Origin of the sequence: Gilliamella sp. App2-1 (genome assembly GCF_001690255.1) — a bacterium.
In the GTDB taxonomy this organism is placed as follows: domain Bacteria; phylum Pseudomonadota; class Gammaproteobacteria; order Enterobacterales; family Orbaceae; genus Gilliamella; species Gilliamella apicola_G.
Genome location: NZ_LZGR01000073.1, coordinates 171647 through 213149, shown reverse-complemented (window position 1 = coordinate 213149; position 41503 = coordinate 171647). Strand labels below are relative to the sequence as shown.

Genomic DNA, 41503 nt, shown 5'->3' with positions numbered 1-41503 from the left:
ATATATATAGTTATATTTATTTTATTTGAATTAAGTTGGGCTAATTTAGGATAGTTAGTAAAACAAAAAATTACTAACTAATTCCAGCCACAAAATATTACTTAGAGGCCATATAAATGAATATTTCACTCATTTCTCCAGAGGTCGCTTCTTCTGATAACGAACCTATGATTATATCGGCATCACTCAAATCCCCATCAGTGAAAGTAACAGAACTTCATCATCACTCGAGAGGACAACTAGCTGGTACATTACAAGGTTTAATTTCAATTGAAGTGGAAAGTAGTCAATGGGTAATACCCGCAACTCATGGTATATGGATACCTCCAGATACACAGCATTCTCTTCTCGGATCACATGGGCCATTCCACGGATGGAGTATCTATATACAAAAAAGCGAATGTAATAATCTGCCGAATAAACCCTGCATGCTAGAATTATCTAGTCTATTGCGTGAAGCAATTACCCGAACCATGACATGGAATAATTCAGAATTGCAACCCGAGCATAAGCGATTGATGGCAGTGATTGTCGACGAGATTAGTATAATCCCTCAAGTTGAGATAGCACTCCCAATGCCAAAAGATATTCGTTTGTTAAAAATTGCTTTAGCTTTGTCTAATAATCCTAGTGACGATAGAAACATTAATGAATGGAGCGTTTGGGCTGGGATTTCTCGACGCTCATTAACTCGTCGATTTACAAATGAAACTGGATTTAATTTCACAGAATGGCGACAGAAACTACGTATGTTAAAAGCTTTAGAGTTGCTTGTTGCGGGCAGACCTATCACAGAAATTTCTTTAAATTTAGGTTATGATAATATTAGTGGTTTTATTGCTATTTTCCGTCGAAATTTCGGGGTAACTCCAAGTAATTATCAAAAAGCGATGAGAAATAACCACCCATGGAGAAACTTTAATGACACTATCATTTAAAATGATAATTATATTAATGATAAATTAGGGCGTGTTGATCTTTCGTGATTATTTTTTAGACGGCATGATGTGAGTTATAATAATTCTGCAAAAAACAACCCTAACTCGATTCATCATGCCAAGAACAATGCTAACAGATAAACGGTGGGAAAAGCTACTACAAATAATGAAAAATACCGGCCGAGTTTATAATAAATCCGAGCATCGGATGACGTTTGAAGGGCTCCTTTTCCGAATGAGAACCGGTATTCCTTGGCGAGATTTGCCAGAAGAGTTTGGTGAATGGAGCACCGTCTATAGACGATTTAATTTGTGGTCTAAAAAAGGAATATTAGTTGATATTTTCAAACATTTATCACAACTAGCGGATTTTGAATGGGTGTTCCTAGATGGCTCGATTATCAGGGCTCATCAACATAGTACAGGTGCTGCAACGGAGCATTCCGAGCAAATAGATCAGAGCTGTGGTGGTCATTCAACTAAAATTCATCTTGCGGTTGATAGTGGTGGTTTGCCTATTTGTTTTGAGCTTTCTGAAGGACAACGACATGATATCACTTATGCAGAAAACCTAGTTGGAAAGCTCGATGAAGTGAATACAGTAATAGCCGATAAAGGTTATGACAGCGAGCATTTTCGGTGCTTTGTTCGTCAAAAAGGCGGACGAATGGTGATTGCTAAACGTAATTATGGTAAGGATATAGATAAAAGCAGTATGGATAGGTGCCTTTATCGCTATCGTCATTTAGTCGAGAATGCCTTTGCTAGAATCAATAAATATCGTTCAATATCAACTAGATACGATAAATTAGAAAGGAATTATGCCAGTATGGTATAACTGGCATTTATGTTAATGTGGCTGCCAATGTATTGTTGAGAAATTTATGTACAGTAAAGATCAACAGCCCCTAATATTTTTTTGATATAGATAATTTTTTGTGTCGTAAAAACTAGCTAATTCACTCATCTAATGTTGCTTCGCCTACTCCAAAATGTTTAGCTAACTCGCCAATAAAAAGGTAGGCATTGGTTAAGGCACAATTTACCAATTGTTGTTTTAAACTGTCCTTTAAATTTTTTAACTATAATATGTTTCCGTCTATGATTTTTTGTGATATTTGTTCATTTTGAGGAAGAAAACCAATCTTTTATAAATAATTAACCAACAACCTATTATTTTGTGAGAATTTGTGGTAAAAAGTGGGGGTTAGTGGTAAAAATAGATTATTTAATTAACTTGATAATTTATATTAAATAAAAATTAACAAGAAATTTATAAATAATGGTACTTTCATGTTTAGTGGTGCAATTTCGGTCAATTTAGATAATAAAGGACGGTTAGCAATTCCTACTCGTTACCGTGAATCTTTGTCTGAAGGTATGGTTTGCACAATTGGTTTATACCATTCTTGTTTGACGCTTTATTCTCTGTCTGAATGGAAATGTATCGAACAACAGCTTGCAACATTATCAACGATTGTAGAAGCTGAACGTAGAATTAAGCGATTGTTATTGGGTTATGCAACTGAGTGTTTGATGGACAGTTCAGGTCGAATTTTATTGCCACCTTCGTTACGTACTTATGCAAAATTAGAAAAAAATACAATGTTTGTTGGTCAATCTAATAAATTTGAAATTTGGGATGAGGCGATTTGGTATCAACAAATTAACGATGATATTGCTGCATTACCAACCGATATTGAAAACTTATCAGATAATTTGAAAAGTTTAACTATTTAATTATAAGAGTAAAAGATTGATGGATTATCAACATACAACTGTTTTATTAAACGAAGCTATAAAAGCATTAAATATAAAAAAAGATGGTATTTATGTTGATGGTACCTTTGGACGGGGAGGTCATTCTCGTTTAATACTTGACCAACTTGGTGCACAAGGTCGGTTGATTGCTATTGATCGTGATGAGCGTGCTGAGCAAGTTGCTTTACAGATAACAGATCCTCGATTTGCTTTTATTCGTGGTGAGTTTTCAAATATGTACCAATATATTGATAAACTTGAACTAATGGGTAAGATTGATGGCATCTTGTTAGACCTTGGTGTTTCATCGCCACAACTTGATGACCCCGAAAGGGGATTTTCTTTTATGCGTGATGGACCACTTGATATGCGTATGAATAACCATAAAGGTTTAACAGCAAGTGAATGGTTACTCAGCAGTGATGAAGACGATATCGCGTGGGTCTTAAAGACATTTGGTGAAGAGAAATTTGCCAAGCGTATTGCTCGAGCGATCGTGGAGCAAAATAAAGTTTCGCCGATCACCCGTACTTTGGAGTTGGCTAATTTAATTGAAAAAGCAACACCAAGAAAAGATAAAAATAAGCATCCAGCTACACGTAGTTTTCAGGCTATTCGAATTTATATTAATAGTGAATTGGAAGAAGTTGAGCAAGCATTAACTGGCAGTTTATCCTTGCTTGCAAATCAAGGAAGATTAGCGGTTATTAGCTTTCATTCTTTGGAAGATAGAATTGTAAAGCAATTTATTAGTAAACAAAGTAAAGGTCCAGATTTACCTGTTCGATTGCCACTAACTGTGCAACAAATTAAAGAATATGGTGGTGCTAAATTAAAATCGCTTGGCAAAATTAAGCCTAATACTATTGAAATTAATAATAACCCTCGTTCTCGAAGCGCAATATTAAGGGTAGCAGAAAGGAAAAATGAATAGCAACCAAAACAATGATAATTTTCGAGATAAAACTTATATTGATAAAGATATTCAAAAAAGACCAAGTAAAAGTTTATTTGGTTTAATTATTGGTGATTTATTCAGACATCAAAAAATTTCATTGTTATTACTGGTAATGATTATTATTTCTGCTGGTGCTGTATTAATAACAACGCAACAGGTTCGTAAACAGTTATTTGAGCGTGAGCAACTTTTATTAGAACAAGATGTATTAGAAAGTGAATGGCGGAATTTAGTTATTGAAGAAAATGTTCTTGCAGATCCAAAACGTGTTGAAGAGAAAGCTAAGAGTCAATTAGGTATGTCTTATGTGACCCCACAAAATGAAACAGTTATTGTGATAAAGAGTAAATAATGAAACCTGTCACTAAATATAAAAAAGGCAAAACTAAAAAGGCTTCAAGAACCAATAAAGCTAATAAGTTGAATAGTAAAAAACAATTTTTTACACCAAATCGTTTTTATATTGTATATGGTCTTATTATTTTGGCGATTATGTGCCTTATTGTTCGAATGACATTGCTGCAAATTATTGAACCGGATAAACTCATTGCCGAAGGTAATAAGCGTTCACTTCGTCACCAAGAAATGGATGCACCAAGAGCAATGATCACCGATCGTAATGGGCGTGCGTTAGCAGTAAGTGTGCCAATGTTTGATGTTTGGGCGGATCCTAAAATTGTTGTACAAAAAGGGGGGATTAAAGCGGATGATATCAGGTGGCAAGGGTTAGCCCAAACGCTGAAAATTCCAATGTCAACACTAGAACAAAAATTAGGTAATTCGTCAATGAGGTTTGTTTATTTATCTAAACAAGTAACGCCAACAATTTCTGACTATTTAAAAAAACTAAAATTACCAGGAATTTCATTTGCGAAAACATCTAAACGTTATTATCCAGCAGCTGAAAATATAGCTCAATTAATTGGTTTAACAGATATTGATGAAAATGGTACTGAAAAAGGTTCTGAGGGTATCGAAAAAAGTTTCAATAAATGGCTAATTGGTGAATCTGGGCAAAGAATAGTAAGACGTGACCGAATTGGTCGCGTAATTGAAGAATTAGAACGTACAGAAAGTGAAACAGCATCGGATTTAACATTAAGTATAGATGCACGTTTACAATCGCTAGTATATAGTGAACTTAGTCAAGCTGTTGAATTTAACAAAGCAGATAGTGGAACAGCGGTATTAATTGATGTACATACGGGTGAGATTTTAGCGATGGCAACCAGTCCATCTTATAATCCTAATAATCGTTCATCAATTGATTATAATTTATTGAGAAATAGAGCTGTTACTGATGCGTTTGAGCCAGGTTCTACGGTTAAACCTTTAGTGGTAATGGCAGCTTTAGAAAAGAAAATAGCTAATTTAAATACCATTATTGACACTAGACCATTTTATGTTAATCGCTATGAAATTAAGGATGTGTCATATCAAAAAGCACTCAATTTGGCTGGTATCTTGGAAAAATCAAGTAATGTTGGTGTAAGTAAATTAGCTTTACAAATGCAGCAGGGCGATCTTGTAGAGTTCTATAGCCGCTTTGGATTGGGTCAACCAACGGGGTTAGGTTTAGGTGGTGAGGTTAGTGGCTCAATTGCAGCTGATAGAACCAGAAAATGGGCTGATATTGAACGAGCGACATTTGCATTTGGGTATGGGTTAAGTGTTACACCATTACAGCTAGCAAGAGCTTATGCGACCATTGGTAGTTATGGAATTTATCGACCGGTATCAATTTTAAAAGTCACAGAGCCTGTAAAAGGTCAACGTGTAGTAGCTGAAAAAGTAGCTAAAACAGTCGTTCAATTAATGGAAGCGGTGGCTGTTACTGGGGGAGGTACTAAAGCTTCGGTTCCTGGTTACAGTGTGGGGGTTAAAACAGGAACAGCGAAAAAGTTATCTGGTGGGCGGTATGTTAATCAATATTTAGCGTATACCGCAGGTATTGCCCCTGCAACAGAGCCAAAATATTCTCTTGTCGTTGTGATTGATAACCCAAAAGCAGGTCAATATTATGGCGGGTCGGTTTCTGCACCTGTTTTTAGCCGAATTATGGGCGGTGTTCTTAGAACGATGAATATAAAACCAGATCGCCAAGTTGATGGCCAAATGATTATTTATTAATAGGTGGAAATGATGGCTACAAGCTCATTTAAAACATTATTTGAATTATTAGGTGGAAGTCGTCATCTAAAATTAGACAATTTTTCGCTTAATCATTTGTGTATTGATAGTCGTAAAGTGGGAAAAAACGATGTGTTCGTTGCTATCAAAGGTCATACGGTTGATGGACGAACATTTATTCCCCAAGCCATTTCAGCAGGCGCAGCTGTTATCTTAATTGAAACAAAGAGAAAATCAAATGATCTAAAAATTGACTATCTTAAAAAAGATAATAAACCTATAATCCCACAAATCAGTGTTTTTCAACTTTCGCAACGTTTATCATTAATTGCCAATGATTTTTATCATTTTCCATCGAAAAATTTATCGGTTATTGGCGTAACAGGGACTAATGGAAAAACAACAGTTACTCAGCTTATTGCTCAATGTACAACATTACTTAATGACAAAACGGCTATTTTAGGTACCATTGGTAACGGAATTTATAATCAAATTGAGCCATCAGCTAATACGACAGCTTCAGCAATAGATGTGCAAACATTATTAGCTGATTTTGTAAAAAAACAGGTCAAAGTTGTGTCCATGGAGATTTCTTCTCACGGACTTGCAATGGATCGGGTGAAAGGACTAAATTGTGTAGCTACCGTATTTACCAATTTAAGTCGTGATCATCTTGATTACCATAAAACCATGAGTAAATATGCAAAAGCAAAATGGTCCTTATTTACTCCTGATGAAAAAGAAAAAAAAGTTTTAACTGCCGGTAAATCAATTATTAATTATGATGACAAATATGGTAAACGTTGGATTGAAAAACTTCCTCAAGTGACAGCAGTATCATGCCAACCTAAGACATTGCGCCGATTAAAAACATTAAATATACCTTATGTTGGGGTTTCTATGATTGATTACCACGATAAAGGAGCCCAAATTCATATGGAATCAAGTTGGGGAAATGCCATTATTCATAGCCGATTGTTAGGCGAATTTAATGTTTCAAATCTATTATTAGCTATAGCTACGCTTTTAACATTGGAGTTCCCATTTTTTGCGGTAATTAATATGGCTTCTTTTTTGAAACCTATTTGTGGAAGAATGGAAGTATTTCATACTAAAAATAGTCCAACGGTCATCGTCGATTATGCCCATACTCCTGATGCATTACAAAAAGCATTACAAGCAAGTCGAATTCATTGTAAAGGAACTTTATGGGTAATTTTTGGTTGTGGTGGTGATAGGGATAGTGGCAAAAGACCTTTAATGGCTGAAATAGCAGAACAGTTTGCCGATAAAATTGTTTTGACTAATGATAATCCACGTACTGAAGATGAAATGAAAATTATTGAAGATATTCAACAAGGTTTACATTATACCGACAACCTATACATAATTACTGATAGGGTGCAAGCCATTACACAAACGTTAAAACAAGCTAAACCTAATGATGTAATTTTAATTGCAGGTAAAGGACATGAGGATTATCAAATAGTGGGTAAAACTAAATATCACTATTCAGATCAAGAAACAGTTAAAAGGCTTTTAGGAGTAGAGAATCAATCATGATTCCATTAGATATTGAGCAAATAAAAAAAATAGTGAATGGTAAAACTTATCACATTCCAGACGAAAGTATTGTGATTGATTCTATTTGTACTGATTCACGAAAAATCGTTAAACAATCGTTGTTTATTGCACTTGTTGGCGATAATTTTGATGGGCATGCTTTTGCAGAGCTTTCTATTAAAGACGGCGCTATAGCAGCGATTGTCGATCATAAACTTGATAAGGCAATACCGCAGATTGTTGTCAAAGATACTCGCTTAGCTTTAGGAGAAATTGCGAATTTTGTGCGCCAAAAAAGTACAGCCAAGATTGTGGCACTTACAGGCTCATCAGGTAAAACGTCAGTTAAAGAAATGACTGCAGCCATTTTGCAAAATTGCGGTCACACTCTTTATACTCAAGGTAATTTCAATAATGACATTGGCGTGCCATTAACACTACTGCGCTTAACTAAGCAAGACCAATTTGCAGTGATAGAACTAGGTGCTAATCATATTGGTGAAATTGCCTATACCACGAATATTGTTAAACCGCAAAGTACTTTAATTAATAATATTGCTGAAGCACACATTGAAGGATTTGGTTCGCTTGAAGGTGTGGCAAAAGCTAAAGGTGAAATCTTTCAAGGTCTAACTAATGGCGGTATGGCCATTATTAATTTAGATAGTTACTCTGATAAATGGTTTACTCAGCTAACAAATAAAACATTTTGGACATTTTCGTTAGCCAATTCGTCAGCCGATTTTTATGCTACTAATATTCAATATGCTCAACACACGACATTTACATTACATACACCAAAAGGTGAATGTGCAATTATATTACCGCTAGTTGGACAACATAATGTTTCAAATGCTATTGCGGCATCAGCTCTAGCGCTCTCTGTTGGTGCAACATTTAATCAAATTCAGCAAGGTTTAGCTATTTTAAAACCCGTAAGAGGTCGGCTATTTCCAATAAAATTAAATCAAACCCAATTAATTTGGGATGATACTTATAATGCTAATGTTGGTTCAATGTCGGCGGCAGTTAAAGTTTTAGCAAAAGGGCAAGGATATCGAATTTTAGTGGTCGGGGATATGGGGGAGCTAGGGGCTGAGGCTGAAAAATATCATCGACAAATAGGTGAGCTTGCTCATGATGAAAAAATTGATTGTGTAGTTAGTGTCGGCAAATTAAGTCAATTTATTAGCCAATATAGTGGTGTCGGTCACCATTTTAATAATAAACAAGATGCGGTGAATTATCTGTTAACACTGTTATGCCAACATCCTACTTTAACAATGTTAATTAAAGGTTCGCGTAGTGCAAAAATGGAAGAACTTATCAAAAAAATTCAAATTGGACAACTCAAAGTGAGTCAGGATTAAAATTATGTTATTGTGGATATCGGAATATTTAGTTAAATATTTTACCTTTTTTAATGTTATCTCTTATTTAACGGTAAGAGCTATTTTAGGCTTATTAACTTCGTTAGCGATTTCATTATTTATGGGGCAAAAAGTCATTGACTGGCTGCAAAAACTACAGATTGGTCAAGTCGTTCGTCATAATGGACCAGAATCACATTTAAGTAAAAAAGGTACGCCGACTATGGGGGGTGTGCTTATTTTAGCATCCATTATCTTATCGGTATTTTTATGGGCAGATCTTCATAATCCTTATGTTTGGGTCACCTTATTTGTGTTAATTGGTTATGGCATTATTGGATTTACCGATGATTATTTAAAAGTGATTCGTAAAAATAGTGCTGGTCTTATTGCAAGATGGAAGTATTTTTGGCAGTCGGTTATTGCATTAATTGTTGCTTTTGGTCTGTATGTTTATGGGAAAGATAGCGCAGTAACAGTACTCGTTTTACCCTTTTTTAAAGATGTTATGCCACAATTGGGGTTATTATTTATTCTGCTTACTTACGTTGTGATTGTTGGTGCTGGTAATGCTGTGAATTTAACCGATGGACTTGATGGACTTGCCATTATGCCAACTGTCTTTGTTGCGGCTGGTTTTGCTCTCGTATCTTGGGCAACAGGTAATGTTAATTTTGCTGCTTATTTGCATATCCCTTATATTAAATTTAGTGGTGAATTGATGATTGTCTGCACCGCAATTATTGGTGCGGGACTTGGCTTTTTATGGTTTAACACATATCCAGCTATGGTTTTTATGGGCGATGTTGGGTCGTTAGCTTTGGGCGGTGTGTTCGGTATTATTGCAGTCTTATTAAGACAAGAATTTTTATTACTGATAATGGGCGGAATATTTGTTATTGAAACACTATCAGTAATTTTACAAGTGGGTTCATATAAATTACGCGGTAAACGGATATTTAAAATGGCGCCAATTCATCATCATTATGAATTAAAAGGTTGGCCTGAGCCTCGCGTTATTGTTCGGTTTTGGATTATATCCTTAATGTTAGTATTGATTGGTTTATTAACCTTGAAGTTGCGTTAATTAAGAATAAATCAGGATGGAGTCATGGTTAGCTATCAGGGCAAAAATGTTGTTATTATTGGGTTAGGCATCACAGGGCTTTCTTGTGTTGAGTATTTTCTTGCTCAAAATGTTATACCTAAAGTTATTGATACGCGTTCATCTCCATCAGGGATTGAGCAATTAGACAAACGTGTTGCTTACTATTTAGGTGAATTAAATATTGATTGGTTGCTTGAAGCAGACTTAATCATTGCCAGCCCTGGTATTGCTTTATCTACGCCCGAACTGCAACAAGCAGCTAAAAAAGGGGTTGAAATTATTGGTGATATTGAGCTCTTTTGCCGTGAAGTAATTGCGCAACCCAATAAGCAAATTGTTGCTATCACTGGTGCTAATGGTAAAACAACGGTGACAACCCTCGTCGGTAATATCATTAAATCATCGGGTATTAAAGTCGGTGTTGGCGGGAATATAGGCGAACCTGCACTATCCCTTTTAAAGCAGGATTACGATATCTATGTGCTAGAATTATCAAGCTTTCAACTAGAAACAACTTACAGTTTACAAGCGACAGTTGCAACAATTTTAAATATCTCAGAAGATCATATGGATCGCTATCCGCTTGGTTTAATGCAGTATACCGAGGCTAAACAACGCATTTATCATAATGCAAAATATTGTGTCACTAACTATGATGATAAATTAACTTCACCAATATCTAAGCACCATGCTTGTGTCTCATTTGGATTAAAAATGGGTGATTATCATTTAGATAGTCTATGTGAACATTTAATTGCTCAAAATAGTCCTGTTTTATTGACCAAAGTGATGAAGCTAGTGGGTTGTCATAATTATCTTAATGCCTTAGCTGCTTTGGCTATAGCAGATAAATTAAATATTGGTAGAGAGACAAGCTTAGCTACAATTGCTTCATTTCAAGGTTTGCCACATCGTTTTGAATTAGTTTTTGAGCAAAATGGTGTGAAATGGATTAATGATTCTAAAGCAACTAATGTGGGGAGCACGGAAGCGGCCTTGAAAAGTGTTGTTTGTCAGGGAAAATTATATTTATTATTAGGAGGAGATGGAAAATCAGCGGATTTTTCGCCTTTAATTCCTTATTTACTGAATAACAATCTTGAAGTTTTCTGTTTTGGTCGTGATCGTAATTTGTTAGCTAAATTAGCACCAGCTGTCACAACAATGACTGAAACAATGGCGGATGCCATACAAATTATTGCACAAAAAGTAGCAGCAAATGATGTGGTTTTACTTTCCCCAGCTTGTGCAAGTCTCGATCAATTTAAAAATTATATTGATCGAGGAAACCAATTTGCCAAACTTGCCAAAGAATATGTTCATAGGAGTAAACAATGACATTTTTTTGGATAAAAAAACAAGTTAATCCAAATATACCATTTGATAATTCATTACTTTGGACTGTGCTTGGTTTAATGATATTTGGTCTGATAATGGTCACATCAGCATCGATGTCATTTAGCGAAAGTAATCCTTTCTTTTATACACAACGAGAGCTTATTCAGTTAGGACTATCACTATTTTTAATGTTTATTACGTTGTATATCCCGATGCAACGTTGGCAGCAGTTTGGTTCAGTGTTACTAATTATTGCTATTATTATGTTGATCGTTGTGTTAGGTATTGGATCTTCAATTAATGGCGCATCTCGTTGGATACCCTTAGGTGTATTTAATTTTCAACCAGCAGAGCTTTCAAAATTAGCACTCTTTTTATTTTTAGCGGGTTACTTATCTCGTAAATCCGAAGAAGTGCAAAGTGGTTTTTGGGGATTTTTTAAACCAATGGTTGTCATGGCAGTACTTTCAATTTTATTACTTAAGCAACCCGATTTGGGTACAGTTATTGTTTTGTTTATGGTGACTATTGGTATCTTATTTATTGCTGGTGCTCAATTGTGGCAATTTATTGCTATTTTGCTAACAGGGGTTGGTGCGGTGATTTGCTTGATCTTATATGAAGCCTATCGATTAACTCGGCTATTGACCTTTCTTGATCCTTGGCAAGATGCAACAGGTTCAGGTTATCAATTAGTTGCATCTTTAATGGCAATTGGTAGTGGAGGAATTACGGGTCAAGGTATGGGAAATTCTATCTTGAAATTGGGGTATTTACCTGAATGCCATACTGATTTTATTTTTTCAATTATTTCTGAAGAGTATGGATATATAGGAGTGGTTGCTTTATTGTCATTACTTTTCTTTTTGACATTTAAGGCGCTTGCAATTGGTTATCGGGCTTTGAATGAAGGTTCATTGTTTTCAGGTTATTTGGCCTGTGAAATTGGTATATGGTTTGGTTTTCAAACATTTGTTAATGTTGGTGTTACATCAGGGATGTTACCGACTAAAGGATTAACCTTACCATTTATTAGTTATGGTGGTTCAAGTCTTATCGTGATGAGTATTGCGGTTGCCATATTACTTAGAATAGATTTTGAATTTAGACAACAACAAGCGCAAGCAAGAATAAGGTTATTAAAGTAATGAAAAAATTATTAGTTATGGCAGGGGGAACAGGAGGACATGTTTTTCCGGGTATTGCTGTTGCGCATTATTTAATGAAGCAAGGTTGGCAAGTAAGATGGTTAGGCACCTCCGATCGAATGGAGGCACATCTCGTCCCCGAAAATGGTATTGATATTGATTTTATCGAAATATCAGGGCTACGAGGAAAAGGTATGATGGCACTATTAAAAGCGCCTTATAAAATCCTAAAAGCAGTTTTACAAGCTCGAAAGATTTTAAAAAACTATCGTCCTGATGTTGTTTTAGGTATGGGGGGATATGTTTCGGGTCCTGGAGGGATCGCAGCCAAAACCCTTGGCATACCAGTTGTATTACATGAGCAAAACGGTATTGCAGGATTAACTAACAAGTGGCTGGCTAAAATTGCTACTAAAGTTTTGCAAGCATTTCCTACTGCTTTTCCTAAGGCTGAAGTAGTTGGTAATCCTGTGCGTAATGATCTTTTAACTGTTGCAAAACCTGAAGAAAGATTCAAAGATCGTCATGGACCAATTAGAGTATTAGTTATGGGAGGAAGCCAAGGCGCTAAAGTTCTTAATGACATTGTGCCTCAAGTGATAACTCAATTGTCGGATAAATATGTGGTATGGCATCAAACGGGTAAAGGAATGTTAAATTCAGTAATTCAATCTTATCAAGATTGTGATATGACAAATAATAAAGTGACTGAATTTATATCTGATGTTGCTAGAGCATACAGTTGGGCAGATATTGTAATTTGTCGCAGCGGGGCATTAACTGTTAGTGAAATTCAAATTGTCGGTATTGGCGCTATTTTTATTCCGTTTATGCATAAAGATCGTCAGCAATTTTGGAATGCAAAAGCATTAGCTGATATAGGGGCGGCTGATATTATAGAGCAACCAGATTTTAATGTTGAGTCGTTAACGAATTTATTATTAAATTTACATCGCGACAAATTACTTGAAATGGCAATTAAAGCTAAAGGATTATCTATTGTAAATTCCACAGAAAAAGTGGCGAAAGCCCTTGATTCAGTGATAAAATGATGAGTTTATGATATGAATTTATGTAATAATTTTGTCAAAATCTTTCGGGTTAGGTGTATGTTTGAGTCAATGATTTGTTTGAACGAATAAAAATAACTACGATAAAAATGTTCAATGATGATATATGAAGTACATACAACTATACGACAAAAGGATAATTAGGAGTTCGATAGTGAATACAAAGGAATTAGCGAAGTTAAGAGCAATTATTCCTGAAATGAAACGAGTCAAACATATTCACTTTGTGGGTATTGGTGGTGCTGGTATGGGAGGGATTGCTGAAGTTTTAGCTAATGAAGGATACGAAATTAGTGGATCAGATATCGCTGAAAATGCGGTTACTCAACATCTAGAAACATTAGGTGCAAAAATTGTCATTGGCCATACTGCTGAAAATGTGATTAATTCTAGTGTTGTTGTTATTTCTTCGGCTATTTCACAAGATAACATTGAAGTGATTGCTGCTCGGCAAGCGCGTATACCAGTCATTCAACGAGCTGAAATGCTTGCTGAATTAATGCGTTTTCGCTATGGAATTGCTATTGCTGGCACTCATGGTAAAACGACTACAACCGCAATGGTAACTGCAATCTATGCCGAAGCAAAACTTGACCCAACTTTTGTCAATGGAGGTTTGGTTAAAGCAGCTGGAACTCATGCACAATTGGGTAGTAGTCGTTATTTTATTGCCGAAGCAGATGAAAGTGATGCATCGTTTCTTCATTTGCAGCCAATGGTCTCTATTATAACAAATATCGAACCAGACCATATGGATACTTATCAAGGTAGTATTGATAATCTTAAACAGACATTTATTTCATTTTTACGTAACCTTCCATTTTATGGTTTAGCGATTATGTGTTATGACGATACCATTAATCGTGAATTATTGCCGATTGTTGGACGTAAAGTCATTACTTATGGGTTTAGTGAAGAAGCTGATGTAGTTATTAAAAATTATCGTCAAGAACGAGGGGTTAGTTATTACACGGTGTGCCGCCCAGATCGCCAAGATTTAAATATTGAGTTAAATGCACCAGGTAAACATAATGCTTTAAATTCAGCAGCTGCAATTATTGCTGCAACCGAAGAGGGTATTGATGATGAATCAATTATAAATGCATTAGCTAAATTTGCTGGTACTAGTCGACGTTTTGATTTATTAGGTGTTTTTCCTCATGCTGATGGTGGAGATATTATGATGGTTGATGATTATGGTCATCATCCAAGTGAAGTCAATGCCACTATTCAAGCTGCTAGAAATGGTTGGCCTGATCGTCGCTTAGTTATGTTATTTCAACCACATCGATATACACGAACTCGCGATTTATTTGATGATTTCGCACAAGTACTTTCTCAAGTTGATGCACTTGTCATGTTGGATGTCTATTCAGCGGGTGAACAGCCTATTGCTGGGGCTGATAGCCGATCTTTATGTCGTTCAATTCGTAATCGAGGCAAAGTTGATCCAATTTATGTTTCTGATTTAGATTTGTTACCCGAAATTATGCAAGAAATATTACAAGGTGGTGATTTATTATTAACACAAGGTGCTGGTAGTGTTGGTCGTATAGCGCACCAATTAGCTAAAACTCAATTATTTTCAAAAGAGGTTTTATAAAAATGGTTGATAAAGTTGCTGTATTGTATGGTGGTACTTCTGCTGAGCGAGAAGTTTCACTTAAGTCAGGTGAAGCTGTACATGCAGGATTATTGGCAAATGGTATTGATGCCCATCTTATTGACACGAAAAATCACGCTATCACACAATTGAAAGAAGAAGGATTTACAAAAGTATTTAATATTTTACACGGACGTGGTGGTGAAGATGGTATCATTCAAGCAATGTTGACTTATCAAAATATTCCTTATACTGGAAGTGATATTCTTTCATCTGCGCTGACTATGGATAAGTTAAAAACTAAGTTGGTTTGGAAAGCACTTGACCTACCTGTTGCTGACTATGTTATGGTTAATAAATCGCAGATGGTTGATATTGATGCTATTGTAAAACAACTTGGACTACCATTATTTGTAAAACCAATTCATGAGGGTTCTAGTGTAGGTATGGCTCGGGTTAATGAAGCCTCTGAATTGAAAAATGCTATTGACATGGCTTTTCAATATGATGATGCGATAATGATTGAATCATTTTTAGCTGGTCCAGAATTTACAGTGGCAATTGTAGGTGAAGAGGTTTTACCTGCAATTCGCATTAAACCCACTACCAAATTTTATGATTATGATGCAAAGTATCTATCGGACTCAACGCAATACTTTTGTCCAAGTGGTTTACCAGATAACAAAGAACAACAGATTCGCAAATTAGCGTTAGATGCTTATAAAGCTGTTGGATGCAGAGGCTGGGGGCGGGTCGATGTTATGTTTGATGCGAATCAAAAGCCGTACTTGCTTGAAGTGAATACAGCACCTGGTATGACCGATCATAGCTTAGTGCCAATGGCAGCCAAACAACATGGTTGGTCATTTAATGAACTTGTGTTCAGAATTTTAAATTTGGCAACACTATAATTGGCCTTATTTTATGAAACAAGTTCGACAAGCAGCTCATAGAGAAGATAGAATTAGGAGGCGGCTGCTTATCTTTCGTAATACAGAACAGTTGTTGGGTTTTTTGTTCTTTATTATGATTATTTTTATTAGTATTTGGGTAGTTCAAAGCTTTAAAAATTGGATGGATGATCCCGAACAAATGGTTTTATCTCAATTAACATTAAGCGGGGAACATACCTATACAACTGAGGACGATCTTCGAGAGGCCATTCTAGGATTAGGGTTGCCTAATACCTACATTGGACAAGATGTGAATGATATTCAACAAGAAGTAATGCGATTTCCGTGGGTAAAACAAACCAGTGTACGTAAACAGTGGCCAGATAGGCTAATTACCTATGTGGAAGAATATAAGCCTGTACTTTATTGGAATGATCTATTTTTACTTGATAAAAATGGCATTGTTTTTAGTGTGCCACTTGACCGTATTGTCGAATTACAGTTACCAAGACTATATGGTCCTGAGAGTAAAGCAAAAACGGCATTAGAAATTTATTATAAATTAGAGAATCTTTCTAAAAAACTGGCTAATAATCAGTTGGCATTACATATAAAAACAGCTATAACTGATGAGCGTAATGCATGGCAATTAATGGTAGAACAGTGTGCATCTGGTGTTTGCCTTGAAAATCAAGAAATAAAGTTGTTGTTAGGTAGTGAAAATATTGAAAATCGATATCAACAATTCATTAAATTATTTCCGGAAATTCAGTTAAGGGTACCAGAAAATGAAAGAATAACGGTAGCTGATTTACGTTACGAAAACGGTATTTCAGTGCAAAGAGAAAAAATGGGGCAGTAAGGAATAAATTAAGGCTGAAGTATGAAAGCAACAGAAAAAAAATTGGTCGTTGGATTAGAAGTAGGTACATCCAAAGTACTCGCTCTTGTTGGTGAAGTTCTTCCTGATGGTATTGTTAATATTATTGGTGTGGGACACTGCCCATCAAAAGGGGTAGATAAAGGTGGTGTGAACGATCTTGAGTCTGTCGTGAAATCAATTCAACGTGCGGTTGATCAAGCTGAATTAATGGCTGATTGCCAAATATCTTCAGTATATTTAAGTCTTTCAGGTAAACATATCCGCTGCCAAAATGAAATAGGTATGGTACCAATAGCGGATGAAGAAGTAACCGCAGAGGATGTCGACAATGTTGTTCATACAGCAAAATCAGTCAGAATTTTAGATGAGCACCGTATTTTGCATGTCATTGCGCAAGAATATTCTATCGATTTGCAAGAAGGAATTAAAAATCCTATTGGCTTATCCGGAGTAAGAATGAAGGCTAAAGTTCATTTAGTCACCTGTCATAATGATATGGCAAGAAATATTGTTAAAGCAGTCGAACGTTGCGGATTGAAAGTGGATCAACTTATTTTTTCTGGATTGGCTTCTAGCTATGCAGTTTTAACGGATGATGAAAAAGAATTAGGTGTTTGCGTAATTGATATAGGTGGCGGCACAATGGATGTGACAGTATATACTGGTGGTGCTTTACGTCATTCTGTTGTCATTCCTTATGCTGGCAATGTTGTTACTAGTGATATTGCTTATGCGTTTGGCGCACCGCCAATGGATGCTGAAAATATTAAGATTCGTTATGGATGTGCTGTAGGTTCGCTAATTGGTAAAGATGAAGTCATTGATGTACCAAGTGTTGGAGGAAGGCCGTCTCGTTCATTACAAAGACAAACTCTTACTGATGTAATTGAACCTCGTTATTCAGAGCTTCTTTCATTAGTACAAAAAGAATTACTTGTATTGCAAGAAGAACTAAAAAAACAAAATGTTAAATATCAATTGGCAGCAGGTATTGTATTAACTGGTGGTGCAGCTCAAATAAAAGGGATGGTAGAGTGCGCTGAAAAAGTTTTCCAAAATCAAGTTCGTATTGGGCAGCCATTAAATATATCTGGCTTAACCGACTATGTGCAAAAACCTTATTGTTCAACAACTATAGGGTTATTACATTATGGGAAACAGAGTTTATTAAATGATGAAGCTAAAGATAGTGATAAATCATCATTAAAAGGGATAGCTAAACGATTGACCGGTTGGTTTAAAAAAGAATTTTAGCTAATATATTTCAAGAACTTCGTGGACATTGTAGACGATTATCTGTACAATGTTCGCAGATCGTAAATTTGGAGATAAGTTATGTTTGAGCCTATGGTTGCAGATGATGAACCAGCAGCAGTCATTAAAGTTATTGGTGTCGGTGGTGGCGGAGGTAATGCTGTCGAGCATATGATTGCTGAGCATATTGAGGGTGTTGAATTTTTTGCGGCAAATACCGATGCGCAGGCATTGAAAAGAATTAAGGTAGGTCAAACTATTCAAATCGGTACTAATGTTACTAAAGGACTTGGCGCAGGTGCTAACCCTGAAGTTGGAAGGAATTCTGCTGAAGAAGATCGTGAGGTTATCCGTAGTGCTATTGAAGGCGCCGATATGGTTTTCATCGCAGCAGGAATGGGAGGAGGCACAGGCACTGGTGCTGCCCCAGTTGTTGCGGAAATAGCAAAAGAATTAGGTATTTTGACTGTTGCTGTTGTCACTAAACCTTTTGGCTTTGAGGGCAAAAAGCGTATGGCTTTTGCGGAGCAAGGTATTTCTGAATTAGCAAAACATGTCGATTCACTGATTACTATTCCAAATGATAAGTTATTAAAAGTGTTAGGTCGTGGTGTTAAATTACTGGACGCTTTTGCCGCCGCTAATGGTGTTTTAAAAGGTGCTGTGCAAGGTATTGCTGAGCTTATTACTAAACCAGGTCATATCAATGTCGACTTCGCCGATGTAAGAACGGTGATGTCTGAAATGGGGTATGCGATGATGGGATCTGGTCGAGCTAGTGGTGATAATCGTGCAGAAGAAGCCGCTGAAATGGCAATTTCTAGTCCATTACTTGAAGATATCGATTTATCGGGTGCTCGAGGCGTATTAGTAAATGTAACAGCTGGTTTAGATCTTGGTTTAGAAGAGTTTGAAACAGTAGGTAGTACAGTTAGAGCATTTGCTTCTGACAATGCTACTGTTGTTGTAGGTACAACGTTTGATCCTGATATGTCTGATGAAATTCGAGTAACAGTGGTTGCAACCGGTATTGGTATGGATAGACGTTCAGAAGTCAAAATACCTAAACCTGTATCACATAATGAATTATTTTCTCAAAGTAATACATTGGTACAACAAGAAGATAAATTGGCTAAGGTTGTTAATGAACCAACAGCCTCTTCTCTTGAAGATCATAAAATTTTAGATATTCCAGCTTTCATACGTAAGCAAGCGAATTAAATGAACTTATTTGATTTTTTATTGTCAAAATCAATAGTCGCAAACAAAAAGTAGGTGCAAAGTGAAACAAAGAACATTAAAAAAGACTATTCAAGCAACTGGTGTTGGTTTACATACTGGCAAGAAGGTTACTTTGATATTGCGCCCTGCGCCTGAAAATACAGGTATTATTTATCGTCGTACTGATCTAAATCCACATGTAGATTTTCCTGTGGATGCAAAATCTGTACGTGATACAATGCTTTGTACTTGTTTAATAAACGAAGACAATGTTCGTATTTCGACTGTTGAGCATATTAATTCTGCTTTAGCTGGGTTTGGTATTGATAATATCATTATCGAGGTTAATGCTCCTGAAATACCAATAATGGATGGTAGCGCAAGCCCATTTGTTTATTTATTACTTGATGCTGGTATTGCTGAACAAAACGCACTGAAAAGGTTTTTACGCGTAAAAGAGACAGTTCGAGTTGAAAATGGTGATAAATGGGCAGAAGTAAGACCTTATAGTGGTTTTAGATTAGATTTTACTATTGATTTTCATCATCCAGCTATCGATAGTAGTTCGCAACGTTACCAATTAGATTTTTCGTCTGAATCATTCATTCGTCAGATCAGTCGCGCAAGAACTTTTGGTTTTATGCGTGATATTGAAGCGTTACAGTCTAAAGGCTTGTGCTTAGGTGGTAGCTTAGATTGTGCAATTGTGGTTGATGATTATAAAGTGCTTAATGAAGATGGTTTGCGTTTTGAAGATGAGTTTGTACGCCACAAAATGCTTGATACTATCGGCGATTTATATATGAGTGGTCATAATATGATTGGTGAAGTAATTTGTTATAAATCAGGTCATGCATTGAATAATCAATTATTACAAGCATTATTGGCGAAACAAGATGCATGGGAATATGTGACATTTACAGAAGAGCAAACAGTGCCACTTGCGTTGGGTACCCAACAGCTTATTCTAGCGTAAAATCACAAAGTAATATTGTTTCATATTATAGGCGCTCCTATTTTTAATGGGAGCGTTTTTATTTTATATTGAAGAGATAATAACATGAATAATAGCCATTTTTTTGCTCATTTATCACGATTAAAACTAATTAACCGTTGGCCTTTAATGCGTAATTTAAGAACTGAAAATGTATCAGAGCACAGCTTACAAGTTGCTTTTGTGGCACATGCTTTAGCAATAATTAAAAATAAGAAATTTAATGGTAATGTTAATCCCGAGCGAATTGCATTATTGGCAATGTATCATGATGTTTCAGAAGTCATAACCGGTGATCTACCAACACCTACAAAGTATTATAATCCGCAAATCACGGTTGAATATAAAAAGATTGAAAAAATAGCACAACATAAACTTATTAATATGCTACCTAAAGAGTTACAAGATGATTTTAGAGCATTAATCGATGATGATTTTTATGATGAAGCAGAAAAAAGCATCGTAAAACAGGCTGACGCATTATGTGCCTATCTTAAAACTATTGAAGAATTGAGTGCAGGTAATAATGAATTTAAATTGGCCGAACAACGTTTAAAAAAGACTTTAGCTGAACGTAATAGTCCCGAAATGAACTACTTTTTAGACGTTTTTACTCCAAGCTTTAGCTTATCACTAGATGAGATAACTATGTAAAAATAATTTATCTATCTAAATATTCTTTATTTTATGCTTATCATACTTTCTTAATAAAAATATTTCTTGTTTAGAAATTCTAATTTTATGGATGCAAAATAATTATAATTAATGTGCTTTATGTGAGATTATAATTTATATTTTGATAAATATAACGTTTGACAGGTCTACCAATAAATAGGTACGTCAAATGCTTTTTAAGCTCGTCGAGTTCCTCAAATTAATCAAGGTATTTTTCGATATACGAGATAACGAAATTAACTCAACTATGTTACTCATGGGAAAATCGCAATTACATTGAAGAATAACATCTTGAACGTTGTGTAAGGCTTGATTATCGATACCTTTAGGTAACCCTTTGTTATAATAAGCTGGTTTGGCAAAAATCCGATCATCTAGTTGATGTAGGTTGAATATTTTGGATGATGATAACAACCGTATGCGTTCTTGATAGGAAATCAATGCAGTTCGTAATCGCTCAAAAGTGAAAGATTTTACAATATAATCAATCAAACCTAAATGCTGTGCAGTTTGAACTCATTGGTTTTACAAGCGGCAATTACCATATAATATCAATTTTGGAGTAACTAATGTGAATGTGCTGCAATAATTCTATCCCATTGAGTTTTGGCATAAATACGTCAAATAGGACTAAATCAATATGATTGTCATGAATATAATGTAGAGCTTGTTCACCATTACTGACATTAGCATTAAATTAAAACCGGGAACCATTTATATGTATTTTTTATTAAGCTCTACCACTATAGGGTCGTCTTCAACCATTAAAACATCAACCATGAATCTCTTTTTCCCTATATAAGTGGTAATAATACTTTAAACTTGCGTTAATATTCGTGTTTATTCGGTTTCAATTTGGAGAAAAGCTAAATTTTAAGATATAGGTGTTTGTATGCTTTTTATTATATTATTTGATGAAGAGATAATATTAGCGATATTTTCAACTTGTTGACGAAAAGCCTGTAAATATTCATTATTAACAATTGAATAATAAATATATTTTTAGTAATAGTTGATAAGATAAAAACCAAAAAAAGAACAAGCAGATAAACTGATATTTAAGTGTTAATCGATTTAAAAGGTATTTCATTTAATAGCTCTTTCGATAGCAATGCAGTGAATTTATATTCACCTAATAATAAATAAATCTGCTAATAAAATGGTAATTAGCAGATTTATTATTAATACAACTTAACTAATAAAATAATACACTTATTTTGCCGCATTTTTTACGCTTTCAGCCACAACTTTGGCAACATTGGGTTCAAAAGCATTAGGTAATATGCATTCTACTGATAATTTATCGTCAGGTACAATACTTGCTAAACCTCTGGCTGCGGCTAATTGCATTCCTAAAGTAATATTTTTGGCTCTCGCATCCAAAGCTCCTCTAAAAATTCCTGGGAATGCCAATACATTATTAATTTGATTTGGATAATCACTACGACCAGTACCGACAATATAAGCCCCTGCAGCTTTTGCTTCTTCTGGAAATATTTCAGGTGTTGGATTAGCCATTGCAAAAATAATCGATTTTTCTGCCATCGTTGCAACCCATTCAGCCTTTAATACGCCTGGTGCTGAAACTCCAATAAAAACATCAGCTCCTTTAATAGCATCTTCTAATGTGCCCTTTTGTTTTTCACAATTGGTTCTTTTAGCCATTGCTAAATGATGCGGTGGTAATGAATTATTATCTTCAGATAAAATACCAACTTTATCGACCACTTTTAAATTGGTTACACCAGCTGCTAATAACATGTCAGCAATAGCTAAGCCTGCAGCGCCTCCGCCATTTATAACAATCTTAGTCGACTCAATCTTTTTGCCTGCAACTTTTAATGCATTGTATAATGCCGCTAATACAACAATAGCCGTACCATGTTGATCGTCATGAAATACTGGTATATCTAATATTTCTTGCAAACGTTTTTCAATTTCAAAACATCGTGGCGCACTAATATCTTCAAGATTAATACCACCAAAAGAAGGTGCTAATGCAGCAATAAGTTTAACCAGTTCATCAGGATCTTGTGTGTTTAATGATAAAGGAACGGCATCTACATTAGCAAATTGTTTGAATAATATTGCTTTGCCTTCCATTACAGGAATAGCTGCCTCTGGTCCAATATTGCCAAGTCCTAATACCGCTGAGCCATCAGTGATAACTGCAACTAAATTACGTTTACTTGTATATTCGTAAACAGATGCTGGATTTTTAGCTATTTCTGTACAGACTGCTGCCACGCCAGGGGTATAAGCGATACTCAGATCTACCATAGAATTTACTGGTACTTTTGAACGAATTTCTAATTTTCCATGCATTTGTTTACTAATTGCTAATGCTTTTTCTTGAACTGTTGTCATAATTATTCCTTTCAAATTATTTTTAATATATATTTAATCCACTTTTCTAATGTTATGTATTCATATATCTTTTCATTTTAAAATGTAATCTAATTTCTCATAATGTCTTATTTCTTTTTTTATCACATAAGTAGGTAATGTAATATTGCTATGGTGCTAATAACCATTAACGCACCGCCTAAACGAGTTATTTGTGCAAAACAAAAGGCTTTAGGTTCATTCGATTTGCAGTAGATAGTGTTGCTACATCGCCAGTTCCGCCCATACTGCTTTGACATGGATACCTTTTTAAGAAAAACTACAAACAAAACCTGTCATAGAAATGGTAAACACGACTGAAATAATTGTAATAAAATAAAAGATAGTTAATACATTAACATCACTGCCCAAGTCAATATATAACAAACCTAATCCAGCTATGAGAGGAAAAGTAAAATTACCAGAGATAAATTCATACCATTGCTGACATCCACTCTTTACGCTTTCTAATCGTAAACGGAAATATTTTACAATAGCTGTAATAATAATCATTAATACTGGGCTAGGAAAATGAGTAATCTTTGCTAAAATCATACCAAAGATAAATAATGTGGCTAAAATCATCACTGCGCCACTCATAGCGCTAGCATTTAATGGCGTTTTGTCTTCTTTTAAAGCAACAGCTAATCCATCAAATTAATTGTCCATGACCGCTTAAGTGTGGTTTCACTTCACCAATTCGGCTCATTATGGTAGTAAAGGTAATAGCAAAAAAAGTTACCCACGACCGTTGCAAGAATTAATGCTCTAATAAATGAATCATAAACTTGATTAAGAATATTGCTGTAGCCGTTAAATAATTGTAATACACCCTCACTAATGCCGCCAGCCATAACAGGCCGATATAGTATAGAAAAAAGCATGCTCCCAAGTGTCGTCAACGACAACGGCTACTGAAACACCAGTCTATTGCTGAACTTGTTTAATATTGATGAACAGATAACGAATGGTTATTTTGATAACCCGTGGTTGTTAAGATAGAACTGACAAAATAGAATAGTTAAAATAGCAAAACAACTAATTAATTCTATCTGCTTACGTATTGATTTGTTAGTGTTTAGAAATATGAATACAAATTATTAACTAGTAATCAGGCGGCAATTTATACCGCCTAAAATCTACCTTTTTAGAATAGATATTGTTTATATTAATAAATAACTATTGATCTAATTTGGTGGTATTAGCATAAGGACCATATAAAATACCATTATATTTTATTGGATGAGGTGTAAATAATCTCGCTGCCGCTAATCCGGATATTGTCACACTATGATCTCTAACGGTATCACTAATTTGTGTAATTGCAGCTGAAAGTAACGTGCTAATTAGGCTATTGCTCGATTGTTGGTTTTCAGTACTTGATGCAGATGCAGTACCAGTCCAAATTACTTTAGAAGTTTGAACATCTACTAACTTCGCTTCTAATGTAACACGAGTATCACTCTGTATAATCTGATAATTAGTTCCATAATTTATTATTTTTAGATATAACACCGCATCAGGATTAAAAATTTGTTGTAACTTTGTTAAAGTGACCGAATGAATATCATCAGCAATAGTGAAACCATTTTGTTTAAACACTTCATTGGTTAAATTAACAGGAAAAACATAATATCCTGCTTCAGCTAAAGGCAATGTGACTTGAGACAATACTCCGTAACTCGCATTGATTTCGTTTGAATGATTAGTAGGTAATAATACCAAAATAGAGGTAGGTTTACTTTCTTCAAATGCTGTATAGTCATAGTCTTTTTTATTTGTTGCACAACCTACTAGCATGAAAAGTGCAAATATAGTTCCTGCTAGCGCAGTAAATTTATTATTCATTGATTAATGTCCTTGATATTTTTGTTCAATAAAATCAATAAAGCTTTTTGATTCAGGGAAGAGCAATTTTTCTGCTTCAAAGTGTTCAAATGCTTTATCTTTTTTTCCTACAGTTGAATATAATAGACCTAAGTGTGCATGCAGTCCTGGCGGAACTGGCTTATTTGCTGATTTTGCTTTTTCAATAATATGTTCTAATGATTGAATTTGTTCAGCATGTCCAGTTTTGTCAGATTGAGTATAGTTATAAAGATTCTCTTGATAATCATCCCAATAATAAATAGTTTTAGGAGATGATTGGCAACCATTCAAAAATAATAGCATCCCCATGAATAATAAATGTACAAAACATTGTTTTTTTAACATCATTATGATCCTTATATCATTAATTGTAATTTTTACTTAGTTACGGGTTTCCATGTACCATTATCCAATCCATTAATTAAATTATTAACAGCTTCTCGAATCGCTAAATCTAGTACTTTGCCATTAAGAGTTGAGTCATAACCAGCTTTACCTCCAAAACCAAGTATTTCACGATTTGATAAATTATACTCCCCAGCTCCTTGTACCGAATAAGCAACTTGAGTTGTTTGTATGTCAATAATATTTAAAGTAACTTTGGCATAAGCAACTTGTTGTTTACCTTTACCAAGAATGCCCCATAATTGGTGATCTCCAACTTCTTTGCGGCCAAATTCAGTCACATCTCCTGAGATAATATAATTAGCACCTATCACTTTTTGTTGCTGCTTTCTATATTTCGCTTCAGTCGCTAATTCTTGCATATTGGTTCTATCTAATACATTAAAGTGATTAGTTTGCTGTAAATGACTAATTAATAAAGTTTTAGATTGATTACCGAGTCTATCTACACCATCAGAAAAAATACCATTTTGGTAATTAGAGCGATTCTCGAATTTACCTATAGCAATATTCGTTTTTAGACCTTGATATTCAGAGCGATAGCTATTTACTGTTGGTAATTCAACAGATCTTGAAGACTCTTTAGCACAGCCAAATAATAAACTACTGGTTATCATTATTCCTATTAATTGTTTTATATTCATTCTTTTTTGTCCTTTATTTTTACTTTTCATTTACCGGATTATTTCAAATTTTAACTGCAAATAATATATGATTAAAAATGATTATCAATCATAATATTGATTTTTTATAAAATACAATAAAAAAATATGAGATTAGTTGTTTTTAAATTTGCCTTAATAATGATGGTGTAGAGTAGTCATTTTGATAAACATTATCTGGATTTGACCGTATTTTCTAAATAGAAATTAATGGATAAAGAGGTGGGAATAGAATCTAGCTTTTTATACTAAAAGGTGTAGTTAACCTAAAATTCCGTGACAAAAAATTAAATCATTTTAGTTGTCTATTATCGAAATAAACAGTTTGTATTTTATCAATTTCTTTATTCAAAGCATCTATAACTAAGTTTGGATGACCGCTTATTTGCGAATCAATCATTCACGACTAAACCCGTATCTTATTGAGCTTACTCAATATTGGTTAGCAGATAATGGATATTATTTTGATGACGAGTGGTTGTTAAGATATAACTGTCAAAATATTTAGCCTGATATAAATAATCAGTTACAGCATTAGCGAAAACATGATTCCTTCAACTAATATTTAAAAATGATGCTTACAAATTTGATTAAAGTTATAGATTAATGTAAATATTAAGTATGAATAATGCAAGTTAGATGCCGGCATAAATTATCATTGTGAGTAACCAAATTCTCACAATGATTAGATGATTAATCTTCTTTACCACGGATTTTACGAGATAAGCGTTTAAATCCATGAGTAAATTTTTTAATTGCCATGGCAAAAAAAGGAACCTTAATTTTGATATTAAAACGTTCTTTTAATTCAATTGCGTCATTGGCTTTAGTTAACCAAATAAAACCTGAGTTAGTTAAATCAATGGCTTTGATTTTTCCATCAGATGTTAAGATAAAATTGCCACCATGAACATCATTAGAGACCAGATTATAACTGTGCAGTTTTTCTATACAGTTTTTTATTTGTTCGCCATACTCTTTCATTTCTTCCCATTTTAAAGATCGTCCTTCAATAAAATTGAAAATCATATAATGACGCTTTGTTTTTTGGTCGAAAGCAACCAAGTAAAGTTCATAAGCAATATCACATTTATCAAGTGATATTTTGGCGAGTTTACGAATTAAATTGAAATAAAAATCACCTGTAATTTTGGCGATCAAGCGACGCTCTAAACGGTGTTCAACGCCACCATCAATTTTAAAAATAAATTGGCTTTTATTATGATTGATTAAATAAGTATATCGCTCTAATTTATCGCTAGGATCGAGTAATTCATGATGCCCTTCTTCCGCCAAAAATTGGTCAAAAAGGTCTAGATAATTGATTTCGTCATTTTGTACATAAGCGAATTTTATATCGCCACGTTGGATTTCAATAATTTTTGCAAAGTTATTCAAATTTATTGCCTTAAAATACATAAAAAATTATGCTTATCTTAAACATTATCCCCATTAAAGTAAACGAAGCTATGATCTTTGTATTGCTCGATCCACTTTACACAAAAGTGACTAAAATTGGTGTTATACTGATAATAAGATGAAAATACTATTATTAACAAATAGATAAATCGATTATTCTTGATTATTTATGAAAAACAACGTATCAGTATGGTTTTTATATATTATTAGAACAGCAAAGCAATCATTGTATACAGGTATCACCACTGATGTTGCTAGGCGTTTGCAACAACATAAAAATGGTAAAGGTGCTAAACATTTAAAAGGTCATAAAGATCTCAGTATTGTTTATCAAGTTAATGTGGGTGATAGGTCAACTGCGCTTAAAATTGAGTATCGAATAAAGCAGCTATCTAAGCAAAAAAAAGAACGATTGGTTTTGCAACAACCTAATTTAGAACAGTTGTTGCTTTTAATTGTGTTATAAATGGTACACTTTAGTGTCTTAAAGTGTAAAGATTGAAGGCAGATTTTGTTGTTGCTTGATTTCTTAATTTTGTAACATTGCCATCAATTGTGGTGGTGGCGATTTTATGGTGGTAATTTGCTGTGCAAATTCAACTAATTGTTGATGCCAAAAATCATCATCAGTCATCCATGGAAAGGCGATGGGAAAAGCAGGATCTTGCCAGCGTTCTAAAATCCATGCTAAATGGTGAACCAATCTCATTGCTCTTAAAGGTTCAATAAGTTGTAATTGATGGTTATCAAAGTCATAAAACTCTTGATACATTTCAATTAGCATATCTAACTGTATGCGTCGCTCTTGCTGATTGCCAGAAAGCAACATCCACAGATCTTGAATAGCAGGACCATTACGCGCATCATCAAAATCAACAAACATTGCATTATCACGCCATAAAATATTGCCTGCGTGACAATCGGCATGTAGGCGAATAGGTTGCCAATCGTTATGCCAATGTTGTTCAACAGTTTTTATTAGTTGGGTTAAAAGACCTTTAAGATCAGTTTGAATTTTTTTTGGAATATAAGTACTAGATAATAAGGTATCTTGTGGTTGGTAAAGATATTCTTCGAGTCCGATAGTCGGGCGGTGTAAAAATGTTTGCTTAGCACCAATTTGGTGGATACGCCCAAGTAGCATCCCAATGGATTCCATTTGTTCGATATTATCCATCTCGTATTGCCTACCACCAACACTTGGGAACAGGGCAAACAGATAACCTTGATACTCGTGTAGCGTGGTATGATTAAACGTTAATGGCGCAATCACCGGTATTTCAGCATCAGCTAATTGCTGCGTGAATTGATGTTCTTCCAAGATCTGATTTTTATTCCAGCGATGAGGGCGATAAAATTTCGCAACATAACGTTTGCGATCTTCATCTTGAAATTGATAAACCCGATTTTCATAACTATTTAATACGGTTAACCCGGAATCTACAGATATGCCTATTGAAGATAAGCTATCAAGAATAAGATCCGGCGATAAAGATTGAAACGAAAATGTTGAACTATTCATTAAATGATTTCCATTATTGCTGACTAAACCATTCATCTAATTTTTGTTTTAACGCTTCAAGTCCAATACGTTTAGGCGATGAAAAAGGCGTAACGGTAATATTTCCCTGAAAAGGTAAGATGGCCTCTTTAACCATATTAACCTGTTTTTTTTGCGCACCAGAAGCCAGCTTATCCGCTTTAGTCAGTAATAGCATAACAGGGATATCAACTGAAACAGCCCATTCGATCATCTGTTGATCTAAATCTTTTAAAGGGTGCCTGATATCCATTAATACAACCAGTCCTTTTAGGCTTTCGCGTTTTTGGAGATATTCGCCCAGTGATTTTTGCCATTTTCGTTTTATCGCTTCCGGCACCTGAGCATAACCATAACCCGGTAAATCAACTAAACGGCAATTTTCTTCAACTTCAAAAAGGTTGATGAGTTGTGTTCGTCCTGGGGTTTTACTCGTTCTAGCGAGACCTTTTTGATTGGTTAAGGTATTTAGTGCACTTGATTTACCTGCATTAGAGCGACCCGCAAAAGCAATCTCGACACCACTGTCAATAGGTAGATGAGAAATATCGGGCGCACTTAAAATAAAATGAGTTTTGGCATAATTTAATGGGTGAAAATCGGTCATAAATAAGTATCCTTTAAATGCAACGGCACTTAATTGATTAAAATGCCGTTACTGTATAGAAAAACTTAAGCATTGACAACCTTTTCCACGGCTTTTTCAAATCGCAACATACCTTCTTTTATCTCATGATCTGAAATAATGAGTGATGGTGTAAAGCGCAGCACATTTGGACCAGCATTTAAGATCATCACCCTAAACTCAGTGGCAACGTTTAAAAAATCGCGCGCTTTATTGTGAAATTTGGGTTGTAACTCTGCACCTAATAACAATCCTTTACCTCGGTATTCACGAAATAGTTTAAATTGATCATTAATTTCTTCGAGTTTTTCAATGAACAGAGCACGCCGTTTTTGTACGCCATCAAGTACTTCAGGGGAGTTAATAATATCAAAAGCTTCACAGCCCACCGCACAAGCAAGAGGATTACCCCCGTAAGTGGTACCATGCACGCCAGGATGCATGACTGACGCAATTTCATTGGTTGTTAACATAGCACTAATTGGAAATCCGCCCCCTAATGCCTTAGCGGAGGTTAAAATATCGGGTTTTACATTATATTGTTGATAAGTATATAAACTGCCTGTTCGCCCCATCCCGCATTGTACTTCATCAAATACAAGTAGTGCTTGGTATTCATCACATAACTCACGCACACCTTGTAAAAATTCTGGTGTTGCTGAGGTTAATCCGCCTTCGCCTTGTACTGGCTCTAATACAACCGCACAAGTATGGTCATCTATTACCGCTTTAACGGCATTAAGATCATTAAAAGGAACATGAATGATATCAGCAGGTTTTGGTCCAAAACCATCAGAATATTTTGCTTGTCCGCCTACCGAAACGGTGAAAAACGTACGACCATGAAAAGATTGATAAAAAGCAATGATTTTGCTCTTATAGGGGCTATATCTTTGTGCTGCATAATATCGCGCTAGCTTAAACGCGGCCTCATTAGCTTCCGCCCCTGAATTGGCAAAAAAAACACGGTCAGCAAAAGTATTATCAATAAGCTTCTGCGCAAGATTTAATGACGGTTCATTCGTAAAAACATTGCTGACATGCCATAACTTTTCACTTTGCTCATGTAGAGCTTTAACTAGTTTTGGGTGGCAATGACCCAACGCATTGACCGCTATGCCGCCTGCAAAATCAATATACTCTTTACCTTCTTGATCCCAAACTCGGCTACCTTGACCTTTAACAGGAATAAATTGAGCTGGTGCATAAACAGGTAAAATGACTTTATCAAAAAGTGCCCGTGTGATTTTTGGCTGCATTATTCAATCCTTATTTTATTAAATAGTTTAGATTATTTTAATCGAACTAATTACAGTGTAAAGTAAATAATTATTCATATAATTTAAATTAATATTCACTTTTATGGGTGTTTTAAAGTAGAATACTTATGCAATAATTTCCTTCTGATTTATAACTATTTTCAGGTATAATCACACACTATTTTTTAATTCAACTTAAAAGAGATAAAAATGAGTCGTGTTGTTTATTGTCATTATTTAAAAAAAGAAACAGACGGTTTAGATTTCCAATTGTATCCTGGGGAACTTGGCAAACGTATTTTTAATGAAATATCAAAACAAGCATGGCAAGAATGGCTTAAAAAGCAAACGATGCTAATTAACGAAAATAAGCTCAATATGATGAATCTTGAACACCGTAAAAAGATTGAAGCTGAAATGATTAAATTTCTATTTGAAGGCGAAGAAGTTGTTATTGATGGCTATAAACCCCAAAATTGAGATATCAAATGACTAATAATAAAAAAATTATTACATTACTGATTACTGTGAGCCTATTATCTGGTTGTTCTAGCAAAGATTTGAACAATCATAATGATGATTATTATGTTAAAGATACCAATGCTTTTAATATTTTGATTGGACAATATGCTAACAATATTGAACAAATTTGGGGGCCTAAAGAAATTTTGATAGCAGGCCCTAAAGACTATGTTCAATATGAAGATAATTTACAAACGCGCGTCCATATTAATTTTGTTTCAGGGGTGATTACTATTGAAACTATGTCTGAATCACCAATAGATAATTTAAAAGATGCAATAGTTTCGACCTTACTTATGCCAGAACCGGTCGATATTATTCGCCATGATAAAATCAGTCAAGATTTATCCGGAGAACCATTTTTATACAATCAAGTATTGGATCAAGAACATCAACCTATTCGTTGGAGTGGTAGAGCAAATAGTTTTGCTGATTACGTACTAGCCAATAATTTGAAACAACGTATATCAGGTGCGCATAGAATTACTTATGTTGAAATAAAACTAGTTCCTAACCATATTAATCAACGAGCTAGAAAATTCTTACCATTAGTGACTGAAGCGTCTAATCGCTATTTTATTGATGAACGCTTGATTTTAGCTATTATAGAAGTGGAATCAGCCTTTAACCCTTATGCTGTTAGTCGAACAGATGCTCTTGGTCTTATGCAAGTGCAACAACATACAGCTGGGCGTGATATTTTTAAATTACGGGGTAAATCAGGGGAGCCAAGCCGAAAATTTTTACTTGATCCACGTAATAATGTTGATATGGGAACTGCTTATTTGTCATTGTTAAAAACAAAATATTTAGCGGGGATTGATAATCCAGTTTCATTACGATATGCCATGATTACCTCATATAACGGTGGAGCAGGTAGTGTGCTTCGTACATTCTCAAATGATCGTAATGAAGCAATTAATATTATTAACTCCATGACACCACAGCAAGTTTATCGAAAATTAGTTACTTCTCATGTTTCTCAAGAATCACGCAATTATCTGATAAAAGTCAGTAGGATTTTAGATAACAAATAAGCTAGTAACAAAGATGAATAGCCCCTCATCATTCATTACGAATGATGAGGGGCTATTAAACTCGGGAAAGATAGCAATAATAGATTGTTTAGCGTTGTTTTCACTAAAAACATTTAAATAAAAATCAAATAAAATCAATGTCATGCCTGAGTTGTTTTATAGAAAACACACCAATCTTTTACAACATTCAAAGGTTATTATTTCCGTTTATTTGGCGTCGAAATGTGGCTACAAGTGATTAAGGTTAGTCCGCAAAACGTGAACAAATTTTCCAGAAAAACTTACCCCACACATTTTTTACTATAAGCAACTTCTTTAATAAACAGCGATTTTTCTAGTTTTAAAATTTTTTAATAAAAAAAACGTGATCTGCTTTAAATTTTGAGTATACTATGCGTCTCATAAAACCCTAGTTTTTTTGAGGATGTTAGTTTGAGTACCGATAAACTTGTAGATTCCTATTCTCCCGCACAAATGACCCAAATTGCCGAAGACATTGGCAATTACAAAGTAAATAAACCCCTATGTAGCACAATGTTATCCGCAATGCTTGCAGGTATTTTTATCTCTATCGCTTTCGTATTTTATATTACTGTAACAACCGGAACTGCAACCGTTGCTTTTGGTTTAGCAAAATTGGTAGGTGGTATTTGTTTCTCATTAGGACTTATGTTGGTTGTTTGTTGTGGTTCTGACTTGTTTACTTCAACAGTATTAACGATTTTACCTAAAATGACTCATAAAGTGAGCTGGGTGAAAATGATCCGTAATTGGATTTTAGTATATATCGGTAACTTTATTGGTGCTATACTGTTTGTCACAGTTATTTGGTTTTCAGGTCAGTATATGGTTGCCAATGGTTTGTGGGGATTAAATGTTCTACAAACTGCTGACCATAAATTACATCATACCTTTATTGAAGCAGTGTGTCTTGGTTTTCTTGCCAATTTAATGGTGTGTTTAGCGGCTTGGATGAGTTATGCTGGGCGCAGTTTGCTAGACAAAATGTTAATCATGGTTTTACCTGTTGCAATGTTCGTTGCAAGTGGATTTGAACATAGTATTGCAAATATGTTTATGATTCCTATGGGGATTGTGATTAATAATTTTGCTTCTCCTGAATTTTGGCAAGCGGTTGGCGTATCATCAGATACATTTAAAGAGCTAACTATAGCGCATTTTGTGTTTAACAATTTAATCCCAGTTACACTAGGGAATATTTTAGGTGGTTTAGCTGTAGCACTACCTTATTGGGCTTTATATCTACGCAAGCCACATTGATTTTAAAATATTTACCCTTATGTATAAGAGAGTAAATAGATATTTTTGTAAACCTGAGGTGAAAATTATGAGTAATTTAAACGAAGTACAAGCAGTTGCTTGGAAAGGATTTAAAGATGGTGATTGGCAAAATAATGTTAATGTCCGCGATTTTATTCAAAAGAACTACACGCCATATGAAGGTGATGAGTCTTTCTTAGCTGGTGCAACAGATGCTACAACTAAGTTATGGGATAAAGTAATGGAAGGCATTAAAATTGAAAATGCTACCCATGCCCCCGTGGATTTTGATACCAGTGTTATTTCGACAATTACTGCTCATGATGCAGGTTATATTGAAAAAGATTTAGAAAAAATTGTTGGCTTACAAACTGAAAAACCATTAAAACGTGCTATTATCCCGTTTGGTGGTATCAAAATGATCGAGAATTCTTGTAAGGCTTATAATAGAACGCTTGATCCTTTAGTCAAAAAAATCTTCACAGAGTATCGTAAAACTCATAACCAAGGTGTTTTCGATATCTATACTCCAGATATTCTTCGTTGTCGTAAATCAGGTGTCATTACAGGTCTTCCTGATGCTTATGGTCGTGGTCGTATCATTGGTGATTACCGTCGTATTGCACTTTATGGTATTGATTACTTAATGCAAGACAAATTTGCACAATTTAATTCATTACAAGCAGATTTTGAAAATGGTGTTGATTTAGCAATGACTATGCAACGTCGTGAAGAAATCGCAGAACAACATCGTGCACTTGGTCAAATCAAAGAAATGGCTGCTAAATATGGCTTTGATATTTCCGGACCGGCGAAAACTGCTCAAGAGGCAGTACAATGGACATACTTTGGTTATTTAGCTGCGGTTAAATCACAAAATGGGGCTGCGATGTCATTAGGTCGTACATCGACTTTCTTTGATATTTACTTCCAACGTGATCTTGAAGCAGGATTAATTACTGAAAAAGATGCACAAGAAATTGTTGACCATTTCGTTATGAAATTACGTATGGTTCGTTTTTTACGCACTCCTGAATATGATGAATTATTCTCTGGCGATCCAATTTGGGCGACTGAATCTATCGCAGGTATGGGGGTTGATGGTCGTACTTTAGTTACTAAGACTTCTTTCCGCTTCTTAAATACTTTATATACAATGGGGCCATCACCAGAACCTAATATGACTATCCTTTGGTCTGAAAAATTACCAAGTGGATTTAAAGAGTTCGCATCTAAAGTATCAATTGATACTTCATCATTACAATATGAAAATGATGATTTAATGCGTCCTGACTTTAATAATGATGACTATGCTATTGCATGTTGTGTAAGCCCAATGATTGTAGGTAAACAAATGCAATTCTTTGGTGCGCGTGCAAATCTTGCTAAAACTCTTCTATACGCAATCAATGGCGGGGTGGATGAAAAGTTAAAAATGCAAGTTGGTCCTAAAGAAGCTCCAATCACTGATGAATATTTAGATTTTGATACAGTGTTTGCTCGTTTAGATCACTTTATGGATTGGTTAGCAAAACAATATGTAACAGCTTTAAATGCTATTCACTACATGCATGACAAATATAGTTATGAAGCATCATTAATGGCGTTACATGATCGTGATGTTATTCGTACTATGGCATGTGGTATTGCTGGTCTTTCTGTTGCTGCTGACTCGCTGTCTGCAATTAAATATGCAAAAGTGAAAACGGTTCGTGATGAAGATGGTTTAGCGACTGATTTTGAAATTGAAGGCGAATATCCACAATTCGGTAACAATGATCCTCGAGTCGATGATATTGCAGTTGACCTAGTTGAACGTTTCATGAAGAAAATTCAAAAACTTAAAACTTATCGTAACGCAATTCCTACTCAATCAGTATTAACCATTACATCAAACGTTGTATATGGTAAGAAAACAGGAAATACTCCAGACGGACGACGTGCTGGTGCACCATTTGGACCAGGTGCTAACCCAATGCATGGGCGTGACCAAAAAGGTGCAGTGGCTTCATTAACCTCTGTTGCTAAACTACCATTTGCTTACGCTAAAGATGGTATTTCTTATACTTTCTCAATCGTTCCAAATGCATTAGGTAAAGATGATAGTGCTCGTAAACGTAACTTAGCCGGTTTAATGGATGGTTACTTCCATCACGAAGCAACAGTTGAAGGTGGCCAACATCTAAATGTTAACGTATTAAATCGTGATACATTGTTAGATGCGATGGAACATCCTGAAAAATATCCACAATTAACTATTCGTGTTTCTGGATATGCAGTACGTTTCAACTCATTAACTAAAGAACAACAAAATGACGTAATTAGTCGTACATTTACGCAATCAATGTAATTTAGTTAATGGATTACTTTACCGAAAATAGCGTCCTTTAGGGCGCTATTTTTTTATCAAGCCTCAACAATATTGGTATTAATTTTAATTAAAAAATATCAATACGATTGGTGTAAGCTTGGTGGTACGGGTACGGCGTTAAAATTATTAAAAAGCGATATGAGCAATGATTAGAGATTATCTATGGAACAACAAAATATTATTATGACAACAAAGACACCTATTAAAGGTCGAATCCATTCTTTTGAATCTTTTGGTACTGTTGATGGTCCTGGGATTCGTTTTATTGTTTTTTTTCAAGGTTGCTTAATGCGTTGTTTATATTGTCATAACCGTGACACTTGGGATGTAAAAGCAGGTCGAGAAGTCACTGTTGATGAGCTTATGAAAGAGATTGTTTCTTACAAAAGTTTTATTATGCCAAATGGTGGTGGTGTTACGGCTTCTGGCGGTGAGGCAACTTTACAAGCTGAATTTGTTACTGAATGGTTTAGAGCTTGTCACCAAGAGGGTATTAGTACTTGTTTAGATACTAATGGTTATGCAAGACAGCTCGATCATGTTGTTGATGAACTTTTAGAAGTGACGGATTTAGTCATGCTTGACTTAAAACAAGTCAATGATGAAATACATCAAAAATTAGTCGGCGTTCCTAATAAGCGGGTTCTTGAGTTTGCCAAATATTTACAAAAAATCAATAAACGAACTTGGATACGTTATGTGGTTGTTCCTGGATGGACCGATGATGATGATTCAGCACATTTGCTTGGTCAATTTATTCAAGGGATGGACAATATTGAGCGTGTAGAATTGCTTGCTTACCATAAAATGGGGGCATATAAATGGGATACGCTTGGTGATAAATATAAGTTGGAAGGGGTTGAATCGCCACCAAGAGAAACGCTTGATAGGATCAAAAGCATCATAGAAAGTTATGGTCATTATGTCACTTTTAGTAAATAATAGATAAACGGTTAGCAAAAGGCACAATGGATAGTGCCTTCTTTGCATCCATTAAATTCTTTTGCGTGTTATTGCTCGCATAACAAAAATCCCACCTTCCAAAGCTAGAATACAAACTGATAGCCAAATAAATCCATATGACACAATGTGCCTTAATGAGACTGTTTCATGTAAAAATACTATTGAAATAAGTGTTAGTAGTACGGGTTCCACGTATCCCATTAAGCCAAATAATCCCATGGGCAATAAACGACTAGCAACGAAATACATTGCAAAAGCAACCGCAGTGATGATACCTAACATAGGGATATAAATATGGAAATGAGAAAGATCACTGATTATTTTGTCTAAACGATAGTTTAGAGCACAATATATAATGCACCCTAAGAAGATAAACAAAAAGTCAGAAAACGTGCCAGAAATGCCATCTATTTGCAATTTGCGCCTTACTATAAAGTATATAGGGTACCCCAAGGCGATAACAACTGTTTCCCATGAAAATGCACCTGTAATGTAGATTTCAATAGCAACGCCTAATACAGCAAGTCCAACCGAAATTTTTTGTAAAAAACTAAGATTTTCTTTATAAACGATCTGTCCAGAAATCACCATTGCTAATGGTAATAAAAAATAACCCAGTGAGGCGGATAATCCATGTCCATTAAGTGGCGCCCAGATAAAAATCATCATCTGTATTGTGAGCAAAAACGAAGAAAATAATAACCCCAATAAAAGAAGAGGTTGTTCTTTTATTCGCCTAAATAGTGCAGTTATAGCTGACCATTGTTTTCCTGCAATGATCAATACAACTATTGCAGGAAATGATGTTAATAATCGCCAACAAAAAATATCAACAACAGATAAGGGATGTAATAAAACTGGATAGTAATAAAGTAGCCCAAATAAACATGATGCCAGTATTGAAAGCACGACTCCTTTTATCATTTCTCCACCTACCTTAATAAAAAAATAGCGCTAATTATTAGCGCTATTGTCTATGTTATATATAAATATCTTATCCGATAAACTCAACGCCATTCATATAAGGAACTAAAACAGATGGAATTTTAATTGTGCCATCTGCTTGTTGATAATTTTCCATAATGGCAACCAGCGTTCGACCTACTGCTAATCCAGAACCATTTAGTGTATGCACTAAATATGTTTTATTGTCAGCTTTATTACGATAACGAGCTTGCATACGTCGAGCTTGGAAATCCCACATATTTGAACAAGAAGAGATTTCACGATAGGTATTTTGAGCAGGTACCCATACTTCCAGATCATAGGTTTTACATGAGCCAAAGCCCATATCACCAGTACACAGTACAATTTTCCGATATGGCAGTTCAAGTAATTGTAATACTTTTTCTGCGTGAGCAGTTAGCTCCTCTAGCGCTTTCATAGATTCTTCAGGTTTAACAATTTGAACCAATTCTACTTTATCAAATTGATGCATACGAATTAAGCCACGAGTGTCTTTACCATAAGATCCCGCCTCTGAACGGAAGCAAGGAGTATGCGCTGTCATTTTTAATGGTAATACACTTTCATCAAGAATTTCATCGCGTACAAGGTTAGTGACTGGCACTTCAGCGGTTGGAATTAATGCATAATTACTGCTCTCTGTCTCTTCGTCAAGCGGTTTAGTATGAAATAAGTCCCCAGCGAACTTAGGTAATTGTCCTGTGCCAAAAAGCGTTGCTTGATTTACAAGATACGGTACATAAATTTCGGCATAGCCGTGTTGTTCGGTGTGTAAATCTAACATAAATTGGGTGATAGCACGATGTAAGCGCGCTATTTGCGATTTCATAACCACAAAACGAGCACCTGTTAGTTTTACACCAGCTGCAAAATCAAGCCCACCAAAACGTTCACCTAATGCAACGTGATCTTGAACTGGAAAATCAAATGTCCTTGGTGTACCAAAACGTGATATTTCGATATTATCGCTTTCATCTTTACCATCAGGTACAGAATCATCAGGGATATTTGGGATAGTAGAGGCAATATCTTTAATTTGATTGAGTAATGTTTCAAGCTCTGTTTTTGCACTATTAAGTTTTTCACCTAGCTTGTTGACTTCTTCACGAACAGCTGTGATGTCTTCACCACGAGCCTTTGCTTGACCAATCGCTTTTGAGCGAGCATTACGCTCAGCTTGTAAGTTCTCAGTTTCAACTTGTAATACTTTGCGTTTTTCTTCTAAATGACGAATAGTATCAATATCTAATTTAAATCCACGACGTGCTAATTTCTTAGCGACAAGATCCAATTCATTTCGGAGTAAATTTGGGTCTAACATACATAATGTCCATTATTAATTAGGGAATATCTTTCTACTTTGTTGTTATTCTAATATAGATAACAGAACATATAAATCAAAAAGTAGATTGATTTATTGATATTAAAATTTGTGAGCTTAGTATACTAGAATTATATCGGGATTCAACCTAAATGGCGCACCCGAAGGGATTCGAACCCCTGACCGCTCGGTTCGAAGCCGAGTGCTCTATCCAGCTGAGCTACGGATGCGTGTAAGTTCGTTAAAAAAGTGGTGCATCCGAAGGGATTCGAACCCCTGACCGCCCGGTTCGTAGCCGGGTACTCTATCCAGCTGAGCTACGGATGCGTTTTGAATTTATTAAAATGGTGCATCCGAAGGGATTCGAACCCCTGACCGCCCGGTTCGTAGCCGGGTACTCTATCCAGCTGAGCTACGGATGCATATTTTAATTTATTAAAATGGCGGTGAGAGAGGGATTCGAACCCTCGATGCAGCTTTTGACCGCATACTCCCTTAGCAGGGGAGCGCCTTCAGCCTCTCGGCCATCTCACCAAAACATTATGACTCTGCTTTAACAACAAAATCATAATGTGTGGCGCACATATTACGTTTTACAAAAAATAAGTCAAACATTTTTTTGTTTACGCGTGCTGGTTGTTTATTTCCTGCCCAATATTACTCTCTTGTCTCCGATAATTCATCGTTTGTAACCTGTGGTTGATGAATTTTGTTATATATCTCTTCCCTATGAATAGAAACTTCTTTAGGTGCATTAATACCAACTCTGACTTGATTTCCTTTTACGCCCAAGATGGTAATAACTACATCGTCACCAATTATTAGTGTTTCACCTACTCTCCTAGTTAAAATTAACATTAGATCTCCTAATATCAGTTAAGTATATATCCAAACAATTTTAAGATATAGCTTCGTCAGCCCCCCATCAATAAGACAGAAAGACGGAATTTTACAGATATACTCTAATATTTAATTAACAAACATTTGAGTATATCTGGCTAACTTGCTTGTAATTTATTACTGATTTCCTTTTTCACAGAAGACAACGCTTCTGGTAATGCTGAAAGATCCATTCCACCTGCTTGGGCGAAATCAGGTCGCCCACCACCTTTACCACCTACTTTTAATGCTAATTGAGAAACTAGTTCTCCAGCTTTAACTATATTGACTAAATCGTTAGTGACACCTGCAGCTATATTAATTTTGCCCTCATTGATAGCAGCTAAAATAATTACGCCTGTTTTTAATTGATTTTTAAGATCATCAATCATAGTCCGTAATAATTTTGCTTCAACGTTATCAAGTTTAGCAATTAACAGATTTTTATTATTTATTTTTTCACATTGGTTAAGCAATTGTACACTTTCTTGGCTAGCTTTCTGTGCTTTTAATTGCTCAATTGTTTTTTCAAGCAGTTTAGTTTGATCGAGTAATTGATCAATGCGTGCTAAAACTGTAGATTTGTCACTTTTAACTAATTGTCCAATTTGAGTTAATAAGTTGGATTCATTATGTATCATATCCATTGCATTTTGCCCTGACGTTGCCTCGATACGACGTACACCAGACGCAATGCTTGATTCTGATATTATTTTAAATAAACCAATATCTCCAGTTCTATCTACGTGAGTACCACCACAAAGTTCAATTGAAAAATCGCCCATAGTTAAAACTCTAACGATATCTTCATATTTTTCGCCGAATAAAGCCATTGCGCCTTTATCTTTCGCCTTATCAATTGGCATTAGCTCAATCTCTACTAATAAATTGCGACGAATCTGTTGATTAACTAAGTTCTCTATTTCAATAATTTGTTCTGACGTAATGGCTTGATTATGTGAAAAGTCAAAACGTAGATAGCTATCGTTAACTAAAGACCCTTTTTGATGAACATGGTTACCTAAAACACGTTGCAAGGCAGCTTGTAATAAATGTGTAGCAGAATGATTACGACGAATACGTTCGCGTAAT

The 41503-nt window shown here is 35.1% G+C and carries 38 protein-coding genes, 4 tRNA genes and 3 pseudogenes (1 of these 45 only partly in view); 25 read left to right on the top strand and 20 right to left on the bottom strand.

From position 1 onward, the window contains the following. The first annotated feature begins 116 nt into the window (after window positions 1-116). From A9G22_RS10995 to yfbR, 19 genes are all read left to right on the top strand, one after another. On the top strand, window positions 117-938 hold the full coding sequence (locus A9G22_RS10995) for an AraC family transcriptional regulator (RefSeq protein WP_065586984.1): 822 nt from the start codon (window positions 117-119) through the stop codon (window positions 936-938). A 115-nt stretch (window positions 939-1053) separates the two neighbouring features. After that, window positions 1054-1776 (top strand): IS5 family transposase, encoded by a 723-nt coding sequence (locus A9G22_RS10990; RefSeq protein WP_075508897.1) that lies wholly within the window; start codon window positions 1054-1056, stop codon window positions 1774-1776. 455 nt (window positions 1777-2231) lie between these two features. After that, a complete protein-coding gene (gene mraZ, locus A9G22_RS10985) occupies window positions 2232-2678 on the top strand; it encodes a division/cell wall cluster transcriptional repressor MraZ (RefSeq protein WP_065586982.1) in 447 nt (148 codons plus the stop codon). A 19-nt stretch (window positions 2679-2697) separates the two neighbouring features. Then, entirely contained in the window at window positions 2698-3633 is a 936-nt protein-coding gene (gene rsmH / locus A9G22_RS10980) for a 16S rRNA (cytosine(1402)-N(4))-methyltransferase RsmH (RefSeq protein WP_075508896.1), read from the top strand. Then, window positions 3626-4009 (top strand): cell division protein FtsL, encoded by a 384-nt coding sequence (gene ftsL / locus A9G22_RS10975; RefSeq protein WP_081296987.1) that lies wholly within the window; start codon window positions 3626-3628, stop codon window positions 4007-4009. Before rsmH ends, ftsL begins: the two co-directional genes overlap by 8 nt. Beyond that, window positions 4009-5787: a peptidoglycan glycosyltransferase FtsI gene (ftsI, locus tag A9G22_RS10970; protein ID WP_065586980.1), complete on the top strand. Its 1779-nt coding sequence runs from the start codon at window positions 4009-4011 to the stop codon at window positions 5785-5787. Before ftsL ends, ftsI begins: the two co-directional genes overlap by 1 nt. 12 nt (window positions 5788-5799) lie before the next feature. Then, window positions 5800-7350, top strand: a complete 1551-nt coding sequence (gene murE, locus A9G22_RS10965; protein ID WP_065586979.1) for a UDP-N-acetylmuramoyl-L-alanyl-D-glutamate--2,6-diaminopimelate ligase — start codon at window positions 5800-5802, stop codon at window positions 7348-7350. After that, window positions 7347-8720 (top strand): UDP-N-acetylmuramoyl-tripeptide--D-alanyl-D-alanine ligase, encoded by a 1374-nt coding sequence (gene murF, locus A9G22_RS10960; protein WP_065586978.1) that lies wholly within the window; start codon window positions 7347-7349, stop codon window positions 8718-8720. Before murE ends, murF begins: the two co-directional genes overlap by 4 nt. Before the next feature lie 4 nt (window positions 8721-8724). Further along, on the top strand, window positions 8725-9807 hold the full coding sequence (mraY, locus tag A9G22_RS10955) for a phospho-N-acetylmuramoyl-pentapeptide-transferase (RefSeq protein WP_065586977.1): 1083 nt from the start codon (window positions 8725-8727) through the stop codon (window positions 9805-9807). A 24-nt stretch (window positions 9808-9831) separates the two neighbouring features. Next, entirely contained in the window at window positions 9832-11166 is a 1335-nt protein-coding gene (murD, locus tag A9G22_RS10950; protein WP_075508895.1) for a UDP-N-acetylmuramoyl-L-alanine--D-glutamate ligase, read from the top strand. Then, on the top strand, window positions 11163-12314 hold the full coding sequence (ftsW, locus tag A9G22_RS10945) for a cell division protein FtsW (protein WP_081296986.1): 1152 nt from the start codon (window positions 11163-11165) through the stop codon (window positions 12312-12314). Before murD ends, ftsW begins: the two co-directional genes overlap by 4 nt. Then, complete coding sequence (gene murG, locus A9G22_RS10940; protein WP_075508894.1) at window positions 12314-13366, top strand: undecaprenyldiphospho-muramoylpentapeptide beta-N-acetylglucosaminyltransferase; 1053 nt, start codon at window positions 12314-12316, stop codon at window positions 13364-13366. Before ftsW ends, murG begins: the two co-directional genes overlap by 1 nt. 172 nt (window positions 13367-13538) lie before the next feature. Then, a complete protein-coding gene (murC, locus tag A9G22_RS10935) occupies window positions 13539-14987 on the top strand; it encodes a UDP-N-acetylmuramate--L-alanine ligase (protein ID WP_065586974.1) in 1449 nt (482 codons plus the stop codon). A 2-nt stretch (window positions 14988-14989) separates the two neighbouring features. Beyond that, complete coding sequence (locus tag A9G22_RS10930; protein ID WP_065586973.1) at window positions 14990-15898, top strand: D-alanine--D-alanine ligase; 909 nt, start codon at window positions 14990-14992, stop codon at window positions 15896-15898. 13 nt (window positions 15899-15911) lie between these two features. Then, entirely contained in the window at window positions 15912-16742 is an 831-nt protein-coding gene (locus A9G22_RS10925) for an FtsQ-type POTRA domain-containing protein (RefSeq protein WP_065586972.1), read from the top strand. 21 nt (window positions 16743-16763) lie between these two features. Beyond that, window positions 16764-18017, top strand: a complete 1254-nt coding sequence (gene ftsA / locus A9G22_RS10920; RefSeq protein WP_065586971.1) for a cell division protein FtsA — start codon at window positions 16764-16766, stop codon at window positions 18015-18017. A gap of 81 nt (window positions 18018-18098) precedes the next feature. Continuing rightward, window positions 18099-19238 carry a cell division protein FtsZ gene (ftsZ, locus tag A9G22_RS10915; protein ID WP_065586970.1) on the top strand — a complete coding sequence of 380 codons (1140 nt, stop codon included), beginning with the start codon at window positions 18099-18101 and terminating at the stop codon, window positions 19236-19238. A gap of 61 nt (window positions 19239-19299) precedes the next feature. Next, window positions 19300-20214 carry a UDP-3-O-acyl-N-acetylglucosamine deacetylase gene (lpxC, locus tag A9G22_RS10910; RefSeq protein WP_065586969.1) on the top strand — a complete coding sequence of 305 codons (915 nt, stop codon included), beginning with the start codon at window positions 19300-19302 and terminating at the stop codon, window positions 20212-20214. 84 nt (window positions 20215-20298) lie between these two features. Continuing rightward, complete coding sequence (gene yfbR / locus A9G22_RS10905) at window positions 20299-20886, top strand: 5'-deoxynucleotidase (protein WP_065586968.1); 588 nt, start codon at window positions 20299-20301, stop codon at window positions 20884-20886. Between the two features lie 559 nt (window positions 20887-21445). Here the strand turns inward: yfbR and A9G22_RS11900 are convergent. The 9 genes and pseudogenes from A9G22_RS11900 to A9G22_RS10875 all read right to left on the bottom strand — a co-directional run. Further along, window positions 21446-21583, bottom strand: a pseudogene (locus A9G22_RS11900) (response regulator); the annotation flags it as partial. A gap of 536 nt (window positions 21584-22119) precedes the next feature. Further along, the gene (locus A9G22_RS10900) at window positions 22120-23274 is read right to left on the bottom strand and encodes an NAD(P)-dependent malic enzyme (protein WP_065586967.1); all 1155 of its coding nucleotides are present in this window, start codon (window positions 23272-23274) and stop codon (window positions 22120-22122) included. A gap of 187 nt (window positions 23275-23461) precedes the next feature. Then, a pseudogene (locus A9G22_RS11895) lies at window positions 23462-23542 on the bottom strand (2-hydroxycarboxylate transporter family protein); the annotation flags it as partial. A 20-nt stretch (window positions 23543-23562) separates the two neighbouring features. Continuing rightward, a pseudogene (locus A9G22_RS10895) lies at window positions 23563-23913 on the bottom strand (2-hydroxycarboxylate transporter family protein); the annotation flags it as partial. A gap of 71 nt (window positions 23914-23984) precedes the next feature. Then, on the bottom strand, window positions 23985-24176 hold the full coding sequence (locus A9G22_RS11290; protein WP_141670050.1) for a 2-hydroxycarboxylate transporter family protein: 192 nt from the start codon (window positions 24174-24176) through the stop codon (window positions 23985-23987). Window positions 24177-24471: 295 nt separating this feature from the next. Continuing rightward, complete coding sequence (locus tag A9G22_RS10890) at window positions 24472-25140, bottom strand: DUF799 domain-containing protein (RefSeq protein ID WP_065586965.1); 669 nt, start codon at window positions 25138-25140, stop codon at window positions 24472-24474. Between the two features lie 3 nt (window positions 25141-25143). Next, on the bottom strand, window positions 25144-25506 hold the full coding sequence (locus A9G22_RS10885; RefSeq protein ID WP_218058808.1) for a DUF4810 domain-containing protein: 363 nt from the start codon (window positions 25504-25506) through the stop codon (window positions 25144-25146). Between the two features lie 32 nt (window positions 25507-25538). Further along, entirely contained in the window at window positions 25539-26210 is a 672-nt protein-coding gene (locus tag A9G22_RS10880) for a CsgG/HfaB family protein (protein WP_065586963.1), read from the bottom strand. A gap of 711 nt (window positions 26211-26921) precedes the next feature. Further along, entirely contained in the window at window positions 26922-27626 is a 705-nt protein-coding gene (locus tag A9G22_RS10875; protein ID WP_065586962.1) for a lipopolysaccharide core heptose(II) kinase RfaY, read from the bottom strand. Window positions 27627-27816: 190 nt separating this feature from the next. On the opposite strand from A9G22_RS10875, the gene A9G22_RS10870 reads away from it, so the two are divergent. Further along, a complete protein-coding gene (locus tag A9G22_RS10870; protein ID WP_075508893.1) occupies window positions 27817-28113 on the top strand; it encodes a GIY-YIG nuclease family protein in 297 nt (98 codons plus the stop codon). 63 nt (window positions 28114-28176) lie between these two features. Here the strand turns inward: A9G22_RS10870 and A9G22_RS10865 are convergent, their stop codons facing one another. From A9G22_RS10865 to argD, 3 genes are all read right to left on the bottom strand, one after another. Next, entirely contained in the window at window positions 28177-29169 is a 993-nt protein-coding gene (locus A9G22_RS10865) for a serine/threonine protein kinase (RefSeq protein WP_065586960.1), read from the bottom strand. 13 nt (window positions 29170-29182) lie between these two features. Then, a complete protein-coding gene (gene yihA, locus A9G22_RS10860) occupies window positions 29183-29794 on the bottom strand; it encodes a ribosome biogenesis GTP-binding protein YihA/YsxC (RefSeq protein ID WP_065586959.1) in 612 nt (203 codons plus the stop codon). Window positions 29795-29859: 65 nt separating this feature from the next. Beyond that, a complete protein-coding gene (gene argD / locus A9G22_RS10855; protein WP_065586958.1) occupies window positions 29860-31071 on the bottom strand; it encodes a bifunctional acetylornithine/succinyldiaminopimelate transaminase in 1212 nt (403 codons plus the stop codon). Between the two features lie 210 nt (window positions 31072-31281). On the opposite strand from argD, the gene A9G22_RS10850 reads away from it, so the two are divergent. The 5 genes from A9G22_RS10850 to pflA all read left to right on the top strand — a co-directional run bounded on the left by A9G22_RS10850 (window position 31282) and on the right by pflA (window position 37224). Beyond that, window positions 31282-31551: an oxidative damage protection protein gene (locus A9G22_RS10850; RefSeq protein ID WP_065586957.1), complete on the top strand. Its 270-nt coding sequence runs from the start codon at window positions 31282-31284 to the stop codon at window positions 31549-31551. A gap of 8 nt (window positions 31552-31559) precedes the next feature. Next, window positions 31560-32630 (top strand): membrane-bound lytic murein transglycosylase MltC, encoded by a 1071-nt coding sequence (gene mltC / locus A9G22_RS10845; RefSeq protein ID WP_065586956.1) that lies wholly within the window; start codon window positions 31560-31562, stop codon window positions 32628-32630. Window positions 32631-33062: 432 nt separating this feature from the next. Continuing rightward, window positions 33063-33911 carry a formate transporter FocA gene (gene focA, locus A9G22_RS10840; protein WP_081296984.1) on the top strand — a complete coding sequence of 283 codons (849 nt, stop codon included), beginning with the start codon at window positions 33063-33065 and terminating at the stop codon, window positions 33909-33911. A gap of 67 nt (window positions 33912-33978) precedes the next feature. Next, window positions 33979-36261, top strand: a complete 2283-nt coding sequence (pflB, locus tag A9G22_RS10835) for a formate C-acetyltransferase (protein ID WP_065586955.1) — start codon at window positions 33979-33981, stop codon at window positions 36259-36261. 183 nt (window positions 36262-36444) lie between these two features. Next, the gene (pflA, locus tag A9G22_RS10830) at window positions 36445-37224 is read left to right on the top strand and encodes a pyruvate formate lyase 1-activating protein (protein WP_218058807.1); all 780 of its coding nucleotides are present in this window, start codon (window positions 36445-36447) and stop codon (window positions 37222-37224) included. 51 nt (window positions 37225-37275) lie between these two features. Here the strand turns inward: pflA and rarD are convergent, their stop codons facing one another. The 8 genes from rarD to alaS form a co-directional block, all read right to left on the bottom strand. Continuing rightward, window positions 37276-38169, bottom strand: a complete 894-nt coding sequence (gene rarD, locus A9G22_RS10825; RefSeq protein ID WP_075508892.1) for an EamA family transporter RarD — start codon at window positions 38167-38169, stop codon at window positions 37276-37278. 70 nt (window positions 38170-38239) lie between these two features. Continuing rightward, window positions 38240-39532 carry a serine--tRNA ligase gene (gene serS, locus A9G22_RS10820; RefSeq protein ID WP_065586953.1) on the bottom strand — a complete coding sequence of 431 codons (1293 nt, stop codon included), beginning with the start codon at window positions 39530-39532 and terminating at the stop codon, window positions 38240-38242. Between the two features lie 153 nt (window positions 39533-39685). Further along, window positions 39686-39762 (bottom strand) — tRNA-Arg (locus tag A9G22_RS10815). 20 nt (window positions 39763-39782) lie between these two features. Further along, a tRNA-Arg gene (locus A9G22_RS10810) sits at window positions 39783-39859 on the bottom strand. An 18-nt stretch (window positions 39860-39877) separates the two neighbouring features. After that, window positions 39878-39954 (bottom strand) — tRNA-Arg (locus A9G22_RS10805). A 19-nt stretch (window positions 39955-39973) separates the two neighbouring features. After that, a tRNA-Ser gene (locus A9G22_RS10800) sits at window positions 39974-40066 on the bottom strand. Window positions 40067-40189: 123 nt separating this feature from the next. Then, on the bottom strand, window positions 40190-40390 hold the full coding sequence (gene csrA / locus A9G22_RS10795) for a carbon storage regulator CsrA (protein ID WP_065586952.1): 201 nt from the start codon (window positions 40388-40390) through the stop codon (window positions 40190-40192). A 140-nt stretch (window positions 40391-40530) separates the two neighbouring features. Further along, window positions 40531-41503 carry the final stretch of an alanine--tRNA ligase gene (alaS, locus tag A9G22_RS10790; protein ID WP_065586951.1) on the bottom strand. It continues 1661 nt past the right edge of the window, so the window shows 973 of its 2634 coding nt (coding positions 1662-2634); its start codon lies off the right edge, out of view; its stop codon occupies window positions 40531-40533.

Excerpts from the sequence above, each read along its gene's own strand:
- murE (WP_065586979.1), top strand. The coding sequence starts at position 5,800 with ATGGCTACAAGCTCATTTAAAACATTATTTGAATTATTAGGTGGAAGT.
- ftsI (WP_065586980.1), top strand. The coding sequence starts at position 4,009 with ATGAAACCTGTCACTAAATATAAAAAAGGCAAAACTAAAAAGGCTTCA.
- murG (WP_075508894.1), top strand. The coding sequence starts at position 12,314 with ATGAAAAAATTATTAGTTATGGCAGGGGGAACAGGAGGACATGTTTTT.
- mltC (WP_065586956.1), top strand. The coding sequence starts at position 31,560 with ATGACTAATAATAAAAAAATTATTACATTACTGATTACTGTGAGCCTA.
- csrA (WP_065586952.1), bottom strand. The coding sequence starts at position 40,390 with ATGTTAATTTTAACTAGGAGAGTAGGTGAAACACTAATAATTGGTGAC.
- A9G22_RS10870 (WP_075508893.1), top strand. The coding sequence starts at position 27,817 with ATGAAAAACAACGTATCAGTATGGTTTTTATATATTATTAGAACAGCA.
- A9G22_RS10850 (WP_065586957.1), top strand. The coding sequence starts at position 31,282 with ATGAGTCGTGTTGTTTATTGTCATTATTTAAAAAAAGAAACAGACGGT.
- rsmH (WP_075508896.1), top strand. The coding sequence starts at position 2,698 with ATGGATTATCAACATACAACTGTTTTATTAAACGAAGCTATAAAAGCA.
- ftsA (WP_065586971.1), top strand. The coding sequence starts at position 16,764 with ATGAAAGCAACAGAAAAAAAATTGGTCGTTGGATTAGAAGTAGGTACA.
- yfbR (WP_065586968.1), top strand. The coding sequence starts at position 20,299 with ATGAATAATAGCCATTTTTTTGCTCATTTATCACGATTAAAACTAATT.
- A9G22_RS10865 (WP_065586960.1), bottom strand. The coding sequence starts at position 29,169 with ATGAATAGTTCAACATTTTCGTTTCAATCTTTATCGCCGGATCTTATT.
- rarD (WP_075508892.1), bottom strand. The coding sequence starts at position 38,169 with ATGATAAAAGGAGTCGTGCTTTCAATACTGGCATCATGTTTATTTGGG.
- pflA (WP_218058807.1), top strand. The coding sequence starts at position 36,445 with ATGGAACAACAAAATATTATTATGACAACAAAGACACCTATTAAAGGT.
- ftsL (WP_081296987.1), top strand. The coding sequence starts at position 3,626 with ATGAATAGCAACCAAAACAATGATAATTTTCGAGATAAAACTTATATT.
- A9G22_RS10925 (WP_065586972.1), top strand. The coding sequence starts at position 15,912 with ATGAAACAAGTTCGACAAGCAGCTCATAGAGAAGATAGAATTAGGAGG.
- A9G22_RS10930 (WP_065586973.1), top strand. The coding sequence starts at position 14,990 with ATGGTTGATAAAGTTGCTGTATTGTATGGTGGTACTTCTGCTGAGCGA.
- ftsZ (WP_065586970.1), top strand. The coding sequence starts at position 18,099 with ATGTTTGAGCCTATGGTTGCAGATGATGAACCAGCAGCAGTCATTAAA.
- mraY (WP_065586977.1), top strand. The coding sequence starts at position 8,725 with ATGTTATTGTGGATATCGGAATATTTAGTTAAATATTTTACCTTTTTT.
- argD (WP_065586958.1), bottom strand. The coding sequence starts at position 31,071 with ATGCAGCCAAAAATCACACGGGCACTTTTTGATAAAGTCATTTTACCT.
- A9G22_RS10885 (WP_218058808.1), bottom strand. The coding sequence starts at position 25,506 with ATGTTAAAAAAACAATGTTTTGTACATTTATTATTCATGGGGATGCTA.
- A9G22_RS10900 (WP_065586967.1), bottom strand. The coding sequence starts at position 23,274 with ATGACAACAGTTCAAGAAAAAGCATTAGCAATTAGTAAACAAATGCAT.
- A9G22_RS10990 (WP_075508897.1), top strand. The coding sequence starts at position 1,054 with ATGCCAAGAACAATGCTAACAGATAAACGGTGGGAAAAGCTACTACAA.
- yihA (WP_065586959.1), bottom strand. The coding sequence starts at position 29,794 with ATGACCGATTTTCACCCATTAAATTATGCCAAAACTCATTTTATTTTA.
- mraZ (WP_065586982.1), top strand. The coding sequence starts at position 2,232 with ATGTTTAGTGGTGCAATTTCGGTCAATTTAGATAATAAAGGACGGTTA.
- A9G22_RS10890 (WP_065586965.1), bottom strand. The coding sequence starts at position 25,140 with ATGAATAATAAATTTACTGCGCTAGCAGGAACTATATTTGCACTTTTC.
- serS (WP_065586953.1), bottom strand. The coding sequence starts at position 39,532 with ATGTTAGACCCAAATTTACTCCGAAATGAATTGGATCTTGTCGCTAAG.
- A9G22_RS10880 (WP_065586963.1), bottom strand. The coding sequence starts at position 26,210 with ATGAATATAAAACAATTAATAGGAATAATGATAACCAGTAGTTTATTA.
- ftsW (WP_081296986.1), top strand. The coding sequence starts at position 11,163 with ATGACATTTTTTTGGATAAAAAAACAAGTTAATCCAAATATACCATTT.
- pflB (WP_065586955.1), top strand. The coding sequence starts at position 33,979 with ATGAGTAATTTAAACGAAGTACAAGCAGTTGCTTGGAAAGGATTTAAA.
- A9G22_RS10995 (WP_065586984.1), top strand. The coding sequence starts at position 117 with ATGAATATTTCACTCATTTCTCCAGAGGTCGCTTCTTCTGATAACGAA.
- murD (WP_075508895.1), top strand. The coding sequence starts at position 9,832 with ATGGTTAGCTATCAGGGCAAAAATGTTGTTATTATTGGGTTAGGCATC.
- murF (WP_065586978.1), top strand. The coding sequence starts at position 7,347 with ATGATTCCATTAGATATTGAGCAAATAAAAAAAATAGTGAATGGTAAA.
- A9G22_RS11290 (WP_141670050.1), bottom strand. The coding sequence starts at position 24,176 with ATGCTTTTTTCTATACTATATCGGCCTGTTATGGCTGGCGGCATTAGT.